The organism is Pseudoflavonifractor sp. An85 (assembly GCF_002161235.1).
Taxonomy (GTDB): domain Bacteria; phylum Bacillota; class Clostridia; order Oscillospirales; family Oscillospiraceae; genus Enterenecus.
On the sequence record NZ_NFHE01000022.1, the window covers coordinates 1 to 41,804 of the forward strand.

The following is a 41,804-nucleotide window of genomic DNA, read 5'->3' on the forward strand; positions in this document are numbered from 1 at the left end:
TAGCATATATGGGAATGGGAGTATTCCACCGTCCTATACCTCATCCCTGTAACTTATCCACCGTATCAGTTCATTATAAAAATCTTAGATTTTTGTCTTGACAACTGAGCCACTATACAGCTTGTACAACCATGCCATCTTTGTAATCTTCCAACATATGAATCGTTCCAGATGCAGGAGCCGTCACGACATATTTCTCCTGACCACTTTTCAGGGCAGATAGCTGGGCATCGATCGAAGCAATTTGAGTTTGACTCTCCGCAATGTTGTTTTCTGCACTCTGTATGGCCGCATGATAAATTTCTGAAATTTTTGCGGAGTTCTTTTCTAATTCCACTTTGATCTGCTCATCGCTATACCCATAATCCTTGTATGAACTGACATCTACAGTGTTTTGAACTATCTGAGCCTTATATGCCTCATAGGTACTATAATATAGTGCATCCTCTGCGCTACTAGCGCTAAAATAATTCGTATCATCCTGAATGGACTCCACTAACTTCTCAAGCTGAGCAATCTTCGTCTCATAGACTGCCCGTGTTGCCGAAAGCTGCTCAACCTGCAAATCGTAATCTGTGCTGGCAATCGTGAACAACTCTTCTCCCTCTTCCACTACAGCCCCCTCCTGCATATAGGAGTTCAGGATCGTTCCAGAATACGCCGGCATAACATAGTTTGCTTCCGAATTGGACACAGTTCCCGTAGAGACAACTACATAAATCTTCGGCGCCTTTGTACTCCAAACGACAACGCCAAGCAAGGCAATTAAAACAATGAGTACAATGGCATATCCAAAGGGGGGCAGATTCTTTTCAAACAAGATACGGCTGTCTCTCAATTCATTCAGACTTTTCACACCTTTAGCCATAGGCCTTCTCCATAAAAATATCCGCTACTATATCCTCATTCTCTAGGTGGTTGACATAAACCGTGTAGCTGTTTCTAGTCACTTCAATCCCCTCTTCATAGGCATACACCGCTAGCTTTTGATATGCAACATTCATCATGCTTTGCGGCCCCACAAAGCGTACATAAAGACAATTTGGTACTCGAAGTTCCGCTTCCATTGTGTATGGTGCTTCTGTTTTGTTAATATAGCCACTGGCTTGGCGCAGTATCCGTAGATTCAAACCCACCTCACCATTTCCAGTTTCCACTACCCCTGTATATTGCACCATAGGGCCAACAGGTTGACACCCTTTGGCTTTAATGTAGTTATCCATTTTTTCCAAGAAGGCCATGTCCTGCACATCTTCAGGATTCAGATTAGCAATCAAAACATTGGTCAATTTTAGAGTTTTGTTGCTGATTTGTAATTTCGGCATGAAAAACGCCCTTTCTTTTTTGCGCAAAAATTTTCACTGATATTAAACATAAAACCAATTTCTTTGGGGAGAGTCTCTTATTTCTGCTTGATCTCTAGTTCACCTATAACACAAAAAAGTTACCATCTATAAAGAAACTACAAATCCCAATTTGGTGGGCAATGTGTAAAAGATAATTTTACGGAAATGTTCTAAACAGAAATATTTGATATATTCTGGGTGTTAGCGCCCAGCAGAAACAGTCCTTTTGGGGTGGGGCTATTTCAGCCGGGCCCGAACATAGGCACAGTCTCTACTCATAAAAGGTCTGTTGAAACATCGAAAAATCTCTTGATTTGACCAGAACATGTAAAGCTCTAGCTTTGCCTACAAGAATACTTGCAGGCAAAGCCAGCTTTTTATACGACTCCAACTGAACTACTGCATATGTGTCAACCATTAGCCCGAGCAATCAATCTTGAAGTCTTAATCTTGCTTACTTTTCAGTAGAGCATTTTTCAACTAGACTTACTTGCGTTCAAGTCAGAATAACTTCTATCGTTTTTTTCTATTTGGTGCATTTCGAAAAAATCGACTCACAAAAAAAACAAGTTGACCATATGAAACAACAACAACACCTATTAAATAGGGATAGCCCAGTTCAAAACAATCTTTCATCTGCAGTACCAGCACATAAATATCTACAACAAGTAAAAAACTTGAAACTGCAAGCAGTATTTTTTCAGCTATAAAGAACCACTTAGATTCCAGGATTTGCTGGATATTCCCTTTTTCTTGTTCTGAATACATATTACGGACATAAAAAACGTAGGAAAACAGAAAATACGCCGCATATGCGCAAAACAAAATCAACGGGACACCCCAAATGGACTTTTCAAATATTGCAAATATAACTGAAAACACAAAATGTACACAAAGCCAGAGTACAACATGGTAAAAGACTGTTTTCTTGTTAAATGTGAATACAGCATGGTAATACGGCAACAAAAGGAAAAAAACCATGCTCAACCAGACAATTCCATCAATCATATTCAGAAAAGCTTAACCTTGCTAAAATAAATTTGTTTGTCTGCCTTCCCGTCAGATCTGTCAAGCCAATTAGCAACTACTCCTCCTACGCTTCCCGTAGCAACATCCAGGATCATACTTAATCCACGTCCAACAATGAGATTAGCTATCCTAGCGGAAGTCCAGGACAACAAAGCATCGACAAGCGTTCTCTTAAATTTTTCCTTCCCCGCTTTTATCACCTGACGTACTAGCCCAAGAGTTCCGCCTCCGAATGCTGCGTTAACGGCCATATCAATTCCGTGTTTAACAGCATAGTATGCCACCGTCTGTCCAATACCACCGCCGTCCACATAAGTCATTTCTTCAACGTCCATCAGAGTGTAGCTGCTGGGGAACTTCATGGCACAAGTGCCGTTTGCGTAAGTATTCATGTACTTACCTCCTTTTTGATTTTCTTTTCCAGTTACGGAAAGCCGGAAAAGTAATTTATATTATCGTCTCCGTTCACGATAATATCTCAGTAACTAATCTCATCTTCCTCTGATATATCGGGCAGGCAAGACATTTCCTCTTCCACATCTTCAGGCATGAAATTGCCCTGCTGCAATTCCCAAAGCTGATAATACTCTCCTTGTTTTTCCAGCAGTTCCTCGTGGCTGCCCTGCTCTACAATCTCACCGTTATCCAACATGATAATCAGATCACAGTTCTTTACCGTAGCCAATCGGTGGGCAATAATCAGCATGGATTTTTCTCTAAATTTATTGTATATCATATGAAAGATAATGTTCTCTGTGCCAAAGTCTAAATTACTGGTAGACTCATCCAATATGTAAAACTCATTCTTTTTCAAAAACGCTCTTGCCAGCGCAATACGCTGTTTTTCGCCACCAGATAATCCATTCCCCGCTTCCTCCAAGAAAGTGAAGTACTGCATGGGGAGTTTACGGATAAAATCATGAGCATCTGCGGCCTTCGCCGCCTCCTTGACTTCGTCCAATGTGGCGGTCATACGGGAAACACGGATGTTATCATAGATACTCTTGGAAAATAACTCAATATTTTGTGGTACATAAGAAATCGCCCGTCTTAGAGATTCGTTGGTATATTCCTGAATATCAATACCGTCAATGGTTATTTCTCCCTCTTCTGGCTCATAGTACTTCAACAGAAGTTTGGCAATTGTGGATTTTCCACTTCCACTGCTTCCCACCAGCGCCACTTTTTTCCCTCTGGGGATGGTGAAAGATACATTCTTTAACACAGGCTTGCGGTTTCCATATCGGAATGTAACGTTTTTGAAAACAATATCTCCCTCTGCTGAAGAAAGAGACTGGTAGGAATCCCTGCTGTTCTCACCCTGCTCTTGCTCATAGTCCAAAATCTCCGCAATGCGTTTCATGGAAATATTGGCTTCCTGAATGGAAAGTTGCAAACTAACCAGCCTGCTGACCGGATCCATAAAATAGGCCGCTAGCGTCATAAACGCCATCATCGCACCTAGAGTCAACTCGCCGTTGATGACTTGCATGATGCCGGAATAGGTAAGGAACAAGTTGCCTGCTGTGGACACCAGAGATGAAATCGTTCCCTGAATAATAGATAGTTTGCTTTCCCTTATGCCCACTCGCAGCGATTTGATATACTCTCGTTCGATACTCTCCAGTTCCGTATCCTCGTTGGCATTGCCCTTAATAGTCTCTACAGCCCGTAGGCCCTCGATAATTTGTGAATTAAGCGCAGACGACTGCTGCATTTGCTCCTCATTGATTTTTTTATAGGGTTCCTTGAAAATAAAAACCAACATGACACTTATAACCGTCATGAATAGGATAACAGCAAACAGCGACAGGTTCATACGGAACAAAGTTACACCCGTAATCAGTGCCATCGCAATATCAATAATCAGCGTTAACGCAATGTTGGTAAATACATCCTTAATGGTAAACGCATCCGAGAAGCGAGTCGTAATATCACCAGTCTTTCGAGTGGAAAAAAATTTCATGGGCAGATGGTAGATATGTTTGAAATATCCCAACATCAACGGTATATCAATCTTTATAGACAGGTATATCATCATCCACTGTCGCACAAAGCTCAAAACCGTTTGTGTAACTGCAATGCCCACAAAAACTAAAATTAACATCCTCAGCGCATCCGTCTGTCGATAAGGCAATATTTCATCGTAAATGATGCTATTGAACAGAGACGATACAATGCCTAGAACAGTCAACAACAAAGATGCTATAATACCATAAATAAAAAGTTTCTTTTGTGGCAACAACAGGCCCATGTAACGCTGGAATACCGATTTGCCCCGTTCTTTCCCAGCAACAAAGTCCTGATTAGGAGTCAAAAGCAACAAAACTCCTGTAAATCCCTTGTAGAATTCATCAACTGTTACACGAATCAAATCTTTTGCCGGATCTCCAATAATTACATGATCTTTTGAAATCTTAAAAATGACTACAAAATGTGTCAGGCCCTCTTTAGTAATTACATTAGCAATGCATGGAAGGGTAAAGTCACTCATAAACCCTTCCTTGTCTATGCGTATCGCTTGGGAAATAAACCCCAATTGCTCAGCACATTTACCGAGTCCAATAAGATTCGTCCCTTTTAAATCGGTCCCCATCATGTCCCGCAGGCGGGTGATAGTAGTTTCCTTACGATAATGCAGGCAAATCATTGCCAAACAAGCCGCAGCACAATCCGTTGCATCATGTTGCTTGATGTATGTGTATCTCACGTTACCTCCGTTCTGCGCCCGTCTCCTAGGTAAATGCATAATCTACCATTTAGTCTTAAACTTGTGCGATCATTGTTACATAATCTGACTCAAAATGAGCCTGTTTAGATCTACGTCATCCCGTTTACACCAGGTGCCCCACAGAGAATCCTTTTCCATTTTTCATACCTTACTCGGACGTAGTGCTGCAACTACCTTTAATTATCGCATTTTTCAGAAATTCCTTTTCCCCTCTCCGGACGGACTGGTTGATAAAAAATAGTAGCACATCGAGGCGGCCATTCATACAATTCAACATCAATGAAATTATTCAGCACCTTTTTGACCATTTTTTCGACTTTTTGTTCCTTCTTCTGCATTGTTCTTCCTCCCTTTAGGTATATATGCAATCAAAAGCATTGTTGCAGCCATTACATAGCCGAGCAATGCTCCAGCTGCCAAATATTCAAAACCACAAATATATAAAACGCTAATAACTACCGATAGCTGAACAGAAGACTTCTTTGCACTAGCTGCACATGCCGCAACCTCTTTGCCGGATAACACCATGTTCGGATGATTATATGGTGCAAGCGACCAAATTAATGCTCCTGACACTAACAAGAGAATTGTACAGCTAATCGGAGTCAAAAACTGCGAAAGGAGACCAAGAAAGACACTCTCAGAAATAACAGACCAGAAAAGGCACTTAATAAAACTGCTTGCATGTACTCCGTTGGTATATCTACGTATTTTGAAAAAGCCGAAATAAAAGGCGATTGTTTCTGGCAAAGATGAAATCATTGTACCAATCAAAAGAAGAGGTATCAGTGCCGTCAGGGATGTGATCCTTTTTTCCAAAGCATACTGTAACCATGGGGCTTTTTCTGCTGTAATATATCCTCGGTCAATACATCCTGTAACAAACGCTTCAACCTTCTTCATAGTGTGCCTCCCATTTTTTCATATTGTACCATCTTATGTTATCAAGTTCATTAGTTTCGACATAACTGCTATTTTTTTGACGCAAAAGCGAAAAACGGGAGAGAACCAGTTTCTGGTACTCTCCCGTGGGGCAATATCAAATACGAATCTATTTTTCTTCATAAGGTAGATTTATGATTTCAGCAGCAAATTGGAACCACCCATCCTGATAGGTAAAGGTATACTCCGCTTGAAGCTGCTCCAACGTATATACAACAGCACTCAATCCATAACCATGCTCCGGAGATTGTTTTGCACTCGGAGGCAGTTTCCCCTCCTCAATCGCCACAGGTAGGGATGTGTTGCGTATAGAAATATATAAGGCCTCCTCCTGCAAAATACAACATACAATTTCCTTGTCCCCATCTAACCGCTGACAAGCTTCTATGGCATTGTCCAGCAGATTGGACAGCAGCACTACCAGGGTATCCGTTGGAATGGAAATAGCTGACAGATCATTGACCTTCACCGTCATATTAACACTCTGTCCCTGGGCATATTGATGCTTCTGATTCAGAATCACATCAAAAACAGGGTGGTTGGAGCGAATATTGAATGTTTTCAGGGACCGGTTATTGTGCAGCCGCTTCAGATAGTCCTGGGCCGTGGAATATTCCTCCTGATCCATTAGATCTTGCAGTGCCTGTATATGACGTTGAAATTCATGGGTGGATTTTCTCTGAATTTGATAGTTTTTCTCCAGTGCATGAAAATTATCTGTTTGAAATGCAATTTGCTGCCTGAGCAAATGAACCTCCTGGTCTTTTGCCACAGCTTTCTCCATGCCATCAATCACAAAAAGAATTGCAATATTGGAAATAATCAGAACAATACTAAAGACAACCACACGCATGGAAATATCCTGTTCGCCAGGATAGCTAAATATCATGAACAGAAAAATGACAACACTAATTGCTGGAAAAAGAATGGTTAAACCGAGCCATTTTCCTTGCATTTTGAGATTGATTTTCTTTTTTCGGATTTGAAGCAGCAGCCAGGCAAGAAAGCAAGCAAGAAACTTGTCAATAGTTATCACAGTGGTATACATCCACTTCATCCAAACTAAGGAGTCAAGTGTAATGTCCAATAATACACAGACTCCATAAGGAAATAATGTATCTATGGAGATTACCAGAACATAGCATATCAAAGACAGAAAACCGTGGGATAGGATCTTTCCTTTGTAATACACAAAGGAAGCGGCAGTATATAACCCCAGAATGCACACCTGCCTTAAAATATTGTTAAGTTCAGAATAAGCCAGGAGGAGCATCAAGATCCAGATAGCTACAACAATCACGGTTTGAGCCTTCCCTTTATTGCGCTTTTCCAAAAAGGCCCCATTAAAGAAGATACAACACAAGAACTCCGCACTGACCCATATCATACTAATCAGATATTCCATCAATGCCACCCTTTCCACAGAAGATATTTCTTCTTATTTTTCGAATAAGCCTTTTCCCCAACTCTAAGGGTAATTCCATAAGTCAGGGTCGCTTCCCGGCATTGAAATCTCTTGATGTACTTCATGTTGACCAAATAGCTTTTATGAATCCGCAAAAAACCCTGAGAGTCCAATTTTTCTTCCAGGTCAGATAAAGAAGCGTAAAAGCTGTATGTTTTACAACTTTCTATAGACGTTGCGTCCCGCACAAAAGCGGTCACACTGTGCTGTTGCACTTCTAGGTAAAGAATATCATCCAGAGGCAGTGCAACGATTTCTCTTTCACATTGTATTTGCAGGGTTTCCTTATTTCGTTGTTGCAACGCCAATTGAAAGGCTGTTTTTAAATTTTCCACAAGATCCCGCTTCAGTACATATCGAAACGCCTGCACCTCATACCCCTCCGGTGCATACTCTATAAAATTGGTCACAAAAATGATCACAGCATCACTATGGAGCGTTCGTAGCTGTCTTGCGATATCCATCCCATTGTAAGAGGTGTTTTCAAAGTCGATATCCAGCAATGCAATATCGCAACCGGCTAGGGTATCACGACTAATTTTCCTGGCATCTGTGAAAGCTTGAATTTCTACTTTGGTCTGGAAATCCGCCAGCACCTCTTCCACAATGGTTTTCATTTTACTTAGCATATTATAGTCGTCGTCGCAAATTAAGATATGAAGCATAAGCAATTCCCCTGTTCCACTGTTTTCCTTTTAATCATACACAATTTCCATTCTTTTTCAAATAGAAATTGTAAAATTCCTTGAATCCGAACGAGCAATTATTATGTTCATCAATGACACAGAACACAATGCGCTGATGATAAAGCTTCTGAACGGCATTGAAACAGATCTTGTCTTCTCTCCGGGCATCTTACTACCAACACTTGTCTGAACTGCACAAATTAATTTCTAAAATACACATTGACACGAACATTTGTTCTACTTATAATGGAATCACAGCATACAAAATGGCCTGCATACAGGTCGCAAACTTCCCACAATGCACTGTGCCCCACCGTATTCTCAGAATGCGCTTTTCTCAATTACCATTCAAACATCATCAACCCATTTCAGAGGAATACAAACAATTTGCTAATAAGGGGGTAATCCAATGATTTTGTCTCACACGGAACTTGAGCATATTGCTCTAGCTGTAACACAAGACTTTGCCAAATACATTTCCAATGATTCTTTTGAAACAAAGCGTAGGATTCCCCGCGCAACGCCCATAGACCAATTTGCTCGTGATTATCTTGGCCTGAACGTTGGCTTTGCTCGTCTCTCCCCTGATGAAAGTGTTTGTGGGTTGACGTGCTATGCAGATACAGAGTATACATTTGAGGAAAATGGAGTTGTCCAAACTCTTCCCATAAGACAAAACCAAGTTCTGCTTGATACTAGCTTCCAAGTGCCAGGACGGAAAAAGCAGTTACATCAGAAACGTCGCTTTACTCTAGCCCATGAATGTGCGCACCAACTTTTATTTCAAATGGAATCCGACGATGTAAAGCAACGCCATCGAGGTAAATATTCTCCCCGAACAGCCTATTCTCTCAGAGCCCTCAAGACCCGCGAGGACTGGAACGAGTGGCAGGCCAATGCATTAGGTGCAGCAATTTTAATGCCTCAAGTGGAAATCGAACTGGCTATGCAACTCTTTCCTGCAAAAAAATTTTTAATCAACTATGAGGGCTGCTTTACATATCCCGACAGGATAATCCTTTCTCATCTCTGCCAATGGCTTGATGTCTCCAAGGCAGCCATGATCATCCGTCTCCGCCAGCTTGGATACATGGAAGATCGTCCATATAGCGAGTACAACGATCCTACGGAGGTGTGGCCATGAGCAAAAATATCCGCATGACTGAACCATCTGACGAAATGATGGCCAAGATACGAATGGCCCGCAATGCCATTGCAAGTCAAAAACCAAGAATGGTTAAATGCCCCTATTGCAAACACAATTCTATTATTGTTTTTGAGGACACTCGTGGTCACGTTCAAGCCAAATGCAAGGCTTGTGGGCGTGAAACTGTGTTCGATGTCCTCAGCATGAGAAGATTTCAACTTCGACACCCCTAAAGGTGCCAAAGTGGAAAAATAAATATTGATAGCTGTGCTGTGGAGCCGCTGATTGGTGAGTCTTCCTAATGCCGCATGAGAACAAAACTTCTACAAGAAGCTTTGTTCTTTCGGCATGGGAAATCAACTCACCGTCATGCGGCTCTTTTGTTGTCTTTCCTTTCCGCTGCTCTACACCAGCGGAAAGGAAAAGACAATGAAAATCCCTAAAACCCCACTTGAATTTGACTACGATCTCTGGACCACCGAGGATGGAAAATGCATGGTTCGCATCAAAGCTACTAATGAAGTCACAGAAGTAACCCGCGAAATTATGCGTCTGCTTCGTGCAGAGGAAAAACAAATGAGGCGCCTCCACCCAGCCGCGGAAACCGATTGTGATACTGCTACTCTGTCATTGGATACAGGCGACCCACAACAAGGTCCCTCATCATGGCTTGCAGATCCCTCCGACTTCACACAAGATATTGCCTTTGATATGTTGGAGGCCTCATTCTTCCAACAGCTCACCACAATTCAGCGTGATGTATACCAGGCGGTTGTAAAAGATGGCTTAAGGCCTTACGACTATGCAAAGCAGAAAGGAATATCCCCATCCGCTGTCACACAGCATATTCAGGCCATCCGCAGAAAGGCAAAAAAATTTTTTTAGGTCACTACTTAAAAATCCGCTTAAAAATGTCCGTTGTATAGTGAAGGGGTTTCAATCCACCTTCTTGCTCTTTGACAACGGAATATCCGGTAACTTGAATACGTTAGCTGACGGAGAAGCGTCAGGCCGAGTGCGCGAAGACCACCTGTGCGGAGCATTCCGCATCGAAGGACGGCCAAATAAGGTGCAGAGCGTTACCCACTCAGGCCAAGGCAGCCCTGGCAAACTGTCTCGCCATGATCCCGTCAGCCTACAATGATACTTCTGCTTGAAGCAGCTCGGAGAGATCCTCGGAGGGGTGAGAGTCCCATGATGTGCGCCAGCGCAGTTCAAGTTGCCGCCCGGCCTGGGGAAGTAGTGTCAAATACAGGCAATCACAAGATATGATAAACAGAAGGCCGCCTCAGATTCGGAGTATATGATATAAATGCTCACACCCTCTTGGGGCGGCCTTCTTTCTCTCTGGTAGCAAAAGCAAGGGAACCGACTAAACGATCCTCTTTACTTTCTCCTCTCATCTGCCCTCCTTTTCTTTTCGGCCTACACATACCTCCTTGTCGGTTCCCTTGCTTTTGCTATCAATCTCTGCATTTATGAAAGCGAGGTATTCTTATGGTAAACATTGATGTATGTGGTATGGCACAACTCCTGCGTTCCCTTATCCAGCAGGAAATTGTGAGCACCGGCGAGGCACGCAAAATTCTCTCCCGCATCCTGTCGCAAACCGGTGCAGACATCATTATTTCTCTCTGATTTGTTGCTCTTTGCGATAGCTATTCCCAATGTGTTGTGGTAGTCTTTGTCCTAACGAAGGAGGTGAAATTCGGATGAAAAAAGAAGCACAAGCTCAAGGCAACCTGGCTTTGGCGGACAAGCCACAGGTCATAACCATTGCCCCCACCAAACAAGATTCGGCCGTCAAATTGCGTGTCGCAGCTTACGCCCGTGTCAGCTCTGCATCCGACGATCAGCTCAACTCCTTCGCTTCTCAAACCCAGCACTACATCTCCCTGATCTCCAGCAATGAGAACTGGAGTCTAGTGGACATATACGCCGATGAGGGTATCACCGGAACATCGGTGGACAAGCGTGAGGACTTCAAACGCCTGCTGGCCGACTGTCGCCGGGGCTTGGTTGACCGAATCCTGGTCAAATCCATCTCCCGGTTTGCTCGCAACACCACCGAGTGTCTCGAGGCAATTCGGGAGCTGAAAGCCCTGGGTGTTGGCGTCCACTTCGAAAAGGAGAACATCGACACTGCCACTATGTCCGGCGAAATGATGACCACTCTGTTTGCCTCCTTCGCCCAGGCTGAGAGCGAATCAATCTCCAGCAATATGCGGTGGAGTTATCAAAAAAGAATGCAGCGTGGTGAGTTCATCACATGCAGTGCTCCCTTCGGATATCACTTACATAACGGAATGCTTGAAATTGACGAAGCTGAAGCAACAGTCATCCGTCTCATCTTCGACAGATATCTCTCCGGCATCAGCATGGCAGACATTGCAGACGAAATTACACAGCTCGGCTTTCCTACCAGAGCTGGAATGCCTTACTGGCAATATTCCACTGTGTACTACATACTGCAAAATGAACGGTATGCTGGCCATGCCCTGCTCCAGAAATTCTATGCCACAGACACGTTGCCCTTTCAAAAGAAAAGAAACCATGGCCAACGAGATAAATACTACATATCCAACAGCCATCCACCCATCGTATCTCAAGAGATATTTGACACCGCTCAAACCCTCCTTCGTTCTCGAGGGGATAAGTCTCCCCACACCCCAAGGACAAAATACGCTTTCACCCTTGCAATCCAATGTGGGGACTGCGGGACATACTTCAAGCGAAAAGTAAGTCGAGGCACCACCTATTGGGTATGCCGGAAACATCACACCAATTCCAGTGACTGCAAAATGCCCCCTATAGAGCAGGCTAACATTGAAAAAGCCTTTCTCCGCCTCTACTATAACCTCAAACATCACGGTACTCCCATTCTCGCTGGAATGATCACCTCACTCCAGGCCATCCGCAATCGCCAGCTTCTGTGGAGTCCTGACATCATCGAACTAAACAACCAAATATCCCAATTATCCAGTCAGAATCAAATGCTGGCCACGCTGAAACAGCAGGGCCTCATTGATCCTGACCTTTTTATATCCCAAAGCAACGAGCTGACCCAACAGCTCCGTGCCGTGAAGTTAGAAAAGGAACGCCTACTGGCCGCCAATAGCGACAACACCATCACCCAGACACAGGAACTGATGGACATTTTAGATGCAGGGCCGGACTTCCTGGATACCTTCAATACGGAGCTGTTTGGTGAGCTCGTTGACAGAATTATTGTGGACAGTAATGAGCAGCTCCGCTTCCGCCTCAAAAACGGGCTGGAACTGACCGAGACCATAGAAAGGACAATACGCTGATGAAAAATCGAAAACAGCCCTTCGGATATCGAGTGGAAATGGGGGCGGTAGTCCTCCATCCCCAGGAGGCAATGCTGGTAAAATATATCTTTCAACAGTACATCTCCGGCGCCTCCTACAAACAATTGGTGACAGTCCTGCAAGAACAACCAATTCCCTATGACGAGGGAAAACTTTGGAACAAAAACATGGTCGCTCGCATCCTGGAAGATCATCGCTACGCAGGAGAGAGTGGGTATCCCGCCATCACCACCCCCGAAACCTTGGACAGGGTCCGGGCAAAGCGGCGTGCGAAGCAATCCCCAGTACAGAAAACTGAGGCTCAAAAGCTTCTGCGGCAACTCAGTGGACATACCGCCACAGAGCGAATGGAACAACGGGTATTGGCCTTTCTCAACAGTCTCATTGCATCGCCAGAGCGTATTACATCATCCCAAATGGAATATAGCCTCCAAACCCACCAGCAAGAGATACAACGAGAACTGGACGATGTAATGAATCAGCTACCCTTGGACGAGGATGCCGCAAAGAAGCTAATCCTGACTATGGCCGCAACGCAGTACGCCGCTATCAATGCCGATGTGTATGAAACCGTCCGGCTCCGCAGGTTATTCTCCGCATATGAAGCGATGTCTGAATTGGACGCAACCCTACTTCAAGCTTCCGTCACCACCATCCTGTGCCACAGGGATGGGACACTGGAGATTCAACTGAAAAACCATCAAAGGATAGGAAGGAGTGAAACAGCATGAGAGAAGCCCCACCCAAAGTCATCACGATCCCCGCCAAGCCGGAAGCCGCAAGCAAGCCAAGCATCCGCCGGCAGCTCCGCGTGGCTGCTTACTGCCGGGTATCCACCGATGACGAGGAGCAACTCACCAGTTATGAGGCCCAGCAAAACTACTACACCGACAAAATCATGACCAATCAAGACTGGACCATGGCCGGGATTTTCGCTGATGAGGGTATTACCGGCACATCTGCCCGTAAACGGCCAGAATTTCTACGAATGATTCGACTGTGCAAACAGAAGAAAATAGATATTATCCTGACCAAGTCCATCTCCCGCTTTGCTCGAAACACCGTGGACTGTCTCAACTACATCCGTGCCCTACGGGAGTTGGGCATTGCAGTCATCTTCGAGAAGGAGAACATCAATACCTTGGAAGCGGATAGTGAAATTCTCATCACTATGCTGGGAGCCTTCGCCCAGGCGGAGAGTGAGAGCATCAGCGCCAACGTCCGCTGGGGCAAACGTCAAGCCATGCGGGAGGGAAAAGCCATCATCCAATACGACCGTTTGTACGCCTACCAAAAGGGTGAGGATGGCAAACCCCAGATCATCCCTGACCAGGCTGAGGTGGTGCAGTCCATCTACAAGCAATATCTGGCCGGTGCAAGCCTTCGGATGATCAAGGATCGACTGGAGGCAGAACAGATTCCTAACGCAGCTGGAAACGCCCGGTGGACCATTACCGCTGTGCGCAGCATTCTGTCTAACGAAAAATACTGCGGGGACGTTCTCCTGCAAAAATCCTTCGTCAGCGACTGCATCAATCGGAAGGTCATCCGCAATACCGGCCAGCTTCCCATGTATCTGGTTCAAAACCACCACGAGGGCATTGTAGACCGTAAAACCTTTCATGCCGTACAGGCAGAGATGGCCCGCCGCAACGCCGGAAAAAGCCCATCCAAAAAGAATGCCTCCACCGGCATGACCTCATACGCCAGCAAGTACGCTCTCTCCGAGCGGCTGGTCTGCGGTGAATGTGGAACCCTATACCGTCGCTGTACTTGGTCCAGGCAGGGCAAAAAGCGTGTGGTATGGCGCTGTGTCAGCCGCCTGGACTATGGAAAAAAGTACTGCCACCATTCTCCCACTCTGGACGAAGCCCCCCTCCAACGTGCCATTCTAGCCGCCATCAACTCCGCTATGAGCAACAAAGACCATCTCATCCGCCAACTTCAGTCTGCCATGGAGCTAGAACTCGCTCCCATGCCTGGGGATCACATGAGCCTGGCCGATATCGAGCAACGCCTCCAGAAACTGGGGGAACAGGTGCGCGAGATTGTGGCAAAGGCGGCTGCGACTAAGGAAGTCCAAGTCCACGCCCCTCTGCTGAAAGAGATTGCCGACGAAATGGATACTCTAAAGAAAAAACGGGCCCACATTGAGAGCCAGCGCCAAACCCATGAACACGCATTCCGTCGCATCGAGATAGCCACTGATGCCATGGAGCAAACCTCCACAAACATTTCCCAGTGGGATGAAGCCCTCATTCGGCAGCTGGTAGACACGGTCAAGGTCCATTCCGCCGAGAAAATCACAGTGTATCTCCGAGGCGGTATTGAAATCCAGCAAAACCTGATCCTCTGATACAGGTAAGTTTACAGTGCATTCAATAAAATGATTACAGTTTAAAATGCATCTGGAAAATCTGTCCTAATGTGGTATAATCAATAGCAGATAATCTGTAATTATCTGTTGTTTAGAGATAATCCTAAATTATCTTTGTGCTATGAAAACAAAATGATTGGATGGATACACATGGAGTATTACGAAAAGGAGCCAGTAAGCCTATATCTGAAAGATCTACAGCCAATTGAGTCATTCAAATCATCCAAACAGTCTATCCAATTGTTTATACACCATTGGTTAGGTAAAGTGCTTGTTATAAATGGCGAAATTCAACATATTGAAAACTATCAAACGCTATACCACGAACTCTTGGTTCATCTTCCAACAGCTTTTGTTCCAAATTTGAATACGGCTTTAATTTTAGGTGGTGGATCATTGTTTGCTGCCTACGAAGTTTTAAAATACCCTACAGTAGAGCGTGTTGTACTATGTGACCATGACCATGCTGTATTAGAATTAATGGCCAGACACTATCCGCATGCAAGGCAAGTGCTCCAAGATAAGCGGTTCCATTATGTTGAAAGCGACGCAAGAGAGTTCATCAAAAAAATTGACAATAACTATGATTTAATCATCAACGACTGCTTTAATCTTGCGGAGGAAAGCAATAAACATAGCGTGTCTTACTTTAGCGTTTTATCAAATTTATGCAGTAATATTGGGGTGTGCGTGGATATAATCTACCGTCACATATTTGATAAGAAAACAACGATAGACACGCTTCTTTACTTGAAACATGAAAAAGCGCTTGCCCTATCACTAGTTACAGTGCCAGAATATCCGGGCATATTACACATGGAAACACTCTGGGGAAATTCGCCTTACCTTACGCAGGATGCAAAAATAACAAGCAACCTGTTCCAGAAAAATGTTATATCCAGCGGAACATCATCACCATTCCGTTTTTTCTCCCCAGAACATCTCCCATTTTACTTATATTTGCCTCCATATATAAAGGAAATGTTTAACCTATAAAATTCTTTGAAAAGGTTAGTGATGGGCTTGGAGCAGTAAGGGTGTCGTAAAACACTTTAACTGAATCCCATGAAGGAGACGTAACTATTTTATTATTGCATGCAGAAAGTTCTGTAGCATTGCTGAAGTATCCATATTGAACTAAATAGGGTTCTTCCTTTTTATCGGTGGCCGCCCAAGGAGACCCAAGCAACGAGCTGATTCTGTCACGATCACGATTAAACAATTTAATTGAGTTAATTTTGATGTACGGAATCTCTCTGTACTGGTCGGTTTCAAGATTTAAGCCTGCCTTTGCAAACATGCTTTGTGCCACAAAGCCGTGTTGAGCAGGGCAGTATGATAATGTGCCGGTAATGCGAGCACGGCATCCCCAAAAACTGGGCGAGAAAAAATCAGGAAGTCTTTTCAACAAATATGATGTTGATATAACGCCTAACATTCCTTCACCAATATATCCGTAGCGATTGTATAATCCTACCAAAGTTTCACCATTCAACGATCCCGTCCGAATCGTTTCGTCTGACCCGGCGTAGAACTCCAACTTACTGAATTCTTGCGATGATATTTTCCCTTCGAAGTTATATAAGCTATTCCATCTAGTTGCGTTATTATAGGGATCTCTTGGAAACAGTTGAACATAGGGAGAAAGCAGACCATCAAATGCTAAGCTATCTCCACGTGATATGGTGTTGTGGTGAATACCGCGTTCCCACAGGTCAAAGGCTCCGTCAAAAGTATTATCACGGTAGAAATGATCTTTCATTTTCTCAAATGTATATCCAGCAATCGCACCAACAAAAGTTTGCGCTGCTGCTTCAAACAATGGCTTTCCTATAACCTCAAACATTTCTGACCGCTCCCTTTTGAGTCAACACTATTTCTGTACTATTTCAGATACACATTAGATAATTACAGATTATCCGTCGTTCCTGACACAGCAAAAGGACTACCAGGTTCAATATCTGGTAGTCCTTGCTTTCTTCAAAGGCTGAAGCTCATTTTTCCTCTGGGGTGTAATTCCAACAGGAGTGTCGCCTGTCGTTCTGCCGCCACATGAGTATAGATTTGAGTGGTGGAGATAGAGCTATGCCCCAGTAGCGATTGAATGTATCGGATATCCATTCCTGCCTCTAGGAGAGATGTCGCAAACGTGTGGCGAAACATATGTGGTGTTACATGGCAGGTCGTATGGGTCCTCTGAAGGTATTTCGTAATAATCCGACGAACTGATTGAGTAGAGATCGGGCGCCCACGCTGGTTATAAAGAATGGCCCCCTGCTTCTGTATCTCCTCGCAATACTCGTTGCAATAGATTTGTAGGAGCCGAAGCAGTTCTGGAGTTGTGATTTGGATGATACGCTCCTTCCTCCCCTTCCCGTTAATAAGAAGTCGAAGTCCATTTCTATCCAATTGAAACGTCTCCTTTGTCAAGGAACATAATTCTGATACTCGAAGTCCTGTGCTGAATAAAAGCTCCAGCACTACAATGTCTCGTAACGCTTGACGCCCCTCCCCAGGATAACTGGAATAGGCACTTTGCAAAAGCTCACGCACAACCTGTGAGGATATAATTCGCGGAAGCTGTTGCGGTGAATGAATGCGAACATGAATCTTATCGAAAGGATTTTCCTCCAGAGTCCCAGCTATCGACAGTTCATGGTAAAAAGCACTCACACTTGCCAGCTTACGTTTGACTGTACGGGGGGCAAAGTGTTGATTGAGATATTTGATATAACGCACCAACTCCTCCTTATTCGCCAAAATATCATTTGAAAATTCTGAAAACTGTCGCAAATCAATACGATAGGCCTTTATCGTATGTGGTGATAGTTTCTTTTCATATTCACTTGCTTCAAGATAGTCAGCAACCAGAGATGATACAGTCTGCATAGAGAGCCCTCCTCATAACAAAATAGATGCAATTATTATGAAGTGCCCTTTGAATCTTGTCCATCTTACCCCCTCTAAAATAAAGTTAGGCGTACAGCGCCGGAAAGGAGAAACCATGAACATTCGTAAAAACATCGATTATTCCACCATGTTTGATGCCATGCGAGTTGCAATGAGCACAGATATGTCCCAGTCAAAGCTGTATTACGAATTGGGCCGTCTCATTTGCCAGCGCACGGAAAAGGGTGCCGCTGTGGCCGCTGCTGAGTACTTGAAGCAGAATTATCCAGATGTTCCTGGCCTCTCCCCTCGCAACCTGCGAAGGATGCGGGATTTCTACCGGATGTATGGCAAGAATCCTGGGCTGCTGAAGCTGGCCATGGAACTCAGCTGGACGCAGAACGTAGTCATTCTGGAAGCAGATCTGGACATGGACTCACGGCGCTGGTATCTGTGTGCCGCCCGGCAATTCGGCTGGTCAAAGGCTGAACTTCAGAGAAAAATCGCAGCAGAGGCCCATCTGGAAATCCTCCTCGACGAATCCGAACTTCCGTGCTATACTAAATGGGAAGATAGCAAATTGGAGTGTTCAACGCATGATCAAGATACTTTTCATCTGCCACGGCAACATTTGCAGAAGCCCGATGGCCGAGTTTATAATGAAGGATTTGGTGAAGAAGGCCGGTCTGGAGCAGGGCTTTCAAATCGAGTCGGCAGCCACCAGCGCCGAGGAGATCGGCAATCCAGTATACCCGCCGGCCCGCCGCAAGCTGGCCGAGCATGGCATCGACTGCTCTGGCAAAACGGCTCGCCAGCTGCGGAACAGCGACTACGAAAAGTACGACCTCCTGATTGGCATGGAACATGCCAACCTGCAAAATATGTACCGCATTTGCGGCGGCGATTTTTCCAACAAGATGCATCTGTTGATGGATTTTACGGACCACCCCGGCGAGGTAGCCGACCCGTGGTACACTGGTGACTTCGATACGACCTGGCGAGATGTAACGGACGGCTGTCATGCACTATTACATCATATTCAGAAGAATCGAACCCCCTCGCATTAAGCCCCTCGAATTCGAGGAGTTTAATGCAAGGCCAAAGACAATACATTTTCCCCATCAAACGACTGAATTTCTCACACACTTTGAAATTCGTCTCGACGATTCCATAGCGCCGTGCTAAACTGAAAGTGAATACAACAAGTTTGTATATGTATTCCCGACAAACTGTATGGCACATACTCTTGGAGGTGCAACAGTGAGCCAGAAAAAGAAAACCTCTCTGATTACCGTGCAGAATACACCTGTCACGATCATAAACGTTGACCAAGGCGACTTCATCAGCCTCACCGACATGGCAAAAGCCCGTACCGACGCAGGACGGGCTGCTGATGTCATCAAAAATTGGCTGCGGTCCCGCTCTACACTGGAGTTTCTGGGCACGTGGGAACTCCTGTACAATCCAGATTTTAAAGTGGTCGAATTCGACCACCTTAAAAGTGAAGCAGGACTCCACACATTTACCCTCAGCGCCAAAGAGTGGATTCAGACGACCGGGGCGATTGGGCTGTATGTTCAGTCAGGACGCTACGGTGGAACTTACGCCCACAAGGACATTGCGTTTGAGTTTGGTTCTGCCATCAGTCCGGTATTCAAGCTGTACCTGCTAAAAGAATACCAGCGCTTAAAAGATGGCGAAAATGATCGTCTGAAATTAGAGTGGGATGCTAAGCGTTTCCTCTCCAAAAGCAATTACCTCATTCACACAGATGCAGTCAAAAATTATGTACTGCCTCAGAGCAGCTACACCAAGAATACCGAATGGCTCGCCTACGCAGATGAGGCAGATCTGCTCAACGTCGTTCTGTTTGGATGTACGGCAAGGGAGTGGCGCGATGCCAATCCTGAGCTTGCAAAGAAGAGCAATATCCGAGACTATGCTTCTATCGCAGAGTTGACTGTCCTCTCCAATTTGGAAACCCATAACGCCGAGCTGATCAAAAGCGGAATGGGCAAAGCGGAACGCTTTGAAGTTCTGCGTCAGATTGCTCAATATCAACTTCATGTTCTGGCTGAGGCGGAAAAAATCGAGAGGTTGCCGGAGTAAGCGTAGTCCATTTCTCAACAGAAAATTCGTATCTTAGCGTTGTTGATTTTTGACACTCCTGAATCCATGCAGGGTTCGAAATATCTATAGTGTTGGGGTGTTCCAAAGCTAGGATAGATCATAAGGTCTACCCTAGCTTTTTTGTTTTCCTGTCTCCTGCGTCTACCGCCAAGTTGATTCCAGACATACAACAGCCCGCAGCGACAAATTCCAGTTTTCCCATTGCAGTCGCCCTACCTTTATGATATTTTCTACCTGTATCCACGACACTCACTTGAGAGGGCAAGCCATGAAACAACAAAGCAACACCGCTTCACTTATCGTACTGGGGTTGATTGCCGTCGGCTCTATTCTCTCCTTCCTATCCAAAGTTCTTCAGATGGACGCACTATTCTGGCTTGCCCTGCTCTGCAACCTGGTTGCACTCGTGCTCTCCATCAAAGAGCTGGTCCATCTTCTTTCTAAAAAGAACCGCACTTCCTCATAAGTTTAACCACGGATGCACGCAGAGGGCCTTCCCTTCTGTGCTGTATCCGTTTCCTTTTCCCGGTGATCTGCCCATCCAAAACAGTCCTCAAAAAATTTTTGAAAAATCTCAATTTTCCTCTTTACAAACTGGACCCCCTGTGGTATTCTCTTAACAAGAACAGTTCTTGTTAACGAGGTGACCGCGATGATTTGCAGACGCAGTGTGAAGCGTGATGCCATGCTGGACTTGCTGCGAAGCACCGACTGCCACCCCTCGGCAGACTGGGTCTTTCAGCAGCTCCGGCCCGTGTACCCGGACTTAAGTCTGGGCACGGTATACCGTAACCTCAACCAGCTGTGTGAGCATGGGCTCATCAAGCGGGTGGGAACGGTGAACGGACAGGAGCGGTATGACGGGGACGTCAGCCCCCACGCGCACTTTGTGTGCACCTGCTGCGGGTCCATCATTGACCTGCCTCCCAGCCCTCCTACCCAGGGGTATGTGGAGGAATGCAGCAAACAATTTGGGTTCGAAGCAGAAAGCTATGAGGTTCATGTCAAAGGCCTATGTCAGGCCTGCAAAAAATTCGAAACAGTAAAGGAGATAACATCATGAAGAAATGGATTTGCCCTGTTTGCGGTTACATTCACGAGGGAGAGACCGCTCCCGCCGAGTGCCCCGTCTGCCACGTCCCCGGCTCCAAGTTCATTGAGCAGACCGGCGAGCTGAAGCTGGCTGCCGAGCACGAGTACGGCATCTTTGGCAAGACTGTGAAGAACAACCCCGACATCAGCGACGAGGACAAGGCTTACATCCGTGAGCAGCTGATGGCCAACTTCACCGGCGAGTGCTCCGAGGTTGGTATGTACCTGTGCATGGCTCGCATTGCTCACCGTGAGGGTTACCCCGAGATCGGTCTGTACTGGGAGAAGGCCGCCTACGAGGAGGCTGAGCACGCTGCTAAGTTCGCTGAGCTGCTGGGCGAGGAGCTGGAGCCCAACATGAAGGCCTCCACCAAGGACAACCTGGCTTGGCGTGTGGACTGCGAGTTCGGCGCTACTCAGGGCAAGATGGATCTGGCCATCTGCGCCAAGAAGAACGGCCTGGACGCCATCCACGACACCGTCCACGAGATGGCTCGCGACGAGGCTCGCCACGGCAAGGCTCTGAAGGGTCTGCTGGAGCGTTACTTTAAGTAAGATTCCTCTCAAGCACCTCTGAACCGAAGTTCAGAGGTGCTTTTTCGCCCTCCAGACATGTCTGGAGGGCGAATGCTATTTCCCCATGGGCAGCAGCACCACCATATCCAACCGCTGTGGATTGGGGCACACCGCTTCTATTTTTCCCCGATGGCTGGCCACAATGGCCGCAGCCATGGACAGGCCGATACCAAATCCACCCCCTGTACGAGCCTCATCCCCCCGGTAAAACCGGTCAAAGAAGTGGGACAGCTGTTGAGGTGGGATGGGCTGGGACACAGGATTGGACACGCAAAGGCGGACAAATCGCCCCTGTTGCCCCACTTGTACTTGAATCTCCCCTTCTGGAGCGGCATACTTCACCGCATTGTCCAGCAGGATGGACACCAGCTGCCGGATGGCCCCCTCATCTCCCTGTATGGTAAGCATAGGGGTGATGTCCTCATGCAGAGATTGTCCCTGGGCCAAAATGGGCCCCCGGAAGGGCTGCGCCTCCTCCTCCACCACGTCGGAAAACACCATCTCCAGCTTTTGTGCTGGTATCTGGCTCTCCTCCATACGGGAGAGAAAAATGAGATTCTGGGTCAGGCGGGTCAGCCGTCCAATTTGCCCCCACAAGTCGGTGAGCCACTCCCGCTCCCCCACCTCCATCTCCAGCAAATCTACGTCCGCCCCCATAATGGTCAGGGGCGTTTTCAACTCGTGGCCTGCATCGGTGATGAACTGCCGTTGCTTTTCATAGCTCTCCGCCACCGGCTTGACCATGCGCCCGGACAGCACCATCAGAAGCACAAATACCGCCGCCATACCCCCCACAGACACCCACAAACTGGTAAAAAGAAAACCCCGGAAGGTAGCCAGATTCCGCCCACAGTCCAGGAAGAGGATACGCCAGTCCAGCCCCTCCTGTACCTTCAAATACCGATATTCTCCCCAAAAGCCCCGGTTGTTCTGCCCTTGCCACACTTGCTGGGCATATTCCACCGCCTGTTGTCCATCCACGGCAGCAATTTTCCCCGTGTCCACCAGGATGGTCTGCCCTTGGTCGTTGAGCAGCACCGAAAAGTAGCACACCTCATAGGGCATTTCCGGTGAAAATCCCTCCATATCGGGCCGTGGAAACTTCCCCTGATTTTGCCCCAACACATCCAGCACATCATCGCTGCTGGTGAGAATGGCCTGGTAATTCACCCCGTGGATGGCGCACAGTATCACCGCCAACACCACAAACAGGGACGCCATGGCTGCCGCCACCAGCTTTCGTCTTAGCTGTCGGATCATGGCGTCTCCTCCAAGCGGTACCCTGCATTTCGGCTGGCTTTGATGGGCACGTTGGCCCCCAGCTGGGTGAGCTTCTTGCGCAGGTAGGAGATGTACACCCACACCACGTTCACCTCAGCCTCACTGTCATAGCCCCAGATGCGCTCCAGCATCCTCTGGGGAGAAATGAGCTGGCGAGGATTGGCCATAAGCATCTCCAGCATCTGAAACTCCTTGTTGGTCAGTCGGCAGCTGCCCGAAGGGGTGGAGAGCTGATAGCTGGTCTGGTCCAACACCAGATTTCCCACCTGGAGCCGGGTGGTGCTCTGTCCGGTCTGGGTGCGGGTCATGGCCCGAATGCGAGCCAGCAACTCCGCGGTAGCAAAGGGCTTGGCCAGGTAGTCGTTGGCCCCAGCGTCCAGCCCTTCCACCTTATCCTCCACCTCTCCCAAGGCGGTAAGCAACAGCACCGGCACCCGATTGCCCGCCTGCCGGATACGGCGGAGTACCATCAGGCCATCCACCTTGGGCATCATCCGGTCCAAAATCACCCCATCGTAGTTGTTGCTGTCCAAATACTCCAGAGCCTCCGCCCCGTCATACACCACATCCACCGCATAGTGGCTGCGCTCCAGCAGCGTCCCCACCGCCCGAGCCAGAGATCGCTCGTCCTCCGCCAACAACAGTCGCATGGTTTTCCCTCCTGTTTCGTCTATCACTTTCTCGCAGTATATCACACCTTTTTCCCCGTGTCCTGGCTGACACGGGGATTTTTCAATTTATTTACAAGTTTTTAAGTTCCATTTATAGTTCCCTTCTTACAATCTCTTTACAATGTGAAAAGGAGGGCAACCCATGGCCATACAATCCGTATTCCAACGCCATGAAATCAAATACCTCATCCACACCCGGCAATACCATCAAATTCTCCAGGCTATGGAGGAATACATGGAGCCAGACCCCTATCCCCGCTGCCACATCCGCAACGTTTACTATGATACGTCGGATTATCGCCTCATCCGTGCCTCTTTGGAAAAGCCTGTGTATAAAGAGAAGCTGCGCCTGCGCAGTTACGGTCCCATATCCCAAGAGGACACCGTTTTTCTGGAATTGAAAAAGAAATACCGGTCGGTGGTGTACAAGCGACGCATTTCCCTGCCCCACGCAGACGCGGAGGAGATCATGGCCCGGGGGATTCCCCTGCCCCAGGGCTCCCAAATTGCCCGGGAGATAGACTATGTGCGCCGGTTCTATCCCCACCTAGCCCCCGGCATGTACCTCTCCTACCACCGGGAGGCCTGGCGGGAGCGGGACGGCGGGGAGTTTCGGGTCACCTTTGACCACGACCTGCTGGCGCGTACCCGGGCTTTGACCCTGTCCGTCCCACCTTTTGGCACCGCTCTTCTGGACGAAGATCAGTACCTTATGGAGGTAAAAGCCCCTGGAGCCATCCCTTTGTGGATGGTGCGCACTCTGTCCCAACTGGGCATCTACAAAACCAGCTTTTCCAAGTATGGCATCGCCTATCAACGTCTGATTTTACAACCCAATCAAGGAGGTTTTCCCCATGATATCCAACCTATTCAACGGGTTATTTGACACCGCTACCACCCAGGTGCTCTCCCTCCAGAATTTTCTCCTGTGTGTGGGTGCAGCTCTGCTCTCCGGCCTCATTTTGGCCCTGCTCTATCTGCTGACCTGCCACAGCACCCGAGGTTTTGTGGCCACCCTGGCCGTTCTCCCCGCTGTGGTATGCGTGGTCATACTGATGGTCAACGGCAACCTGGGTATGGGTGTAGCAGTAGCCGGTACCTTTAACTTGGTGCGCTTCCGCTCCGTCCCTGGAACGGCCCGGGAAATCAGCGCCATTTTCCTGGCCATGGGCGCAGGGCTCATTTCCGGCATGGGCTATCTGGCCTACTGTCTACTCTTCACCCTGCTGCTGGGCGGGGTGAGCGCCCTGTACGGGCTGCTCCGTCTAGGCAGCGGCAGTCAGCAACTGCGCAAGACTCTCCACATCACCATTCCCGAAAACTTGGACTACAACGGGGTGTTTGACGACCTGTTCCAAACCTACACCCGCCAGTGGGAGCTGTGTCAAGTTAAGACCACCAACATGGGCAGTCTCTACCGTCTGACCTACAACCTGACCTTGCGGGAGACGGGCAACGAAAAAGAGTTTATGGACGCATTGCGCTGCCGCAACGGCAATTTGGAGCTCTCCCTGTCCCACCAGGAGAGCACCACCCCCCAGATGTAAGGAGGTTACCATGAAAGTTTGGAGTATCTTCCTGTGTATGGCCCTGCTGCTGTCCGGCTGTACCGCTCAACCATCTCAGAACAGCGTTTCTCCCCAAGCCACCGACACCTCCACCACTGCCACGAAAACCTCCTCAGAGATGTTCTCCGACCGGGACTGGGACGACAGTTATGACCCCAATTCTCCCACCATCACCTTTGACGGGAACACCATCACCACCACCTCGGACACCGTGGTGGTGGATGGCTCCACGGCCACCATCTCCCAGGAGGGCACCTACATCCTCTCCGGCACCCTCACCGACGGCACCCTGCTCATTGACGCCCCGGACACCGCAAAAATCCAGCTGGTGCTGGACGGCGTGGACCTATACAGCGAAAGTTACGCCTCCATCTATATCCGGGAGGCGGACAAAGTGTTTCTCACCCTGGCCCCAGACAGCGAAAACACCCTGTCCAACTCCGGTACTTACACTCAGCAAGACGACCATAACGTGGACGCGCCACTCTTTTGCCGGTCTGATCTGACCTTGAATGGCACCGGTTCCCTCACCGTCACCTCCCCCGGCGGACATGGCATTGTGTGCAAAGATGAGCTGGTCATCACCGGCGGCACCTATGTCATCACCGCCGCCTGCCACGGCCTATCCGCCAACGACGGGGTGTGCATCGGGGCCGGCTCTTTTACCATCACCAGCGGAAAAGACGGTATCCAAAGCCAGCACGACGAGGACACCTCTCTGGGCTATGTATACCTGGAGGCTGGCACCTACACCTTCACCTGTGACGGGGATGGGATCAGCGCCAGCTCCTGGCTGACGGTAGTGGACGGCACCTTCTCCCTCACCTGCGGTGGAGGCAGTGCCAACGGGGAGACCCATACGGAAAGCTCCATGGGCATGGGCGGCCCCGGCTTTCAAAGCTCCAACACCCAGGATACCACCACAGAAGATACTCCCAGCTGCAAGGGCCTGAAGGCGGGAACCATCCTCACCCTGGAGGGCGGTACCTTCACCATTGATTCCGCCGATGATTCCATCCACTCCAATGGTGACATAACCGTCCAAGCGGGCACCTACCAGCTCAACACAGGAGATGACGGCATCCACGCTGACAACGCCCTGACCATTCAGAACGGGGATATCTCCATTCCCCAGTGCTATGAGGGACTGGAGGGGCTCACCGTGACGGTAGCTGGAGGACGCATCGCTCTGGTGGCGGATGACGACGGTCTCAACGCCGCAGGAGGCCAGGACCAGAGTGGTTTTGGTGGTCCCGGCTCCTTTGGACAGGACAATTTCTCCAGTTCTTCTCAGGCCTCGGTCACCATTTCCGGCGGCATCCTGTACGTCCAGGCCGCCGGAGACGGGCTAGACTCCAACGGCAGTCTGACGGTGAGCGGCGGAGAAGTGTATGTCTGCTGCACCTCCAGCGGCGCGGACTCCGCTCTGGACTGCGACGGGGAGGCTGTCATCACCGGCGGCACTCTGGTGGCCGCGGGCCCCAGCCAGATGGCCCAGAGCTTTGGTCCCTCCTCCACCCAAGCCTCTGCCCTGGTGACGGTTGGCAATCAGCAGGCCAACACCACCATTACCCTCGCAGACGAGGCCGGAGAGGCTCTGGTCAGCTGGGAGATCCCCGCCTCCTACGCCAGTGTGGTGGTCAGCTGTCCCGACATGACTGTGGGCAGCAGCTACACCCTCACCGCCGGTGACACCTCCACCACCTTTACTTTGGACAGCCTAGTCTATTCCTCCGGCGGCTCCGCTGGTCAGCCTGGCGGCAACATGGGCGGTATGGGTGGCCAACGGCCAGGCGGAGATATGGGCGGAGGCCCCGGTGGCACAGCGCCCGAGCTTCCCTCCAACGACTCCTCCCTTTAAATACAATCTTCCAACTCCCACCTCCGGTTGCCCGAAGGTGGGAGTTTGCGTTGCCTTCTCCCCTGTGGTTGTGTATAATGATATGATGCTATTTCTATGATGGGAGGTTTTTCCCCTTGTTAGACGTCATCCTTCGTCGATTCATTCCCAATTACACGCAGACCAAAGATCCGGACGTGCGCCGCCAGTATGGAGTATTTGCCGGTGGCGTGGGCATTGCCCTCAACCTGCTGCTCTTTGCAGGGAAATTGGCCGCCGGTCTACTCACGGGCGCCATTTCCGTCACCGCCGATGCCTTTAACAACCTGTCTGATGCCGCCTCCTCCGTGGTCACCCTGGTGGGCTTCCGTCTGGCAGGACAAAAGCCGGATGCCGACCATCCCTTTGGCCACGGGCGTATGGAGTACCTGGCGGGACTTCTGGTATCCCTGCTCATCCTGTTGGTGGGTGTGGAATTGGGCAAAAGCTCTCTGGAGAAAATTCTCCACCCCGAATCCACCCAGCTCACCGCCCTCAGCGGCTGTATTCTGGTGATATCCATTCTGGTCAAGCTGTGGATGGGCTGGTTTAACAGCCACCTGGGAGAGCGCATTCAGTCCGAAACCCTCCGGGCCACCGCCACTGACTCCCGCTCCGATGCTCTGGCCACCTCCACCGTGCTGCTGGGCCTGGGCATCACCCACGTCACCTCTTTGCAGCTGGATGGCTGGCTGGGCCTGCTGGTGGCGGTGTTCATTCTGAAGGCCGGCTGGTCGGCGGCCAAGGAGACCATTGATCCCCTGCTGGGTACCACCCCCGACCCGGAGATGGTACAGGAGATTCAAGCCCTCATTTTGGAGCACCACCAGGTGGTAGGTATCCATGATCTCATCATCCACGACTACGGCCCCGGCCGACGCATGATGAGCGTTCATGCTGAGGTGTCCGCCCAGGCGGATGTGATGGATGTCCACGACATCATCGACCACATCGAGCGGGAACTGGGGGAACGGTTCCAGATCGAGGCCGTGATCCACATGGACCCGGTGCAAATCGGCAATCCTCAAGTGGAAGAGCTGCGTAGTCTGGTGGCCCAGTTGGCCAAGGACATTCACCCTGATTTGTCCATCCATGACTTCCGCATCACCGCAGGCCCCATGTACACCAACCTGATTTTTGATCTGGTCATTCCCTACCACGTCACCCTGGCTCCGGAGCAGGTCAAAGCCGATCTCACCCAGGCCCTGGAGAACCGAGACTCCAGCTATCACGCAGTTATCCACATTGACCGCTCTTATGTGGGCTGAATTTACAAATTCTTCTCCATTTCACCGGAAAATGCGGTATAATACTGGTATCACAAAAAGGAAAGGGTGTTGTTTATGCCCCGTAAGGTATTGATTATAGAAGATGACAAAAACATCGCCGACCTCATGCGCCTCTACCTGGAAAAGGAGTCCATGGACTGCCAGGTATCCAACGACGGCCTGGAGGGTCTGGAGAAATTCCAGCAGTTTCAACCCGATTTGGTGATGCTGGACATCATGCTGCCCGGTATGGACGGCTGGACCATCTGCCGCAAGATCCGGGAGTCCTCCAAGGTGCCTATCATCATGCTCACCGCCAAGGGCGAGCTGGAGGACAAGGTCAACGGCCTGGAGCTGGGCGCGGACGACTACATCACCAAGCCCTTTGAAATGAAAGAGGTGCTGGCCCGAGTTCACGCTGTGCTGCGCCGCTATGGCGAGGAGGAGCAGAAGGAAAAGCGCCTGACCTTTGACAAGCTGGTAATCAACCTGGACTCCTACGAGCTGTTGGTGGACGGCAAGCGGGTGGACACCCCCCCAAAAGAGCTGGAGCTTCTCTACCACCTGGCCTCTGCCCCCAACCGGGTGTTTACGCGCAACCAACTGCTGGACGAGGTGTGGGGCTTCGACTACTTCGGCGACAGCCGCACTGTGGATGTCCACATCAAGCGTCTGCGGGAGAAGCTGGAGGGTGTCAGCGACAAGTGGAGCCTGAAAACCGTTTGGGGCGTGGGTTACAAGTTTGAGTCTGTGGGTTAACGCCATATACACCAGAGATCAGGAGGTGTCTACCCGATGAAATCCATGTATGGACGGCAGTTTGCCACCATGGCTGGCATGGTGCTCTTGTCCTTTTTGATGCTGGGGGCGTCCTTTGCCGCCCTGAGCTACCAATACACCCTGCAAGAAAAGCAGGACACCCTGATGCGCAATGCCAAATACATTGCCGACTACACCTCATACGCGGCCAACAAGGCCGCCAGCACCACTGGCAACGGCAGCACCGTATGGACCACTACCGATTTCCAGCAGTATATTGCCACGGTGGCCCAGGTGGCCGACTCCCACATCATTGTGGCCACCAACGACGGTACCATCCTCTTTGCCACCGACGGACAGCGGGTGCTGTACAACATGACCTCCCAGAACATGCCTCGGGACATCGTCAACACCGTTATTCAAGACCAGGTCTATGAGGGAATGACCACCCTGGATGGACTCTATTCCAGTGCTCGGTTCATGGTAGGCCTGCCAATCGCCACGTCCAGCGGCTTCTTACAAGGTCTGGTGTTCTTCTCCACCAACACCTCGGACATCACCGCCATGTGGCGGGACCTGTCCGCCATCTTCATGGTGGTGGCCTGCGCCGTCATTCTCATCGCCGCCATCCTCAGTTCGGTGACCAGTATGCACCAATCCAAACCCATGAAGGAGATTGCCGCCGCCGCCCGCCAATTTGGTCTAGGCAAGCTGGATGTGCGGGTGGATGTGGGCAACCGTCGGGACGAGATCGGAGAACTGGCCGAAGCCTTCAACGCCATGGCGGAATCCCTGTCCAAAAGTGAACAGCGGCGCAGCGAGTTCATCGCCAACGTCTCCCACGAGCTGAAAACCCCCATGACCACCATCGCTGGCTTTGCCGACGGCATTTTGGACGGCACCATTCCCCCGGAGAAGGAGCGGGATTACCTGCGCATCATCTCCTCAGAGACCCGGCGTCTGTCCCGACTGGTGCGGTCCATGCTGGACCTGTCCCGGCTGCAATCGGATGAGCGAGCCGCCCAGCAGCAGTTTGACCTGGGCGAGACCATGCTGCGCACTCTGGTAAGTCTGGAGGGCAAAATCAATCAGAAACACCTGGAGGTGGACACCCAGGTTCCTGAGGAGCCCGTCATGGTGTGGGGCGACCAGGACGCCATCACCCAGGTGTGCTACAACCTGCTGGATAACGCCATCAAGTTCTCCCAGGAAGGCGGTACACTATCTCTATCCATCGTTCCCAAGGGCTCCAAGGCCAATGTGTCCATCAGCAACCAAGGCAAAACCATTCCCCCTGAGGAGCTGGACCTCATCTTCGACCGTTTCCATAAAGCGGACCACTCCCGCAGTGAAAACCGAGACGGCGTGGGCTTGGGCCTGTATATCGTGAAAACCATTCTCAACAGCCATCGCGAGACCATTTCCTGCACCAGCCAGGACGGTCTGACCACATTTAGCTTCAGCCTGCCCCGTGCGTGAGGCTGATCCAGGAGGCGTTTTTTGTGAACCATCTCTCTCACCGCTGGCCCCAGAGCGAGCCTCGGCCCATTGTCTACCGTTACACCCCAGCGGCCAAAACCCGGCACCCATTGCGGGTTCTGCTGTTCATACTCTTGGCCCTGGTGGCAGCTGCCGCCCTGATTTTCGGCGGATATTTGGGCATGCTCCAGCTGACCCGCTCTCTCGTGGGCTCCTCCGGGGGCAGCTTTGCTCCCCACCCCTCCTCTCCCACAGAGGTCAGCGCCAGTTGGGAGCCCTCTGACCTGCCATGGACCCAGCCGGATGAAAGCGTTTCCATTTCCGTGCAGGATCAGGGCACCGAGGTGCTGACCAGCAATCAGATTTACAGCCAGGTGCTCCCCTCGGTGGTATGCGTCACGGCCGACCAGGGCAACGGCTCGGCCAGCGTGGGCTCTGGGGTGGTTCTCACTTCCTCCGGCTACATCGTCACCAACTACCACATCATTGAAGGTGGCGTAGACCTGGAGATCTCCATGCTCTCCACCCAGGACAGCTACGACGCCCAGGTGGTGGGTTACGACGAGGAGCTGGATTTGGCGGTACTCAAAGTGGACGGGCAAAATCTCACTCCCGCCCAACTGGGCAACTCCGATCAGCTGTCGGTGGGCGACCCGGTGTACGCCATCGGCAATCCCATGGGCTACCTCCACGGCACCATGACCGAAGGTATCATCTCCTCCCCCACCCGCACCATCCAGGTGGACGGCAAGGACATGGATCTGCTCCAAACCAGCGCCGCCCTCAACTCCGGTAACTCCGGCGGCGCCCTCACCAACCAGTACGGCCAAGTGGTGGGCATTACCACCGCCAAAATCACCGGCATTGAAAACGACACCGTCATTGAGGGCCTGGGTCTGGTGATTCCCATTCGGGACGCCCTGCCCTTCCTCAACCAGATGATTCACACCGGTCAGAGCTTCCGTCCCTCCTTGGGCATTCTCTGTCAGGAGGCCAAGTTGGACGACAAGTCCGGTATCTACGTGGTGAGCACCACTCCCGACACCCCGGCGGCGGATGTGCTGCTGGAGGGGGATTTCATTCTCTCTGCCAACGGCGCTCCGGTCACCTCCCTCTACGCCCTCACTCGAGTGCTCAATGATACCGGTGTGGGCAACGCTGTGGAGTTGACCGTGCTGCGGGAGGGAGAAACCCAAACTGTCTCCATCACCCTGTACGACCGGATGGGATAACGCGAGGTGCAACGACCATGGATCAAAAGCAAATCATCGCCCTTCTCTCCAGCCGCTCCGGATACGTCTCCGGGCAGGAGATGAGCCAGACCCTGGGCGTAACCCGCGGGGCTGTGTGGAAGGAGATCACCGCTTTGCGGGAGCAGGGCTGGCCCATCACCTCCTCCACCCGCCTGGGCTACCGCCTGGAAGGTCCGCCTCCGGTGCTCTCTGCCTCTTACCTGGAGAGCCAGCTGGTGGACACCATATCCTCCGGCCATATCCATGTTTTTGACCGGGTGGACTCCACCAACACCCAACTGAAAGCCATGGCCGCCCAAGGCGCGCCCCATGGTACTGTGGTGGCCGCTCTGGAACAGACCGCCGGACGAGGCACCCGAGGCCGCACCTTTTCCTCTCCCCCCGGCGGGCTGTACCTGTCTCTGCTGCTGCGCCCGCAGGTGGAGCTGTCCCAGCTCTTTTCTCTCACAGGATGGGTCGCCGTGGCCGTGCGTCAGGCCATCGAAGATGCCTGCGGGGCCCCTGCCTCCATCAAGTGGCTCAACGACATTTACCTCCACGACCGGAAGCTGTGTGGCATCCTCACCGAGCTGTCCCTGCTGGGGGAGAGCAGCGAGCCGGACTACGTGGTGGTGGGGGTTGGCATCAACATGGTTCAAACTGCTCAGGCCTTCCAGGCTCTTGGCCTGGAGCACATTGCCACCTCTTTGGCTCTGGAGGGATACTCCGTGGAGCCCAACCACATGGCTCTCACCCTCATCCACGCCCTGCACGCCATGGCTCAGCAATTCCCCCAGCATCAGGAGGAATACTTGCAGGCCTACACCTCCCACTGTCTCACCCTGGGACAGCACGTGGAAGTGGAGGCGGGCAATCAGACCTATTCTGCCACCGCCCGGGCCGTACTCCCTGATTTTTCTCTGGAAGTGATGGATGGTCAGGGCATCGCCCACACGGTGTCCTCAGGCCGTGTCACTCCCCTTTATCTTCTGCACCAGGAGGGTCAACCATGAACAGCCAAGCGCGCCGTGAGCGCATTCTAGAACACCTATCCCAGGCCCAAGGCCCGCTGTCTGCCACCACTCTGGCCCACACCCTCCAGGTCAGCCGCCAGATCATTGTGGGAGACGTGGCCCTGTTGCGGGCCTCGGGGGCAAACATCATTGCCACTCCTCGGGGCTATGTGCTGGACGCCTCTACCCCCGGGCACCAATATACCGTGGCCTGCCGCCACTCGGCTCAGGAGATGGAGCAGGAGCTGAACCTGATGGTGGATCACGGTTGCACCGTGGAGTCGGTGGTGGTGGAACATCCGGTGTATGGCCAGCTGGTGGGCCAACTGAACCTGTCCTCCCGCTATGACGTGGCCCAGTTCGTGCAAAAGGCCCAGACCCACGACATGCGGCCCCTGTCTGACCTCACCGAAGGGATTCACCTGCACACCTTGCGGTGCAAAGAGGAACAGGCGTTCCAACAGCTGGTGGAAGCCCTGCGAAAAGCCGGATTTTTAGTGGAAGAATAAACCTATCCCCGAGGCAATCGCCTCGGGGATTTCTCTCGTAAATATGCCAAACAACGGTGGATTTGTTCATAATATTTGGGTACACTAAGGGATATCACAACACAGAAAGAGTGGCTACTATGTTTTTCGACGTGTATTATCTGGTTCTTGTGCTACCAGCGGTCATATTGGCCATGTGGGCCAGCAGCAGAGTCAACAGCACCTTCCGCAAGTATTCCCAGCAAGTTTCTCGCCGCCATCTCACCGGGGCAGATGCCGCCCGTATGGTTCTGGATGCCAATGGTCTCCACCACGTGCGCATCGAACGGGTTTCCGGCAATCTCACCGACCACTATGACCCTCGCACCAATGTCATCCGCCTGTCCGATTCCGTGTACGACAACGCCTCCACCGCCGCCATCGGTGTGGCCGCCCACGAGGCAGGCCATGCCATCCAGTATGCGGTGCACTACCTCCCCATCAAACTGCGGGCCGCCATCATCCCGGTGACCAACATTGGCTCCAAACTGGCCATGCCCTTGATCCTCATCGGCCTTCTGTTTGTCTCCGGTGACTTGGGCGTACAGCTGGCCTATGCTGGCATCGCCTGCTTTGGCCTGTCTACGGTGTTCCAGCTGCTGACCCTACCCACCGAGTTCAACGCCAGCCGCAGAGCCCTTGCCGCCCTGGAGCAAGGACATTTGCTGGATGGGGCCGAAATGGAAGGGGCCAGAAAGACCCTGTGGGCTGCGGCCATGACCTATGTGGCCGCTCTGGCCGTATCCCTGGCCCAGCTGCTGCGACTAGTGCTTCTGGTGGGTGGTCGACGCCGAAATGATTGATGTTGTCTGCCAGTACCCCCCACCTGCACTATCTGTACACCTTTCTTGGTAACAAACGCATCATCAGATATTGCAATGGCACTTTTCCCTTCCTTATCGCATTGATTGCAAAGATATTTGACAAAATAAAGCCATATTTGTATACTCGTTTTACTGTAATATAATCATGCATTCACAACACAAAAAACGGAGGGAATTCTATGCAAGCATTTGAGTTTTATTCTCCTACCAAAATTATTTTTGGTCCCAACACGGAGGCGCAGGTGGGGCAACAGGTTGCTGTTCATGGCGGCTCCCGCGTTATGGTGGTATACGGCGGAAACAGCGCAATCAAAAGCGGCTTGCTGGAACGGGTACTTCATTCCCTAGACGGTGCTGGGCTGATCTACCAATGCATCGGTGGTGTAAAGCCTAACCCCAGGCTCAGCCTTGCACGAGAGGGGCTGAAGCAGGCACTGGCCTTTGGCGCTGACTTTATCTTGGCCATCGGCGGTGGCAGCGTCATTGATACAGCAAAGGCCATCGCCGACGGCGCAGCCAATCCAGAATGTGATATCTGGGACGATTTCTGGCTGAAAAAAATCCCTCTCCCCGGCAGCCTGCCTGTGGGTGTTGTCCTGACTATTCCCGCAGCCGGCAGCGAGAGCAGTGACTCCGCCGTTCTCACCAACGATAAAACACATGAAAAGCGCGGTCTCAGTTCCCCCTTCCACCGTCCCCGGTTTGCCATCATGAACCCTGAATTGACGTTTACCCTCCCAAGCTATCAGGTCACCTGCGGTATTGTGGATATCATGATGCACACCATGGATCGCTATTTCAACCCCGTTACCACAAATGCACTGACTGACGAGATTGCCGAAGGTCTGTTGCGCAATACCATTTTTTATGGCCGCAGGGCCATGGAGCATCACGCAGATTATCAGGCTATGAGTGAACTCATGTGGGCCGGAAGTCTGTCCCATAACGGTCTGACCGGTCTTGGCAATCAGCCGGATTTTGCCCCTCACCAGTTGGGCCATGAGTTGAGCGCCATGTTTGATGTCGCCCACGGCGCCTCTCTGTCCGCTATTTGGGACAGCTGGGCCCGGTACTGTGCCAATACCAATCCCTCCCGTTTTGCACGATTCGCCGAAAACGTGTGGGAGCTTGATCCCGTGGGAAAAGATGCTAATGCTCTGGCCATGGAAGGCATTGAAGCAACTCGCCAATTTTTCCTCTCTCTGAATATGCCCACCTGTATGTCTCAGCTCAGCTGTGGCGTACAACCTGAATCGGTATTGAAAGATTTGGCTTTTCGCTGTACATATGGCAATACCCGTACCATTGGCAGTTTCCGAGTTTTGAATTATGCCGACATTCTGGCCATTTATCGTCTTGCCAACCACTAAAGGGTATGTTGCAAAAGAGGCAGAAGCTCCTCCACCCTACAGGCGACGATTCCCCAGCAGGCCCCAAATTCTTCCCAATAAAAACAACCGCCGATCCTGAACGATAGGCGGTTGTTTTTATACCTAGACTGCAAACGATGGACAACCGGACACGTCCGTACCATCTATTCCACTTTCATCATGCGATACCCCACGCCGATGTGGGTCTGAATGTATTGGGGGGAGCCAGGCTCTTTTTCCAACTTCTTTCGCAGCGTGGCCATAAACACCCGCAGCGAGGCCACGTCGTTGTCCCAGCTTCTCCCCCAAATCTGCTGGGTGATAAAGGTATGGGTCAACACCTTCCCCACATTTTTACACAGCAAACACAAGAGTTTGTACTCACTGGGGGTCAAATGCAGCTCCTGTCCCTCGAGAAATGCACAGCCCGCGGCATAGTCCACTTTCAACTTTCCGTTGGTGAACACCGCCTCGGTATTCATGCCGCCCAGCTGCAACGCAGCCAGCCGTCGCTGCGTCACCCGCAGTCGGGCCAGCAGTTCTTCCACCGAAAAAGGTTTGGTCAGGTAATCATCTGCACCCGCATCCAGGGCATCAATCTTATCGGTATCCTCACTGCGGGCGCTGATGACGATGATGGGCACGTTGGACCAGGTACGAATTCGGTGAATGACCTCTACCCCATCGATGTCGGGCAGGCCCAAATCCAACAGGATAATCTCAGGGTTGTGGGAGGATGCTTCCAAAATCGCCGCCTCTCCATTGGACGCGGTGAGAAAGCGGTAGTCATGGGCTCTCAATGTGGTGGTAATGAGGTTGCGCACCGGTGTATCGTCCTCCACCACCAGAATCAATGGTTTATTCATGTAGTTCTACCTCCCCGGCTGGTACCGAAAATGTAAAGATGGAGCCATGAGGCTTATGATCGCTCACGACGATTTCTCCTCCATGTGCATTCACGATGGATTTGCAAAGCGCCAGCCCCAATCCCATACTGCGGCGGCTGTCGGCAATCTGATTGGATGCGCTGTAAAACATATCAAAAATATGGGGCTTTGCCTGGTCGGAAATTCCTGGGCCATTGTCCGCCACCGAAATATAAATAAATTTTCCTTCTTGCTTCCACCCAATGTGGATGTCCGACCCAGGCGGGGTGTATTTCATGGCATTATCAATAATATTGATGAGGACTTGGACAATCAGCTTTGCATCCATCTGCGCCAGGAGATAATCGTCACTGCTTTGCACATGGAAATGGTATTCCACACGCTTCCGATTGGAATGCCGAAGCGCCTCCGTTACCACCTCGTCGATGAGCTCAGTGGTCATGTGCAGGTTCATCCGCCCCTGTTCCAGTCGGCTCACCGAGAGTAGATTTTCCACCAGATTGATCAGCCACATGGCATCATCATAGATATCGGCATACATCTGCTCCTTGGTCTTTGGGTCGAATAGGGCTCCATTGGAGAGCAGATTGCTGGCATTTCCGGAAATGGAGGTCAGCGGAGTACGTAAATCGTGAGAAATGGAGCGGAGCAGATTGGCTCGCAACTGCTCGTTCTTAGCCAACACCGCAGCAGCTTCTTTTTCCTCTACGTTTTTTTGGTTTTCTAAAGCCAGAGCACATTCTCCCAAAACTGAGAGGAGAATACTGGTTTCAAAGGAATCCAGCGGCTTATCTGAGGCGGCAATGCCTACCACTCCGTACACCCGCTCTCCTGTGCGGATGGTAAGATAGGTACACAAGGCATCGGGTAGCGTCTCTGTGCCGGCCCCCGCCCGCTTGTTGTTGGACAGCACCCACTGAACCACCTTCCGCTCCTTGGCGGTGGTGTAGCACTGTGGAGATGCAGTCGCCTCAACCAGAAAGATTTCCGGCTCCAGCAGCCCTTTCTCATCCATGGGATAGACCACAATATCCTTCTGAAAGATTTTCAATAACTGCTTAGCGGTCACAGAAATAATATCTTCTTGTGTGTGCGTTCGTTGCAGATTTTGGCTGGTCTCAAACAACAATTTGGTACGCCAAGCCACTTGAGCAGAGCGTTTGGCATGGGACTTTAGCTTGGATGCCAACGATCCGGTGAGTAGAGAGGCCAGAAACATCACAAGGAATGTGATGGGGTATTCGCTGTCGTAGGCTTGCAGGGTAAATCTGGGCACCGTGAAAAAGAAGTTGAAAGTCAATACACCGGCAATGGAGGCAACGAAGCTGCAAATGGAGCTTCTGGTGTAGACCGAGATCAACATGACCCCCAGAATGTACAGCGTAATGATATTGGACTCTGTAAAGCCGAAGTTATAAAACATAAGGCCCACAAGTGTAACAAGAATCAGAATCCCCGCACTTTTCAACAGATCCAACACGGATATGGACGGCATATGCATAACTTCCCGGTGTTTGGTTTCCAGCAGGTGGTTGGCCCCATTGTCCGGAATGATATGGATATCCAATTCTGGCGTCAATTCAATAAGCCGTTCCGTCAACGAAGCTTTTCTCAGCAACAGCCGATGGGGTATCCCACTGCGGCCCAGCACAATTTTCGTCACGCCAGACAGGCGGGAAAACTCCGCAATTTGATAGGCCACATCATCGCCGTACACCGTCTCGATGGAGGCTCCCAGTTGCTGTGCCAGACGCATATTGCCCTGAAGGCGCTGCTTATCCCGTGCATTCATCCACTGAAATGCCTTGGTCTCCACGAACAACGCGGTAAATCCACACCGAAACGCCCCTGCCATCCGGGCCGCTGTGCGTATGATTTTCTCGTTGGAGGGGGCGGAAGACAGACACACCAGAATGTGCTCATGGGTGCGATACTCCGTTTGCATCTTCTCCTGGGTGTACAGAGCCGCCCGATCCGCACAGCGGCGCAGCCCAACCTCTCGCAGAGCGCTCAGCTGTGACAAGGAATAGCCTTCCAGCAGCGCCTTCTTCTGTCCATCCACCAATCGCTGTCGCAGCCGCTGAGGCTCCAGGTCAATAAACTCTACCTGGTCTGCCCGGTCAAACACACGGTCTGGAATGCGCTCAGGCACCGAAGTGCCCAGGATGGAAAACACCGTGTCCTGAATGCTCTCAATATGGTGAATGTCCAAGGTCGTATAGACATCCATCCCCGCCTTCAGCAGCTCCTCAATGTCCTGATAGCGCTTCATGTGACGGCAGGTATCCCCATTCCAGTGAGACAGGTCATCGATCACGATCAGCTGAGGGTGCCGTTGAAGGCAGGCATCCAAGTCGATTTCATCAACCATGCATCCAGCCCTGTCCACTTTGTTACATGGCAACATCTCAAACTGCTCTGCCAATGCAGTGGTTTTGGGCCACTGCGTATCTGAGAGTATGCCAATGGCCACGTCCAGCCCTGCCTGTTTGGCCTCTCTGGCAGATTCCAGCATGGCATAACTTTTCCCAGCCCCGGAAAAGTAGCTGGCAAAAATCGTGAGTTTCCCCTGTTTTCTTCCGGTGGCCTGCCCCGCCGATGCAACCGCATCCATGGCATTCCCTCCTCTCAAACAGGTGTATTATAGCACAAATCCCTTGAGGTTGTGGGAAAAGTTGTGGAGGGCAGTTACTCCATGCGGTTGATCTTATCCTTACGGACTTTGTCCAGAAACTTGTACAATCCATCAATGGCAAAATACACACCCACACAAAAAAGAAGGATGACACCCAATAAAAGCAGTTCTTTCATCTTCTCCCCTCCTCTCGACCTATGGCTTTCTCTACATATCGCTCCTTAAATGTGAAAGCACTTCTGGATATCCCGCTGGGTTCCCAAAACCAAAATGGTACTGTTGACAGGCAGGCTGATATCCGGTGTGATGACGGTCATGGAGAACTTTCCATTTTGTTTGATGGCCATGATATTCACATGGTAGCGTTTTCTCACATCCAATTGGCCGATGGTCTTCCCCACCCAGCTATTGGGCACTTCCACTTCGAAAATAGCGTGGTCATCCCCCAGGGCGATGTAATCGGCAATGTGGTCGGAGGTATACCGGATGGCGGTCCAATTTGCCATCTGCTTCTCTGGATACACCACCTCATCGGCGCCATTGCGCAGCAAGAACTTGGCCTGAATGTCCCGGCCTGCTCGGGCCACCACTTTTTTCGCCCCCAGCTCCTTGAGCAGGGACGCCGTTTCCAGAGAGCTCTGGAAGTTGTCGCCGATGGCTACAATGCACAGGTCATAGTTTCGCACCCCAAGGGAGATCAGGAAGTCTTCGCTGGTGCTGTCTCCAATCTGGGCGTTGGTCACAAAGGGCAAAATCGCATTGACCCTTTCTTCGTCCTTATCCACCGCCATCACTTGCTGGTTCAGTTCGTTGAGCTTCATGGCAATGTGCCGTCCAAAACGGCCTAATCCAATTAACAAAACGGTTTTCATATGTTCTCCCTCATCTCTTTATCCTATGGTAATTCGTTCCTGGGGCAGCCGGGCCACGTTCCCCTGGGTCCGGGACAGGGCGGCGAAAATCAGGGTCAGTCCCCCTACCCGTCCAAAAAACATCAGCGCAATGAGAATCAGATGGGACACCCAGCTCAGTTGTGGCGTAATGCCCAAAGAGAGCCCCACCGTTCCAATGGCGGACGCTGTCTCAAACAGACAGGTGAGGATGGGCAAGCCCTCCATTCTGCTGATGATCAACCCTCCGGTCAAAAACAAGGTCAGGTACATCATCAAAATCGTTGACGCCTGCACCACGGTTTCCTGGGACACACGTCGGTTGAAAAAGTGGGGATTCTCCCTGCGCCGAAACACAGCAATGGCACCGGCCAACAATACCGCCAGGGTCGTGGTCTTCATGCCGCCTGCGGTGGACCCGGGGGAACCTCCGATCAGCATTAACATGGTAATCATGGACTGACCCGTCTCGCTCATGGCGGTCAGATCCGCGGTGTTGAATCCGGCGGTTCTGGGGGTGATGGCCTGGAACACCGACAAGAGCACCCGCTCGCCCAGCGGCTTTCCGGCAAATTCAAAGAAGAAAAAGTAAACGGTGGGGAGCAAAATCAGCATTCCGGTCACCGTCAAGATCACTTTGCTCTGCATCCGATACTTATGAACATGCCAGCGGTTGGTGCGGATGTCCTCCCACGTCAAAAAGCCGATGCCGCCCACCACAATCAGCAGGGCAATCACCAAGGACACCACTGGCTGGCCTGCATAGTCCACCAAAGAGGAAAACGGAGCCTTTACCCCCATCAGGTCAAATCCGGCATTGCAGAATGCCGAGATGGAGTGAAACAGGGCGTACCACGCCCCTTGGAGCAAGCCAAACTCCCGGCTGAACACCAAATACAACAGGGCAGCTCCCAAAAGCTCCACGGCAAACGCCGTCCGCAAGATAAATCCGGTCAGGCGGACAATACCGCCCACATTGGGCGCTGCAATGGCCTCCTGCATGGTGCTGCGCTGCATCAGGCCGATTTTTCGTCCAGAGAGAATGGCAAATGCCCCCGCCACGGTAACAACACCCAGCCCTCCAATTTGGATCAGCAGTATAATGATAAACTGCCCGAACTGGGACCAGTAGGTGGCAGTATCATGGATGACCAATCCCGTGACACACACCGCAGATGTGGAGGTAAACAGAGCGTCCAAAAACGGGGTCACCACCCCCTGTTGCGAGGAAATGGGAAGCATAAGAAGGAGGCTTCCCGCCAAAATCACCAGCAGAAAACCCAAAATGATAACCCGGAACGGGGACTTATTGTTTTTATGCAACCGCCGCCACATAAGTCTCCTCTCTTTCTTTGTCTTAATACGTCTTTATTTTTTCTTTATACTCTCATTATCCACATCCGGTCTAAAGAGAGTGTTAACATGTAAAGCCGTATATTAAGATGGTATAAAGATGTGCCGTTTCGGAGTGGCGGAAACTTGGGCTAGGGAGAATATGGTTCAACAGCCTAAAAGAAAAAGCCGGCCTCCAGAAGGAATACTTCTGGAGGCCGGCTTTTGGGCTGGTTGTGGCTGAACTGTGGTCACAGGACATATGAGGTCTGAAATTTCACTACCAAAAGCAAAGAAAAACCGCTGTTTTCTCTCGAAAACAGCGGTTTCAGCCTGTAGAAAAACCTGCTCCGGCAATTAAGCCAGAGCAGGTTTTTTGCTTGGAAACGAAAGCGGAAACGGAAAAAGCATCAAAACAGCAGCTACACTTTTCCCCCATCCTGTTTG

41 protein-coding genes are annotated in these 41,804 nt (G+C 50.6%); 24 read left to right on the top strand and 17 right to left on the bottom strand.

Annotated features, from left to right (window positions below):
* Positions 1–112: 112 nt before the first annotated feature.
* The 8 genes from B5G37_RS10320 to B5G37_RS10355 all read right to left on the bottom strand — a co-directional run bounded on the left by B5G37_RS10320 (position 113) and on the right by B5G37_RS10355 (position 8,178).
* The gene (locus B5G37_RS10320) at positions 113–868 is read right to left on the bottom strand and encodes a biotin/lipoyl-binding protein (RefSeq protein ID WP_087257168.1); all 756 of its coding nucleotides are present in this window, start codon (positions 866–868) and stop codon (positions 113–115) included.
* A complete protein-coding gene (locus B5G37_RS10325) occupies positions 861–1,325 on the bottom strand; it encodes a hypothetical protein (protein WP_087257171.1) in 465 nt (154 codons plus the stop codon). Before B5G37_RS10325 ends, B5G37_RS10320 begins: the two co-directional genes overlap by 8 nt.
* Positions 1,326–1,859: 534 nt before the next feature.
* Positions 1,860–2,354, bottom strand: a complete 495-nt coding sequence (locus B5G37_RS10330) for a hypothetical protein (RefSeq protein WP_087257173.1) — start codon at positions 2,352–2,354, stop codon at positions 1,860–1,862.
* A 2-nt stretch (positions 2,355–2,356) separates the two neighbouring features.
* Positions 2,357–2,767: a hypothetical protein gene (locus tag B5G37_RS10335; protein WP_087257175.1), complete on the bottom strand. Its 411-nt coding sequence runs from the start codon at positions 2,765–2,767 to the stop codon at positions 2,357–2,359.
* Positions 2,768–2,853: 86 nt separating this feature from the next.
* Positions 2,854–5,085, bottom strand: coding sequence for a peptidase domain-containing ABC transporter (locus B5G37_RS10340; protein ID WP_087257176.1), 2,232 nt, complete (start codon positions 5,083–5,085; stop codon positions 2,854–2,856).
* Between the two features lie 306 nt (positions 5,086–5,391).
* Complete coding sequence (locus B5G37_RS10345) at positions 5,392–6,009, bottom strand: accessory gene regulator B family protein (protein ID WP_087257179.1); 618 nt, start codon at positions 6,007–6,009, stop codon at positions 5,392–5,394.
* A gap of 148 nt (positions 6,010–6,157) precedes the next feature.
* Positions 6,158–7,453: a GHKL domain-containing protein gene (locus tag B5G37_RS10350; protein WP_087257181.1), complete on the bottom strand. Its 1,296-nt coding sequence runs from the start codon at positions 7,451–7,453 to the stop codon at positions 6,158–6,160.
* Positions 7,453–8,178, bottom strand: a complete 726-nt coding sequence (locus B5G37_RS10355; RefSeq protein ID WP_087257184.1) for a LytTR family DNA-binding domain-containing protein — start codon at positions 8,176–8,178, stop codon at positions 7,453–7,455. Before B5G37_RS10355 ends, B5G37_RS10350 begins: the two co-directional genes overlap by 1 nt.
* A gap of 430 nt (positions 8,179–8,608) precedes the next feature.
* Here B5G37_RS10355 and B5G37_RS10360 point away from each other — a divergent pair, with 430 nt between their 5' ends.
* The 8 genes from B5G37_RS10360 to B5G37_RS10390 all read left to right on the top strand — a co-directional run bounded on the left by B5G37_RS10360 (position 8,609) and on the right by B5G37_RS10390 (position 16,051).
* Positions 8,609–9,343 (top strand): ImmA/IrrE family metallo-endopeptidase, encoded by a 735-nt coding sequence (locus tag B5G37_RS10360; RefSeq protein ID WP_087257186.1) that lies wholly within the window; start codon positions 8,609–8,611, stop codon positions 9,341–9,343.
* Positions 9,340–9,579 carry a hypothetical protein gene (locus B5G37_RS10365; protein WP_087257188.1) on the top strand — a complete coding sequence of 80 codons (240 nt, stop codon included), beginning with the start codon at positions 9,340–9,342 and terminating at the stop codon, positions 9,577–9,579. Before B5G37_RS10360 ends, B5G37_RS10365 begins: the two co-directional genes overlap by 4 nt.
* A 115-nt stretch (positions 9,580–9,694) precedes the next feature.
* Positions 9,695–10,231 (top strand): hypothetical protein, encoded by a 537-nt coding sequence (locus B5G37_RS10370; RefSeq protein ID WP_143482922.1) that lies wholly within the window; start codon positions 9,695–9,697, stop codon positions 10,229–10,231.
* A 612-nt stretch (positions 10,232–10,843) separates the two neighbouring features.
* Entirely contained in the window at positions 10,844–10,984 is a 141-nt protein-coding gene (locus B5G37_RS15230) for a hypothetical protein (RefSeq protein ID WP_158099400.1), read from the top strand.
* Positions 10,985–11,058: 74 nt separating this feature from the next.
* Complete coding sequence (locus B5G37_RS10375; protein WP_087257193.1) at positions 11,059–12,657, top strand: recombinase family protein; 1,599 nt, start codon at positions 11,059–11,061, stop codon at positions 12,655–12,657.
* Positions 12,657–13,409 carry a recombinase family protein gene (locus tag B5G37_RS10380; protein ID WP_087257195.1) on the top strand — a complete coding sequence of 251 codons (753 nt, stop codon included), beginning with the start codon at positions 12,657–12,659 and terminating at the stop codon, positions 13,407–13,409. The genes B5G37_RS10375 and B5G37_RS10380 overlap by 1 nt, the downstream gene beginning before the upstream one ends.
* Complete coding sequence (locus B5G37_RS10385; protein WP_087257198.1) at positions 13,406–15,034, top strand: recombinase family protein; 1,629 nt, start codon at positions 13,406–13,408, stop codon at positions 15,032–15,034. The genes B5G37_RS10380 and B5G37_RS10385 overlap by 4 nt, the downstream gene beginning before the upstream one ends.
* 171 nt (positions 15,035–15,205) lie before the next feature.
* Positions 15,206–16,051, top strand: coding sequence for a hypothetical protein (locus tag B5G37_RS10390; protein WP_158099401.1), 846 nt, complete (start codon positions 15,206–15,208; stop codon positions 16,049–16,051).
* Here B5G37_RS10390 and B5G37_RS15015 read toward each other — a convergent pair.
* Positions 16,041–16,901 carry a hypothetical protein gene (locus B5G37_RS15015; protein WP_143482923.1) on the bottom strand — a complete coding sequence of 287 codons (861 nt, stop codon included), beginning with the start codon at positions 16,899–16,901 and terminating at the stop codon, positions 16,041–16,043. The two genes, B5G37_RS10390 and B5G37_RS15015, sit on opposite strands and share 11 nt — an antisense overlap.
* Before the next feature lie 134 nt (positions 16,902–17,035).
* On the bottom strand, positions 17,036–17,944 hold the full coding sequence (locus tag B5G37_RS10395) for a tyrosine-type recombinase/integrase (protein WP_087257203.1): 909 nt from the start codon (positions 17,942–17,944) through the stop codon (positions 17,036–17,038).
* Positions 17,945–18,540: 596 nt separating this feature from the next.
* On the opposite strand from B5G37_RS10395, the gene B5G37_RS10405 reads away from it, so the two are divergent.
* The 5 genes from B5G37_RS10405 (at position 18,541) to B5G37_RS10425 (ending at position 21,721) form a co-directional block, all read left to right on the top strand.
* Positions 18,541–19,011 (top strand): low molecular weight protein-tyrosine-phosphatase, encoded by a 471-nt coding sequence (locus B5G37_RS10405; RefSeq protein WP_087257205.1) that lies wholly within the window; start codon positions 18,541–18,543, stop codon positions 19,009–19,011.
* 193 nt (positions 19,012–19,204) lie between these two features.
* Positions 19,205–20,053, top strand: coding sequence for a KilA-N domain-containing protein (locus tag B5G37_RS10410; RefSeq protein WP_242962866.1), 849 nt, complete (start codon positions 19,205–19,207; stop codon positions 20,051–20,053).
* A 289-nt stretch (positions 20,054–20,342) separates the two neighbouring features.
* Positions 20,343–20,540: a hypothetical protein gene (locus tag B5G37_RS10415; RefSeq protein ID WP_087257211.1), complete on the top strand. Its 198-nt coding sequence runs from the start codon at positions 20,343–20,345 to the stop codon at positions 20,538–20,540.
* A gap of 186 nt (positions 20,541–20,726) precedes the next feature.
* Positions 20,727–21,137, top strand: coding sequence for a transcriptional repressor (locus B5G37_RS10420; protein WP_087257213.1), 411 nt, complete (start codon positions 20,727–20,729; stop codon positions 21,135–21,137).
* Positions 21,134–21,721: an NADH peroxidase gene (locus tag B5G37_RS10425; protein WP_087257214.1), complete on the top strand. Its 588-nt coding sequence runs from the start codon at positions 21,134–21,136 to the stop codon at positions 21,719–21,721. The genes B5G37_RS10420 and B5G37_RS10425 overlap by 4 nt, the downstream gene beginning before the upstream one ends.
* A 75-nt stretch (positions 21,722–21,796) precedes the next feature.
* On the opposite strand, the gene B5G37_RS10430 is transcribed toward B5G37_RS10425, so the two are convergent.
* Complete coding sequence (locus tag B5G37_RS10430) at positions 21,797–23,002, bottom strand: HAMP domain-containing sensor histidine kinase (RefSeq protein WP_087257217.1); 1,206 nt, start codon at positions 23,000–23,002, stop codon at positions 21,797–21,799.
* A complete protein-coding gene (locus B5G37_RS10435) occupies positions 22,999–23,673 on the bottom strand; it encodes a response regulator transcription factor (RefSeq protein ID WP_087257218.1) in 675 nt (224 codons plus the stop codon). The genes B5G37_RS10430 and B5G37_RS10435 overlap by 4 nt, the downstream gene beginning before the upstream one ends.
* 163 nt (positions 23,674–23,836) lie before the next feature.
* Between B5G37_RS10435 and B5G37_RS10440 the strand changes: the two genes are divergently transcribed.
* From B5G37_RS10440 to B5G37_RS10490, 11 genes are all read left to right on the top strand, one after another.
* Positions 23,837–24,580, top strand: a complete 744-nt coding sequence (locus B5G37_RS10440) for a polyphosphate polymerase domain-containing protein (protein ID WP_087257219.1) — start codon at positions 23,837–23,839, stop codon at positions 24,578–24,580.
* On the top strand, positions 24,549–25,241 hold the full coding sequence (locus B5G37_RS10445) for a DUF4956 domain-containing protein (RefSeq protein ID WP_087257221.1): 693 nt from the start codon (positions 24,549–24,551) through the stop codon (positions 25,239–25,241). The genes B5G37_RS10440 and B5G37_RS10445 overlap by 32 nt, the downstream gene beginning before the upstream one ends.
* A 10-nt stretch (positions 25,242–25,251) precedes the next feature.
* A complete protein-coding gene (locus B5G37_RS10450) occupies positions 25,252–27,123 on the top strand; it encodes a carbohydrate-binding domain-containing protein (protein ID WP_087257224.1) in 1,872 nt (623 codons plus the stop codon).
* 116 nt (positions 27,124–27,239) lie between these two features.
* Entirely contained in the window at positions 27,240–28,409 is a 1,170-nt protein-coding gene (locus tag B5G37_RS10455) for a cation diffusion facilitator family transporter (RefSeq protein ID WP_087257226.1), read from the top strand.
* A 75-nt stretch (positions 28,410–28,484) separates the two neighbouring features.
* The gene (locus B5G37_RS10460) at positions 28,485–29,168 is read left to right on the top strand and encodes a response regulator transcription factor (RefSeq protein ID WP_087257229.1); all 684 of its coding nucleotides are present in this window, start codon (positions 28,485–28,487) and stop codon (positions 29,166–29,168) included.
* Positions 29,169–29,204: 36 nt separating this feature from the next.
* Positions 29,205–30,647, top strand: coding sequence for a HAMP domain-containing sensor histidine kinase (locus B5G37_RS10465; RefSeq protein WP_087257231.1), 1,443 nt, complete (start codon positions 29,205–29,207; stop codon positions 30,645–30,647).
* Between the two features lie 23 nt (positions 30,648–30,670).
* Entirely contained in the window at positions 30,671–31,879 is a 1,209-nt protein-coding gene (locus B5G37_RS10470; RefSeq protein ID WP_087257233.1) for a trypsin-like peptidase domain-containing protein, read from the top strand.
* Between the two features lie 17 nt (positions 31,880–31,896).
* Positions 31,897–32,892, top strand: a complete 996-nt coding sequence (locus B5G37_RS10475; protein ID WP_087257236.1) for a biotin--[acetyl-CoA-carboxylase] ligase — start codon at positions 31,897–31,899, stop codon at positions 32,890–32,892.
* Positions 32,889–33,401 (top strand): transcription repressor NadR, encoded by a 513-nt coding sequence (locus tag B5G37_RS10480; RefSeq protein ID WP_087257238.1) that lies wholly within the window; start codon positions 32,889–32,891, stop codon positions 33,399–33,401. The genes B5G37_RS10475 and B5G37_RS10480 overlap by 4 nt, the downstream gene beginning before the upstream one ends.
* Before the next feature lie 119 nt (positions 33,402–33,520).
* Complete coding sequence (locus tag B5G37_RS10485) at positions 33,521–34,222, top strand: zinc metallopeptidase (protein ID WP_087257242.1); 702 nt, start codon at positions 33,521–33,523, stop codon at positions 34,220–34,222.
* Between the two features lie 200 nt (positions 34,223–34,422).
* Positions 34,423–35,613: an iron-containing alcohol dehydrogenase gene (locus B5G37_RS10490; RefSeq protein WP_087257245.1), complete on the top strand. Its 1,191-nt coding sequence runs from the start codon at positions 34,423–34,425 to the stop codon at positions 35,611–35,613.
* Between the two features lie 164 nt (positions 35,614–35,777).
* Here B5G37_RS10490 and B5G37_RS10495 read toward each other — a convergent pair whose 3' ends face one another.
* The 5 genes from B5G37_RS10495 to B5G37_RS10510 form a co-directional block, all read right to left on the bottom strand.
* Positions 35,778–36,479: a response regulator transcription factor gene (locus B5G37_RS10495; RefSeq protein ID WP_087257247.1), complete on the bottom strand. Its 702-nt coding sequence runs from the start codon at positions 36,477–36,479 to the stop codon at positions 35,778–35,780.
* On the bottom strand, positions 36,472–39,114 hold the full coding sequence (locus tag B5G37_RS10500; protein WP_087257249.1) for a sensor histidine kinase KdpD: 2,643 nt from the start codon (positions 39,112–39,114) through the stop codon (positions 36,472–36,474). The genes B5G37_RS10495 and B5G37_RS10500 overlap by 8 nt, the downstream gene beginning before the upstream one ends.
* A 74-nt stretch (positions 39,115–39,188) precedes the next feature.
* Positions 39,189–39,311 carry a hypothetical protein gene (locus B5G37_RS15875; RefSeq protein ID WP_275532705.1) on the bottom strand — a complete coding sequence of 41 codons (123 nt, stop codon included), beginning with the start codon at positions 39,309–39,311 and terminating at the stop codon, positions 39,189–39,191.
* A gap of 45 nt (positions 39,312–39,356) precedes the next feature.
* Positions 39,357–40,007, bottom strand: coding sequence for a TrkA family potassium uptake protein (locus B5G37_RS10505; protein WP_087233962.1), 651 nt, complete (start codon positions 40,005–40,007; stop codon positions 39,357–39,359).
* A gap of 18 nt (positions 40,008–40,025) precedes the next feature.
* Entirely contained in the window at positions 40,026–41,360 is a 1,335-nt protein-coding gene (locus B5G37_RS10510) for a potassium transporter TrkG (RefSeq protein ID WP_087257251.1), read from the bottom strand.
* Positions 41,361–41,804 lie beyond the last annotated feature (444 nt).

Coding starts and splice junctions, on each gene's coding strand:
- B5G37_RS10490 (WP_087257245.1), top strand. CDS start 34,423: ATGCAAGCATTTGAGTTTTATTCTCCTACCAAAATTATTTTTGGTCCC.
- B5G37_RS10485 (WP_087257242.1), top strand. CDS start 33,521: ATGTTTTTCGACGTGTATTATCTGGTTCTTGTGCTACCAGCGGTCATA.
- B5G37_RS10475 (WP_087257236.1), top strand. CDS start 31,897: ATGGATCAAAAGCAAATCATCGCCCTTCTCTCCAGCCGCTCCGGATAC.
- B5G37_RS15015 (WP_143482923.1), bottom strand. CDS start 16,901: ATGTTTGAGGTTATAGGAAAGCCATTGTTTGAAGCAGCAGCGCAAACT.
- B5G37_RS10360 (WP_087257186.1), top strand. CDS start 8,609: ATGATTTTGTCTCACACGGAACTTGAGCATATTGCTCTAGCTGTAACA.
- B5G37_RS10350 (WP_087257181.1), bottom strand. CDS start 7,453: ATGGAATATCTGATTAGTATGATATGGGTCAGTGCGGAGTTCTTGTGT.
- B5G37_RS10335 (WP_087257175.1), bottom strand. CDS start 2,767: ATGAATACTTACGCAAACGGCACTTGTGCCATGAAGTTCCCCAGCAGC.
- B5G37_RS10385 (WP_087257198.1), top strand. CDS start 13,406: ATGAGAGAAGCCCCACCCAAAGTCATCACGATCCCCGCCAAGCCGGAA.
- B5G37_RS10505 (WP_087233962.1), bottom strand. CDS start 40,007: ATGAAAACCGTTTTGTTAATTGGATTAGGCCGTTTTGGACGGCACATT.
- B5G37_RS10365 (WP_087257188.1), top strand. CDS start 9,340: ATGAGCAAAAATATCCGCATGACTGAACCATCTGACGAAATGATGGCC.
- B5G37_RS15875 (WP_275532705.1), bottom strand. CDS start 39,311: ATGAAAGAACTGCTTTTATTGGGTGTCATCCTTCTTTTTTGTGTGGGT.
- B5G37_RS10370 (WP_143482922.1), top strand. CDS start 9,695: ATGGGAAATCAACTCACCGTCATGCGGCTCTTTTGTTGTCTTTCCTTT.
- B5G37_RS10380 (WP_087257195.1), top strand. CDS start 12,657: ATGAAAAATCGAAAACAGCCCTTCGGATATCGAGTGGAAATGGGGGCG.
- B5G37_RS10405 (WP_087257205.1), top strand. CDS start 18,541: ATGATCAAGATACTTTTCATCTGCCACGGCAACATTTGCAGAAGCCCG.
- B5G37_RS10390 (WP_158099401.1), top strand. CDS start 15,206: ATGGAGTATTACGAAAAGGAGCCAGTAAGCCTATATCTGAAAGATCTA.
- B5G37_RS10480 (WP_087257238.1), top strand. CDS start 32,889: ATGAACAGCCAAGCGCGCCGTGAGCGCATTCTAGAACACCTATCCCAG.
- B5G37_RS10395 (WP_087257203.1), bottom strand. CDS start 17,944: ATGCAGACTGTATCATCTCTGGTTGCTGACTATCTTGAAGCAAGTGAA.
- B5G37_RS10495 (WP_087257247.1), bottom strand. CDS start 36,479: ATGAATAAACCATTGATTCTGGTGGTGGAGGACGATACACCGGTGCGC.
- B5G37_RS10420 (WP_087257213.1), top strand. CDS start 20,727: ATGATTTGCAGACGCAGTGTGAAGCGTGATGCCATGCTGGACTTGCTG.
- B5G37_RS10415 (WP_087257211.1), top strand. CDS start 20,343: ATGAAACAACAAAGCAACACCGCTTCACTTATCGTACTGGGGTTGATT.
- B5G37_RS10445 (WP_087257221.1), top strand. CDS start 24,549: ATGATATCCAACCTATTCAACGGGTTATTTGACACCGCTACCACCCAG.
- B5G37_RS10320 (WP_087257168.1), bottom strand. CDS start 868: ATGGCTAAAGGTGTGAAAAGTCTGAATGAATTGAGAGACAGCCGTATC.
- B5G37_RS10440 (WP_087257219.1), top strand. CDS start 23,837: ATGGCCATACAATCCGTATTCCAACGCCATGAAATCAAATACCTCATC.
- B5G37_RS10355 (WP_087257184.1), bottom strand. CDS start 8,178: ATGCTTCATATCTTAATTTGCGACGACGACTATAATATGCTAAGTAAA.
- B5G37_RS10460 (WP_087257229.1), top strand. CDS start 28,485: ATGCCCCGTAAGGTATTGATTATAGAAGATGACAAAAACATCGCCGAC.
- B5G37_RS10425 (WP_087257214.1), top strand. CDS start 21,134: ATGAAGAAATGGATTTGCCCTGTTTGCGGTTACATTCACGAGGGAGAG.
- B5G37_RS10500 (WP_087257249.1), bottom strand. CDS start 39,114: ATGGATGCGGTTGCATCGGCGGGGCAGGCCACCGGAAGAAAACAGGGG.
- B5G37_RS10375 (WP_087257193.1), top strand. CDS start 11,059: ATGAAAAAAGAAGCACAAGCTCAAGGCAACCTGGCTTTGGCGGACAAG.
- B5G37_RS10450 (WP_087257224.1), top strand. CDS start 25,252: ATGAAAGTTTGGAGTATCTTCCTGTGTATGGCCCTGCTGCTGTCCGGC.
- B5G37_RS10330 (WP_087257173.1), bottom strand. CDS start 2,354: ATGATTGATGGAATTGTCTGGTTGAGCATGGTTTTTTTCCTTTTGTTG.
- B5G37_RS10465 (WP_087257231.1), top strand. CDS start 29,205: ATGAAATCCATGTATGGACGGCAGTTTGCCACCATGGCTGGCATGGTG.
- B5G37_RS10345 (WP_087257179.1), bottom strand. CDS start 6,009: ATGAAGAAGGTTGAAGCGTTTGTTACAGGATGTATTGACCGAGGATAT.
- B5G37_RS15230 (WP_158099400.1), top strand. CDS start 10,844: ATGGTAAACATTGATGTATGTGGTATGGCACAACTCCTGCGTTCCCTT.
- B5G37_RS10435 (WP_087257218.1), bottom strand. CDS start 23,673: ATGCGACTGTTGTTGGCGGAGGACGAGCGATCTCTGGCTCGGGCGGTG.
- B5G37_RS10510 (WP_087257251.1), bottom strand. CDS start 41,360: ATGTGGCGGCGGTTGCATAAAAACAATAAGTCCCCGTTCCGGGTTATC.
- B5G37_RS10325 (WP_087257171.1), bottom strand. CDS start 1,325: ATGCCGAAATTACAAATCAGCAACAAAACTCTAAAATTGACCAATGTT.
- B5G37_RS10430 (WP_087257217.1), bottom strand. CDS start 23,002: ATGATCCGACAGCTAAGACGAAAGCTGGTGGCGGCAGCCATGGCGTCC.